This is a genomic window from Ensifer adhaerens (assembly GCF_020035535.1).
In the GTDB taxonomy this organism is placed as follows: Bacteria; Pseudomonadota; Alphaproteobacteria; order Rhizobiales; family Rhizobiaceae; genus Ensifer.
Genome location: NZ_CP083351.1, coordinates 113,538 through 169,913 on the forward strand (window position 1 = coordinate 113,538; position 56,376 = coordinate 169,913).

53 protein-coding genes and 9 pseudogenes (2 of these 62 running past the window's edge) are annotated in these 56,376 nt (G+C 59.1%); 36 read left to right on the top strand and 26 right to left on the bottom strand.

The window, feature by feature from the left end:
- The 6 genes from LAC81_RS35120 to LAC81_RS35150 all read left to right on the top strand — a co-directional run.
- On the top strand, window positions 1-30 hold the end of the coding sequence (locus tag LAC81_RS35120) for a hypothetical protein (protein ID WP_223730827.1). 159 nt of this gene lie to the left of the window's left edge; only the last 30 of its 189 coding nucleotides appear in the window; its start codon lies off the left edge, out of view; the stop codon is at window positions 28-30.
- A gap of 61 nt (window positions 31-91) precedes the next feature.
- The gene (locus tag LAC81_RS35125; RefSeq protein WP_223730828.1) at window positions 92-370 is read left to right on the top strand and encodes a type II toxin-antitoxin system Phd/YefM family antitoxin; all 279 of its coding nucleotides are present in this window, start codon (window positions 92-94) and stop codon (window positions 368-370) included.
- On the top strand, window positions 357-788 hold the full coding sequence (locus tag LAC81_RS35130) for a type II toxin-antitoxin system PemK/MazF family toxin (RefSeq protein WP_223730829.1): 432 nt from the start codon (window positions 357-359) through the stop codon (window positions 786-788). The genes LAC81_RS35125 and LAC81_RS35130 overlap by 14 nt, the downstream gene beginning before the upstream one ends.
- Before the next feature lie 456 nt (window positions 789-1,244).
- Complete coding sequence (locus tag LAC81_RS35135) at window positions 1,245-2,480, top strand: HlyD family secretion protein (RefSeq protein WP_223730830.1); 1,236 nt, start codon at window positions 1,245-1,247, stop codon at window positions 2,478-2,480.
- Window positions 2,462-4,459, top strand: coding sequence for a glycosyltransferase (locus LAC81_RS35140; RefSeq protein WP_223730831.1), 1,998 nt, complete (start codon window positions 2,462-2,464; stop codon window positions 4,457-4,459). Before LAC81_RS35135 ends, LAC81_RS35140 begins: the two co-directional genes overlap by 19 nt.
- Before the next feature lie 599 nt (window positions 4,460-5,058).
- A complete protein-coding gene (locus tag LAC81_RS35150; RefSeq protein ID WP_223731030.1) occupies window positions 5,059-6,675 on the top strand; it encodes a TadE/TadG family type IV pilus assembly protein in 1,617 nt (538 codons plus the stop codon).
- Window positions 6,676-8,491: 1,816 nt separating this feature from the next.
- On the opposite strand, the pseudogene LAC81_RS35160 reads toward LAC81_RS35150, so the two are convergent.
- Window positions 8,492-8,570, bottom strand: a pseudogene (locus LAC81_RS35160).
- 107 nt (window positions 8,571-8,677) lie between these two features.
- On the opposite strand from LAC81_RS35160, the gene LAC81_RS35165 reads away from it, so the two are divergent.
- Together LAC81_RS35165 and LAC81_RS35170 are read left to right on the top strand one after the other, a co-directional pair.
- Window positions 8,678-8,923, top strand: coding sequence for a CopG family ribbon-helix-helix protein (locus LAC81_RS35165; protein ID WP_223730832.1), 246 nt, complete (start codon window positions 8,678-8,680; stop codon window positions 8,921-8,923).
- Window positions 8,923-9,207, top strand: coding sequence for a type II toxin-antitoxin system RelE/ParE family toxin (locus LAC81_RS35170; protein WP_223730833.1), 285 nt, complete (start codon window positions 8,923-8,925; stop codon window positions 9,205-9,207). The genes LAC81_RS35165 and LAC81_RS35170 overlap by 1 nt, the downstream gene beginning before the upstream one ends.
- A gap of 394 nt (window positions 9,208-9,601) precedes the next feature.
- Here the strand turns inward: LAC81_RS35170 and LAC81_RS35175 are convergent.
- A pseudogene (locus tag LAC81_RS35175) lies at window positions 9,602-9,767 on the bottom strand (HU family DNA-binding protein); the annotation flags it as partial.
- 144 nt (window positions 9,768-9,911) lie between these two features.
- Between LAC81_RS35175 and LAC81_RS35180 the strand changes: the two are divergent.
- From LAC81_RS35180 to LAC81_RS38645, 4 genes are all read left to right on the top strand, one after another.
- Window positions 9,912-11,951 (top strand): adenylate/guanylate cyclase domain-containing protein, encoded by a 2,040-nt coding sequence (locus LAC81_RS35180; RefSeq protein ID WP_223730834.1) that lies wholly within the window; start codon window positions 9,912-9,914, stop codon window positions 11,949-11,951.
- 371 nt (window positions 11,952-12,322) lie between these two features.
- Window positions 12,323-12,970 carry a nitrile hydratase subunit alpha gene (gene nthA / locus LAC81_RS35190; protein WP_223730835.1) on the top strand — a complete coding sequence of 216 codons (648 nt, stop codon included), beginning with the start codon at window positions 12,323-12,325 and terminating at the stop codon, window positions 12,968-12,970.
- The gene (nthB, locus tag LAC81_RS35195; protein WP_223730836.1) at window positions 12,970-13,626 is read left to right on the top strand and encodes a nitrile hydratase subunit beta; all 657 of its coding nucleotides are present in this window, start codon (window positions 12,970-12,972) and stop codon (window positions 13,624-13,626) included. The genes nthA and nthB overlap by 1 nt, the downstream gene beginning before the upstream one ends.
- Entirely contained in the window at window positions 13,613-13,969 is a 357-nt protein-coding gene (locus tag LAC81_RS38645; protein ID WP_223730837.1) for a nitrile hydratase accessory protein, read from the top strand. Before nthB ends, LAC81_RS38645 begins: the two co-directional genes overlap by 14 nt.
- Window positions 13,970-14,229: 260 nt before the next feature.
- Here the strand turns inward: LAC81_RS38645 and LAC81_RS35205 are convergent, their stop codons facing one another.
- The 4 genes and pseudogenes from LAC81_RS35205 to LAC81_RS35220 form a co-directional block, all read right to left on the bottom strand.
- On the bottom strand, window positions 14,230-14,610 hold the full coding sequence (locus tag LAC81_RS35205) for a helix-turn-helix domain-containing protein (protein WP_223730838.1): 381 nt from the start codon (window positions 14,608-14,610) through the stop codon (window positions 14,230-14,232).
- A gap of 17 nt (window positions 14,611-14,627) precedes the next feature.
- Window positions 14,628-14,939, bottom strand: coding sequence for a type II toxin-antitoxin system HigB family toxin (locus tag LAC81_RS35210; protein WP_223730839.1), 312 nt, complete (start codon window positions 14,937-14,939; stop codon window positions 14,628-14,630).
- Window positions 14,940-15,133: 194 nt separating this feature from the next.
- Window positions 15,134-15,529, bottom strand: a complete 396-nt coding sequence (locus LAC81_RS35215) for a hypothetical protein (protein ID WP_223730840.1) — start codon at window positions 15,527-15,529, stop codon at window positions 15,134-15,136.
- A 459-nt stretch (window positions 15,530-15,988) separates the two neighbouring features.
- Window positions 15,989-16,849, bottom strand: a pseudogene (locus tag LAC81_RS35220) (IS30 family transposase); the annotation flags it as partial.
- Window positions 16,850-16,874: 25 nt separating this feature from the next.
- Between LAC81_RS35220 and LAC81_RS35225 the strand changes: the two are divergent.
- The 11 genes and pseudogenes from LAC81_RS35225 to LAC81_RS35275 all read left to right on the top strand — a co-directional run bounded on the left by LAC81_RS35225 (window position 16,875) and on the right by LAC81_RS35275 (window position 27,390).
- Window positions 16,875-17,186, top strand: a complete 312-nt coding sequence (locus LAC81_RS35225; protein ID WP_223730841.1) for a hypothetical protein — start codon at window positions 16,875-16,877, stop codon at window positions 17,184-17,186.
- Between the two features lie 51 nt (window positions 17,187-17,237).
- A complete protein-coding gene (locus LAC81_RS35230; protein ID WP_223730842.1) occupies window positions 17,238-17,492 on the top strand; it encodes a FitA-like ribbon-helix-helix domain-containing protein in 255 nt (84 codons plus the stop codon).
- The gene (locus LAC81_RS35235) at window positions 17,489-17,908 is read left to right on the top strand and encodes a type II toxin-antitoxin system VapC family toxin (RefSeq protein ID WP_223730843.1); all 420 of its coding nucleotides are present in this window, start codon (window positions 17,489-17,491) and stop codon (window positions 17,906-17,908) included. The genes LAC81_RS35230 and LAC81_RS35235 overlap by 4 nt, the downstream gene beginning before the upstream one ends.
- 346 nt (window positions 17,909-18,254) lie before the next feature.
- The gene (locus LAC81_RS35240) at window positions 18,255-18,839 is read left to right on the top strand and encodes a helix-turn-helix domain-containing protein (RefSeq protein ID WP_223730844.1); all 585 of its coding nucleotides are present in this window, start codon (window positions 18,255-18,257) and stop codon (window positions 18,837-18,839) included.
- 172 nt (window positions 18,840-19,011) lie between these two features.
- Window positions 19,012-19,335, top strand: coding sequence for an antibiotic biosynthesis monooxygenase family protein (locus LAC81_RS35245; protein WP_223730845.1), 324 nt, complete (start codon window positions 19,012-19,014; stop codon window positions 19,333-19,335).
- Window positions 19,336-19,403: 68 nt separating this feature from the next.
- On the top strand, window positions 19,404-21,416 hold the full coding sequence (locus LAC81_RS35250) for a hydantoinase/oxoprolinase family protein (protein ID WP_223730846.1): 2,013 nt from the start codon (window positions 19,404-19,406) through the stop codon (window positions 21,414-21,416).
- Window positions 21,413-22,993 carry a hydantoinase B/oxoprolinase family protein gene (locus LAC81_RS35255; RefSeq protein WP_223730847.1) on the top strand — a complete coding sequence of 527 codons (1,581 nt, stop codon included), beginning with the start codon at window positions 21,413-21,415 and terminating at the stop codon, window positions 22,991-22,993. The genes LAC81_RS35250 and LAC81_RS35255 overlap by 4 nt, the downstream gene beginning before the upstream one ends.
- Window positions 22,994-23,042: 49 nt before the next feature.
- Window positions 23,043-24,506 (top strand): APC family permease, encoded by a 1,464-nt coding sequence (locus LAC81_RS35260; protein WP_223730848.1) that lies wholly within the window; start codon window positions 23,043-23,045, stop codon window positions 24,504-24,506.
- 75 nt (window positions 24,507-24,581) lie between these two features.
- Window positions 24,582-25,415 (top strand): pyrroline-5-carboxylate reductase, encoded by an 834-nt coding sequence (proC, locus tag LAC81_RS35265; RefSeq protein ID WP_223730849.1) that lies wholly within the window; start codon window positions 24,582-24,584, stop codon window positions 25,413-25,415.
- A 77-nt stretch (window positions 25,416-25,492) separates the two neighbouring features.
- Window positions 25,493-25,687 (top strand): tautomerase family protein, encoded by a 195-nt coding sequence (locus LAC81_RS35270; protein WP_223730850.1) that lies wholly within the window; start codon window positions 25,493-25,495, stop codon window positions 25,685-25,687.
- A gap of 1,341 nt (window positions 25,688-27,028) precedes the next feature.
- A pseudogene (locus LAC81_RS35275) lies at window positions 27,029-27,390 on the top strand (DUF4112 domain-containing protein).
- A gap of 183 nt (window positions 27,391-27,573) precedes the next feature.
- On the opposite strand, the gene LAC81_RS35280 reads toward LAC81_RS35275, so the two are convergent.
- The 6 genes from LAC81_RS35280 to LAC81_RS35305 form a co-directional block, all read right to left on the bottom strand.
- On the bottom strand, window positions 27,574-27,654 hold the full coding sequence (locus LAC81_RS35280) for a type II toxin-antitoxin system MqsA family antitoxin (RefSeq protein ID WP_223731031.1): 81 nt from the start codon (window positions 27,652-27,654) through the stop codon (window positions 27,574-27,576).
- 340 nt (window positions 27,655-27,994) lie between these two features.
- Entirely contained in the window at window positions 27,995-28,159 is a 165-nt protein-coding gene (locus tag LAC81_RS35285; protein ID WP_223731086.1) for a hypothetical protein, read from the bottom strand.
- A 19-nt stretch (window positions 28,160-28,178) separates the two neighbouring features.
- Window positions 28,179-28,478 (bottom strand): HigA family addiction module antitoxin, encoded by a 300-nt coding sequence (locus LAC81_RS35290; protein ID WP_223730851.1) that lies wholly within the window; start codon window positions 28,476-28,478, stop codon window positions 28,179-28,181.
- 30 nt (window positions 28,479-28,508) lie between these two features.
- Window positions 28,509-28,790, bottom strand: coding sequence for a type II toxin-antitoxin system RelE/ParE family toxin (locus LAC81_RS35295; RefSeq protein WP_223730852.1), 282 nt, complete (start codon window positions 28,788-28,790; stop codon window positions 28,509-28,511).
- A 450-nt stretch (window positions 28,791-29,240) separates the two neighbouring features.
- Window positions 29,241-29,381, bottom strand: a complete 141-nt coding sequence (locus LAC81_RS38650; protein WP_223730853.1) for a chemotaxis protein CheB — start codon at window positions 29,379-29,381, stop codon at window positions 29,241-29,243.
- Window positions 29,382-29,390: 9 nt separating this feature from the next.
- Window positions 29,391-29,951: a DUF6894 family protein gene (locus LAC81_RS35305; protein ID WP_223730854.1), complete on the bottom strand. Its 561-nt coding sequence runs from the start codon at window positions 29,949-29,951 to the stop codon at window positions 29,391-29,393.
- An 847-nt stretch (window positions 29,952-30,798) separates the two neighbouring features.
- Here LAC81_RS35305 and LAC81_RS35310 point away from each other — a divergent pair.
- Both LAC81_RS35310 and LAC81_RS35315 read left to right on the top strand, forming a co-directional pair.
- A pseudogene (locus LAC81_RS35310) lies at window positions 30,799-31,274 on the top strand (ferritin-like domain-containing protein).
- A 50-nt stretch (window positions 31,275-31,324) separates the two neighbouring features.
- Entirely contained in the window at window positions 31,325-31,984 is a 660-nt protein-coding gene (locus tag LAC81_RS35315) for a DUF6766 family protein (RefSeq protein WP_223730855.1), read from the top strand.
- Between the two features lie 922 nt (window positions 31,985-32,906).
- Here the strand turns inward: LAC81_RS35315 and LAC81_RS38485 are convergent.
- From LAC81_RS38485 to LAC81_RS35335, 4 genes are all read right to left on the bottom strand, one after another.
- Window positions 32,907-33,260: a hypothetical protein gene (locus LAC81_RS38485; RefSeq protein ID WP_328717961.1), complete on the bottom strand. Its 354-nt coding sequence runs from the start codon at window positions 33,258-33,260 to the stop codon at window positions 32,907-32,909.
- 92 nt (window positions 33,261-33,352) lie between these two features.
- The gene (locus LAC81_RS35325; protein WP_223730856.1) at window positions 33,353-34,723 is read right to left on the bottom strand and encodes a hypothetical protein; all 1,371 of its coding nucleotides are present in this window, start codon (window positions 34,721-34,723) and stop codon (window positions 33,353-33,355) included.
- Window positions 34,720-35,856 carry a UDP-galactopyranose mutase gene (glf, locus tag LAC81_RS35330; protein ID WP_223730857.1) on the bottom strand — a complete coding sequence of 379 codons (1,137 nt, stop codon included), beginning with the start codon at window positions 35,854-35,856 and terminating at the stop codon, window positions 34,720-34,722. The genes LAC81_RS35325 and glf overlap by 4 nt, the downstream gene beginning before the upstream one ends.
- Window positions 35,849-37,063 (bottom strand): glycosyltransferase, encoded by a 1,215-nt coding sequence (locus LAC81_RS35335; RefSeq protein ID WP_223730858.1) that lies wholly within the window; start codon window positions 37,061-37,063, stop codon window positions 35,849-35,851. Before LAC81_RS35335 ends, glf begins: the two co-directional genes overlap by 8 nt.
- Window positions 37,064-37,277: 214 nt before the next feature.
- On the opposite strand from LAC81_RS35335, the gene LAC81_RS35340 reads away from it, so the two are divergent.
- The 3 genes and pseudogenes from LAC81_RS35340 to LAC81_RS35350 form a co-directional block, all read left to right on the top strand.
- Complete coding sequence (locus LAC81_RS35340; protein WP_223730859.1) at window positions 37,278-38,225, top strand: hypothetical protein; 948 nt, start codon at window positions 37,278-37,280, stop codon at window positions 38,223-38,225.
- Between the two features lie 386 nt (window positions 38,226-38,611).
- A pseudogene (locus tag LAC81_RS35345) lies at window positions 38,612-39,076 on the top strand (YecA family protein); the annotation flags it as partial.
- 56 nt (window positions 39,077-39,132) lie between these two features.
- Window positions 39,133-39,222 (top strand): annotated as a pseudogene (locus LAC81_RS35350) (HlyD family secretion protein); the annotation flags it as partial.
- 343 nt (window positions 39,223-39,565) lie between these two features.
- Here LAC81_RS35350 and LAC81_RS35355 read toward each other — a convergent pair.
- The 3 genes and pseudogenes from LAC81_RS35355 to LAC81_RS35365 form a co-directional block, all read right to left on the bottom strand.
- Window positions 39,566-41,104 (bottom strand): IS3 family transposase, encoded by a 1,539-nt coding sequence (locus tag LAC81_RS35355; RefSeq protein ID WP_223730860.1) that lies wholly within the window; start codon window positions 41,102-41,104, stop codon window positions 39,566-39,568.
- A gap of 186 nt (window positions 41,105-41,290) precedes the next feature.
- Window positions 41,291-41,554, bottom strand: coding sequence for a sulfatase-like hydrolase/transferase (locus tag LAC81_RS38655; protein WP_223730861.1), 264 nt, complete (start codon window positions 41,552-41,554; stop codon window positions 41,291-41,293).
- Between the two features lie 247 nt (window positions 41,555-41,801).
- A pseudogene (locus LAC81_RS35365) lies at window positions 41,802-41,948 on the bottom strand (IS110 family transposase); the annotation flags it as partial.
- Between the two features lie 281 nt (window positions 41,949-42,229).
- Between LAC81_RS35365 and LAC81_RS35370 the strand changes: the two are divergent.
- From LAC81_RS35370 to LAC81_RS35400, 7 genes are all read left to right on the top strand, one after another.
- On the top strand, window positions 42,230-43,279 hold the full coding sequence (locus LAC81_RS35370; RefSeq protein WP_223730862.1) for a peptidase M29: 1,050 nt from the start codon (window positions 42,230-42,232) through the stop codon (window positions 43,277-43,279).
- 22 nt (window positions 43,280-43,301) lie between these two features.
- Entirely contained in the window at window positions 43,302-44,612 is a 1,311-nt protein-coding gene (locus LAC81_RS35375; RefSeq protein WP_223730863.1) for an acyl-CoA dehydrogenase family protein, read from the top strand.
- 3 nt (window positions 44,613-44,615) lie between these two features.
- The gene (locus LAC81_RS35380) at window positions 44,616-45,908 is read left to right on the top strand and encodes an alpha/beta fold hydrolase (protein ID WP_223730864.1); all 1,293 of its coding nucleotides are present in this window, start codon (window positions 44,616-44,618) and stop codon (window positions 45,906-45,908) included.
- Window positions 45,905-46,582: a TetR/AcrR family transcriptional regulator gene (locus tag LAC81_RS35385; RefSeq protein ID WP_223730865.1), complete on the top strand. Its 678-nt coding sequence runs from the start codon at window positions 45,905-45,907 to the stop codon at window positions 46,580-46,582. The genes LAC81_RS35380 and LAC81_RS35385 overlap by 4 nt, the downstream gene beginning before the upstream one ends.
- Before the next feature lie 2 nt (window positions 46,583-46,584).
- A complete protein-coding gene (locus LAC81_RS35390; protein ID WP_223730866.1) occupies window positions 46,585-47,928 on the top strand; it encodes a glutamine synthetase family protein in 1,344 nt (447 codons plus the stop codon).
- 4 nt (window positions 47,929-47,932) lie between these two features.
- On the top strand, window positions 47,933-48,439 hold the full coding sequence (locus LAC81_RS35395) for a flavin reductase family protein (protein ID WP_223730867.1): 507 nt from the start codon (window positions 47,933-47,935) through the stop codon (window positions 48,437-48,439).
- Window positions 48,440-48,515: 76 nt separating this feature from the next.
- Window positions 48,516-49,958, top strand: coding sequence for an APC family permease (locus LAC81_RS35400; RefSeq protein WP_223730868.1), 1,443 nt, complete (start codon window positions 48,516-48,518; stop codon window positions 49,956-49,958).
- A 4-nt stretch (window positions 49,959-49,962) separates the two neighbouring features.
- On the opposite strand, the pseudogene LAC81_RS35405 reads toward LAC81_RS35400, so the two are convergent.
- From LAC81_RS35405 to LAC81_RS35425, 5 genes and pseudogenes are all read right to left on the bottom strand, one after another.
- A pseudogene (locus tag LAC81_RS35405) lies at window positions 49,963-50,552 on the bottom strand (hypothetical protein).
- Between the two features lie 605 nt (window positions 50,553-51,157).
- On the bottom strand, window positions 51,158-51,541 hold the full coding sequence (locus tag LAC81_RS35410) for a type II toxin-antitoxin system VapC family toxin (protein ID WP_223730869.1): 384 nt from the start codon (window positions 51,539-51,541) through the stop codon (window positions 51,158-51,160).
- On the bottom strand, window positions 51,538-51,738 hold the full coding sequence (locus LAC81_RS35415) for a type II toxin-antitoxin system VapB family antitoxin (protein ID WP_223730870.1): 201 nt from the start codon (window positions 51,736-51,738) through the stop codon (window positions 51,538-51,540). Before LAC81_RS35415 ends, LAC81_RS35410 begins: the two co-directional genes overlap by 4 nt.
- A 551-nt stretch (window positions 51,739-52,289) precedes the next feature.
- Window positions 52,290-53,048 (bottom strand): type II toxin-antitoxin system HipA family toxin, encoded by a 759-nt coding sequence (locus LAC81_RS35420; protein WP_235693208.1) that lies wholly within the window; start codon window positions 53,046-53,048, stop codon window positions 52,290-52,292.
- 625 nt (window positions 53,049-53,673) lie between these two features.
- Complete coding sequence (locus LAC81_RS35425) at window positions 53,674-54,177, bottom strand: hypothetical protein (RefSeq protein WP_223730872.1); 504 nt, start codon at window positions 54,175-54,177, stop codon at window positions 53,674-53,676.
- Between the two features lie 323 nt (window positions 54,178-54,500).
- Between LAC81_RS35425 and LAC81_RS35430 the strand changes: the two genes are divergently transcribed.
- Entirely contained in the window at window positions 54,501-55,502 is a 1,002-nt protein-coding gene (locus LAC81_RS35430; RefSeq protein WP_223730873.1) for an IS30 family transposase, read from the top strand.
- A gap of 101 nt (window positions 55,503-55,603) precedes the next feature.
- On the opposite strand, the gene LAC81_RS35435 is transcribed toward LAC81_RS35430, so the two are convergent.
- Together LAC81_RS35435 and LAC81_RS35440 are read right to left on the bottom strand one after the other, a co-directional pair.
- A complete protein-coding gene (locus LAC81_RS35435) occupies window positions 55,604-55,837 on the bottom strand; it encodes a hypothetical protein (protein WP_223730874.1) in 234 nt (77 codons plus the stop codon).
- 470 nt (window positions 55,838-56,307) lie between these two features.
- Window positions 56,308-56,376, bottom strand: partial view of a hypothetical protein gene (locus LAC81_RS35440; protein ID WP_223730875.1) — the end only. It continues 81 nt past the right edge of the window; only the last 69 of its 150 coding nucleotides appear in the window; its start codon lies off the right edge, out of view; its stop codon occupies window positions 56,308-56,310.

The window sequence follows — 56,376 nt, forward strand, 5'->3', positions numbered from 1 at the left end:
CTTTCTTTCGAGCCGTATTTAATCTCTTGATGAGTTGGCATCTTGTAAATTTCCGTAAAGTACGTATTTTACGGAAAAATGGAGGTGCATGATGACATCCACCGTTACCGCCGCTGCGGTCTCCAAGAATTTTGGAGCCTATCAGGACGCAGCCGTGCGCGAGCCGTTGATTATCACCAAGAACGGCCGCCCGCGCACGGTTTTGATCGCCTATGAGGACTATCTTCGCTTGATGCGGCGCGAGCGCCGAGTCGAGCTGACGAGCACGTTGGATGCGGACGAGCTCGTTGCAGTCGAAAAATCCACGATGGATCCCGGACTTGACCATCTCAATGCCGAATTGTCGAAGGACAAGAATGCTGCCGACTGAGCCGAAGGTAGGCTGGGTCTTCCGCTATTCCTATCTCTGGCACTGGCAGCATTTGGAAGGACGAGAAGAGGGGGACAAGGATCGCCCGGCGCTCGTTCTTGCCATCGTTGCCACCTTGGAAGATGGAACGCCGGTGGTCCGCGTCCTTCCGATCACGCATACGCCACCTTCCGACCCGGGTGAGGCACTCGAGATTCCGCCGGCGACAAAGCGTCGTTTGGGGCTGGATGACGAACGCTCCTGGATTGTCTTGACGGAAAGCAACCGCTTTATGTGGCCAGGGCCGGACGTCCGGCCACTCGACACGGATAGCGGCTACCACGGCCCGTTGCCTCCTGCCCTATTCGAAGAGGTGAAGCGTCGCTTTGTGGGGCTGGCGCGCAGCCAAAGACATCAGGCGACCCCGCGTAGTTCTTAGAAGCGATTTGTTCGGCGATTTCTGCAGAATGGTGCATCTCCTAGCGTTCCACGAGAACCCATCCGGGCAATCATGCGGTTCGCCAGCATCTTGCGTTGGGATATTGATGCCGAACTCCCGTGAAGCAGCGGTCAAGCCGAAGGGCAGATCAACGCTGTACAAAGGCTTGTTGCGCGTATGTTCACGCTCTGGGCCGAAATGATCGCATAATGTATCGACTGGAAGGGGAGCGCGCAGGCCCTGTCGGCGTCCTCGTCGGTACAAGACAATCGATCACATCTGATCAGCTGCACCGCTTGTTCGCAAAAGCTTAACCAAATCAAAGAAAGCACCACCTTTTGAGGGTTGCCTGGGGTGCGTTTGCGGACAATTTCTTTGCGTGGCCCAAGGCATGTACCGGACCTGGACTGTGCTCTGGTGATTGAAGCGCTCGGCAACGCAAGGAATGGGAGTAGCATGCAATTCCTGAACCACCGCGTCACCCGCATTGTCGTGGGTGTCTTACTTCTGGCGCTAGCCATGATCGTTCTGTTACCCGGGTTGACCGGCTTTACCAGCCTCGACGGCACAGTGAATGCACGCTTTGCGGCCATCAACGCCCCAATCGACGGCGAAATCGGACAGGCCCCGCCACGGATCGGAACGCCGGTTTCCGAAAATGAGACACTTCTGACGATCCGAAATGAGCGGGTCAATCGAGCGATCTTTGCCTCGTTGCAGGCGGAGGGAAAGACCGCGGCCGATCGGGTGACCGCACTTGAACGAGAGCGGGACGAACTTGTTACGTTGCGCAATCAGCTCGCCCATCGGCTCGAAAACTTCAAGAACGCCACCATTGCAAGTCTGGAAAGCGAGATCCGCATCTTACAGAAGCGGGTTGAAGTGTCCCGCGCGCAGGACGTTGTCGCGAGGGTAGACCTTGACAGGCGGCAGGAGCTTGAATCCAAGGGGATTTTCACGCGCAAGATGGTCGAGGCGGCAGCGGCCGCGGGCGCTGCAACGGGCGGCGAGGTCGAGATCAGCAACCTGTCGCTCGAACTGCTCGAACAACGGTTGAGGGCGCTGCGTCAGGGGATATTCATCGTCGGCGATGGTCAAAACGACGTGCCCTATTCGCGCCAGCGCCAGGACGAGGTGATCGTTCGCATAAACGACATCAATACCCGGATTGTCGAAAACAGCACGCGCGCCGCCCAGATCGAACGGCAATTGGTCGAGGAGGAGAAGCGCGTTCGGAGTCTCGAACTGGCAGAAGTCGCTTCGCCCTTCAGCGGCGTGGTGTGGACCCGCAACGTCGTCAACGGCTCCAACGTCATCTTGAACAACGAGCTGTTGCGCATCCTCGATTGCCGCGAACTGTTCGTCGACATTCTCGTTCCTGAAGTCGATTACGACGAGATCTACCCGGGCCGCGAAGCAGAGGTTCGGTTGCTCGGCCGGAGCGAAGTCTTCAAAGGGAAAGTGCAGGCCGTCAAAGGCTCGTCCGCGGTCGTCGAGAAAGACAATCTTGCGGCGAAGGAGCCGGAGGCCGAGGAACGCGATGCGAGGATCCGCGTCCAGCTTCTCCCCTCGGCGCTGAACTCCGATTTCGGCAATTTTTGCCAGGTGGGACGGACCGCACAGGTCCGCATCTCCCGGCATAATCTGCAACTGACGCAATGGATCAAGGGACTGTGGTTCAACCTCTTCTAGCACTCGCGCCCACATTGCTGGTGATCGCCTTTTTCCTGCTTGGGCCATCGAACTGGTCGCGGCATCAAAGCTGGGCGCGCACCATCACCTGCGCGGTCGTTGGCGCGGTCGCATTGCGCTATATGGTCTGGCGTCTCTTTGAAACCGTTCTTCCCTATCCAGCCGATGGCGCGAACATATGGTGGGTTTGGATCGTCTTCGCCATCGAGCTCCTTGCCTTCACCGAGGTCGTTCTTTTCCTCATTCTGATGAGCCGATACGTTGACCGCAGTTCCGAAGCGGACCGACTGGGCAAGACGTTCTTCGCGCGCGCGCAGCAGGATCTGCCGACGGTCGACGTATTCATTCCGACTTACAATGAACCGCTCGATGTTCTGGAGCGTACGATCGTCGGGGCTTTGGCGCTCGACTATCCGAAGGACAAGTTCAAGGTCTATGTCCTCGACGACGGCCGGCGTGATTGGCTTAAGACCTTCTGTGCGGAGCGCGGGGCAGTTCACGTGACGCGTACGGACAATGCGCACGCAAAAGCCGGGAACATGAACAATGGGCTGCGCGCAAGTTCAGGCGACTTCATTGCCATCTTTGACGCGGATTTCGTTCCGTATCGCCATTTTCTCAAGCGCACCTTGCCGTTCTTCTCGGACGAGGAGATCGGGATCGTCCAGACGCCACAGCACTTCTTCAATGTCGATCCGGTGCAATCGAACCTGGGCCTGGAGACCATCTGGCCGGACGAACAGCGCCTCTTCTTCGACGAGATCGCGCCGAGCCGCGACGTCTGGGATGTCAGCTTCTGCTGTGGTTCGTGCTCGATCGCCCGCCGCAAAGCCGTAGATGCGATTGGCGGCTTTCCGACAGAGTCGATCACCGAAGACCTGTTGACGACGCTGTCGATGCTGAACAAGGGCTATAAGACCCGTTACTTGAACGAACGTCTGTCCATGGGATTGGCGGCCGAGAACCTCACCGGCTATTTCGTCCAGCGAGAACGCTGGTGCCAGGGTGGCATCCAAACGCTCTATCTCCACAATGGCCCGCTGCGCGGACCAGGCCTGTCGCTGTTCCAGCGGATCATGTTTCTCCCCATGTCCTGGCTGGTGCAGTACGTCGTGCGGCTGATTGTGCTCATCGTGCCGATCGCCTATCTGTGGTTCGGCGCCCTGCCGCTGCACTTCACGAGCGTTGCCGACTATGTCTCAAATCAGCTTCCGGTGCTGGCGGCCTATTTCCTCTTGATGCTGTGGATCACGCCGACGCGGTATCTCCCCGTCGTCTCCAGCGCGGTCGGGACCTTCGCGACGTTTCGTATGTTGCCGACGGTTCTGTCCAGCCTCGTGCGCCCCTTCGGCAAGCCGTTCAAGGTAACCCCGAAAGGCACCGGCAACGAGACAAACAGCTTCGACGCCTACACCTTCGCCTGGATTGCCGGGTTCATCGCCGTCACGGCGCTCGGACTTCTGATCAACCTCGTGCCGGAAACGGCACAGGTCCAGGGATCGTTCTCAGCGATCGGAGCCGTCTGGTCGGGGATCAACATCGTCGTCCTCGTCATCGCGTCTCTGATCTGTTTCGAGAAGCCACGTCGCCTTTTCCAGGCCTTCAAGCTCGACGAGCCCGCCAAGGTCGATGGGACACCGGGACGCGTGGTCAGCCTCTCGCTCGACAAGGCGGTCGTCGCCGTTCCGGAGGAGGTGCGCTTCCAGTCTGCGCAGGTAACCCTCAGGCTCGACGGTTTCGAGCCGCTGCAGGCAGAGCTGAGGCAAGTGACGCAGCGACGCGGCGACATATCGCGTGCCGGCGACAAGCGGCGCTTCTACCTTCACCTTTATTATGACCTCAGCGGCAAGGAGCGCGACCGGATGATCGTCAAGCTCTACACCGGGCGCTACTCCCAGGACATCCCTGACATCGACAAGATCGCTGTTTCGGTGAACCTGCTGCTGCGAGCCTTCGGACGCACACGTACGGTTTCCTAGAAGAAGCGATTGCCATTGGACAGCTCACAAGCACGGTGACCTCACGCCGATGATCGTCGACGACTAGCCCATAGTGGATTTCCCCGCAGCGCTCTCGGCTTAAACCTTCCTCAGACGGCATCATGCGAGGAGGTTCGCGGGAGCAGAGTTGGTCGCGGCGCATCCATTTTAACCACGACTTATAGATGGTTGGCAGTTCTTCGTATTAGCAGCTGACGATATAATATTTGAGAGATTATCAAGGTTATTGAATTGAACGACCGGCACACCATCGAACTGGCAAGGCCGTGGAGGTCAATAAGGCTATCCATATCCAGGATCCTTTCCCGAGGGTGGCGCAGAACACGCGAATCGCCATGGACGGCAAGACGATCGACAAGGTCATGCGGAATTATAACGGCGCCGGCCCGAGCGCAGGTGCAGCGATGCCAACGGCGGTGATCCTGCCGACGGCCACACCGCCCATGGCACGAACGGTTATAGCGGAACGGCAAATTGACCGTGATGGCATAGCAGGCAGGCGGGGAAGGCCCCTGAAAGGAATGCAATAAGAACAAAGTGTCACGACGGTGAGCCGCCGCGATCGGAGAGGTGTGTCTATGCTACACAGGACGATCAAGAGGTTTTGGGAAGACCGACGAGGCTACGTCATTGCGTTGACGCTCATTGCCATGCCGTTGTTGCTCGGCGTCTCTCTCATCGTCATTGACGTTGGCCGCAGTGCCAATCTCCATACGGATCTTCAGAGCGCGGTCGATGCCATGGCTCTGACGGGAGCCCGAGAACTTGACGGACGGAACGATTCGATCACGCGGGCGGAGGCCGCGATCGAAAGGCTTGCCAATACTGCCGCCTTCGGTAACGGCGGCAGTGGCATGTCGCTCGGTTCGTACATCACGGTTGCTTACAAGGCCGGAGACGATACCGCCAGTACCGTGACCGTCAGGTTTCTCAAGGGCATCCCCGGCGACGGCACGTTCGCGGGCGACGACGACGACCCCATAACAGCGGCAATGATCACGACGAATCCGAACGATGCCGGCTATGCCTGGGTCACTGCCAAGAACCAGGCTATGCAAACGATCTTCCCAGTGCCCGTTGGTGTCACACGCTCTACGATCAACGTGTCGGCCGACGCTGTGGCGGCGTACCGGGTCAGCGCCTGCGACGTAACGCCGATCTTCATCTGCAATCCTTATGAGCCGGCCGGCAACAACAGTGCGACTGTCAGCGAGCAGGCGGCCGAGCAGTTACACACCAAATTTGCGGCCGGCGATCTCTATGGCACCCAGATCGAGCTGCACAGCACGTCGTCTTCCAGTCCGGGGCCGGGCAACTTCGGTTTCCTGAGGACCCCTTTGGGCAACGGTGCATCGGTGCTGGCCGAGGCGCTTGCGACCGGAAATCCTGGGACCTGTTACACGAAAGACGGGTTGGATACCGAAACGGGGGCAAAGGCCGGTCCGATCGAGGATGGTCTGAATACTCGTTTCGGTTTTTATTCCGCTTCATTTAGCAAGGCGAAGAGCGATCCCCGCTACCGCCCGGCGCAAAACGTGCGCTCGGCGCAGAGCCAGTCGGGGGGCAAAAAATGTGACAGTTACACTCCAGTGTTGACCGGCAGCACGATCGGAGATGTCGCCAAGGCGGTGCCCCTCGGCTACGGCGCGACCATGACGGCGATGGGCGGGGGCAAGATCAGCACGGGCAACAATTGGAATTACAATACCTATTGGAATGTTGCGCAGGGTGGAACGGCACCATCCGTCACCGCCATTCTCAGCAACCATTCGAGCTATCCGGGCAGCGGCGCCTCCGCGCCGAGCAAGCCGTCTGCATACGACGTCTACCGCTATGAACTTAGCAATCCGTCACTGCTCAGCCATGCTTCTGCGAACGGAGAAAAGGGCACACCCGGAACGACCGGACAGTGCTATTCCGGCCCGGCGCTTTCGAACTACACCGCCGGCGAATATGGTGATCGTCGCGAGATCTTTTCGGCTATCGTCAATTGCGGCTATGAGGCGTCGGTTGCCCACCTGAACGGCCACAAGGCCACAAAGGCGATCGCCTTTGCACGCATGTTTCTGACCAAACCGGCGATCACGGACGGCAGCGAACGGTATCTTTCCCTGGAGATGATCGACATCACCGGCAAGGGCGGGCGCGGCACCCTTGATGAGTTCCTTCGCGAAGAAGCGGAGTTGGTCCGATGATGATTGCGCTGCCGAGCCCGGTGAGTATATGACTGGCCTATTCTGGAAGGCCGGCCGTAGCGCCAGGCCGAGGGCCTCAGCGAGAGCTGGCGCACAGTTTACTCCAGCAAATTGACGACTGAACCGAAACGATGGTTGGAGCTCGAGTACGTGCGGCCGCCGCCTGCGCTTCAGTTATCCGCCCGAGCTTGGCAAGCGCGGCCGTCAATTGCACGTACGTGATGCTGTGTGCAGGATTGGCCTGAACGGATTTGTAAGCTGCTCGACAACTATCTTCGTAGCGGCCGCGTAGCAAATCACTCGTTGCCTGTGCGTCAAACGCGGCCAGGCTTAGTCGTAGTCCCCGTTCGCTCAATTCTATAGCGCATTCGGCGTCGCCGCCCCAACCATGGATGACGCTGCCGAGAATATAGGTCAAAGCGGAGGAGGGATGGCCATCGCGGACTCTAGCGCCGTGAATGCGGCGGCACGGTCGTGAGCGTCCATGGCGATCGAAAGCCGGCCCATGTCAGGGCGAGCGCATCGTCTTGACCGTGGATGATGGCGGCTCGGGCGTGGCGGATCGAAGCGGCACGGTTGACCTCATGCAGGCCCTCGATTTTTCTGAGGTTTCGCGGTTCTCCGGAATCCAAACCCGTGGCAGCCCTCACGGGCAAACCGGCGCATCCCTCCTCTTAGACGGTAAGAGGAAGGGTCGGACAGGCGGGCGGGACTTTCCTGTGGCGATGCGTGCAAGCCGGTTGCGGTGTCCGCAAATCACGCGGGCACTGCAACGGGAAAGCGTCGCCATGACAGGGCTTCGGGTAGACTGCGGCTCTCCGCCTCAGCTTTTCTATTACGAGATCAGCTAATTCACTTTTTTTGCACGGGCTGCAGCTCCCCCCGTTTTGGCTTCGGCGCCATCCTGAACATCCTGCACTTACAGCCTTTGCCAATTTCGCAGTTGTGCCAGATGTCCCCGTTCGAATCCGTCAGCTTGCAATTAGGTAGCATTCCCTTGCAGTCTGCCCCCTCCCAGCTGCCTTCGCACGTGCAATAGCCGCTGTTGACGTCGCAGGAGAAGTTCGAGCTCTGGGACCCACCCAATCTGCTCGCCGCCGCTGCGGCCGTTGCCGTGAGCGCTAGTGCTGCGAAAAGCATGATCATCTTCATTACCCGCCTCCCTCGAAGTCATCACGAATTTCGGAGCCGCTCACAGATGGCGCCGGCGCGCTCTTCCTTGGAAGGAACACCTGCGCCCCGCGAGCGACTAAATCGTCAATGCAGACCCGTCGATTGATTCCACCTACATCGACTGCAGTGCACGTAAACATACCGTTGTCTGAGCATTTTCTTCGCAGTCGTCCCCCGCTATGCAATAATATTCATAATTGCTAATATAACATGGCTGTTCAGATCGGTCGATGCAGATCCGACCGCGACGGGGAGGGGAAAATGAAGAAGGTCGTTTTAGCGCTATTCGTGGCTGTTCTCATGCCCGATCCATCGGAAGCCGCCACGCGAAAACTGCAGGGATCGTCGCTTGGCTTCAGCTGTGATGTGAATACCAACCAGTGCACATGCACAGGCACTTGGGACGGCGCCGATTGCAAAGCTATGAACGACAAGGTCTGCGCCGGGGACTCCGGAGTCCTATGCAGCCCGGTGGGCTGCACGTGCAAAATGCGTCTTACCGCTGTGCCGAAACCTCGTATTGATCGAGTTCCGATCGGTGGCACCAAGAAGTTGTCTCCGAATTAGACCAACACTGTAACGGTCATGCGGCCGCCGGAGACTGAAGGGCAGGCGAAGCGTCTGGCGAAGAGTATTTGTGAAATGGTGGGCCCGGCAGATCTCGAACCTGCAACCAAACGGGTGTCGGTTATCGACCGCTCTAGCCATTGAGCTACAAGCCCCACCAGAAAGCTCCAAACGATAACAACCGATTGAAGTGCCTTGCTGAACCTTGACGCACCAGAGCGGTTCACTAATAATCAAAGTGAACCAAGGAAAGTTAGGTCCCATGACTGCGGCGTTTACCGTGCGTGTAAAAGATGAAACCGCGAGCAAGCTTGATCAGCTCGCTGAGAAACTGGATCGGTCCCGTTCTTACATGGCTGCCGAAGCCATCGAGGCTTTCGTTGAGCAGCAGGAATGGCAGCTCGCCGAGATTGAAGCCGGGTTGGCCGAGGCCGACCGGGGTGAGTTCGCCCGCGATGAAGATGTGGCGAAAGTCGTTGGGAAGTACGTCAGGTCTGCCCGTCAATAATGAGTGTGAAACGTATTCGCTGGACGCTTCGGGCGCTGCGGCGGCTTGATGAGATCGGCGCGTATATCGAGAAAGACAATCCGGATGCGGCCGCTCGCGTCGTGGCGAGGATTGTCACTGCCGTGGATGCGTTGGCCGAGTACCCTGCCAGTGGGCGGCCTGGCCGTATCAAGAGCACGCGTGAGCTCGTGTTAGCCGACATTCCCTACATCATTCCTTACCGAGTGAGTCGGGACGTCGAGATCCTCACGGTCATGCACGCTCACCAGCGATGGCCGCTCTAGTCACGACCAAACAAAACCCGTCTTTTCTATTAGGTGGACCGCTTACGGCTCATCTAAACGCATGATCATGACCTTGCATCAACCTCCTTCCGGGCGCCAGCATGCCGCAACGCGATATCGTTGCCAACGCTGTCGTCGCGCGGCCAGGTCCCGCCCGCAACTCGGTCGGTATCTCCCATCACTGCCAGACAGATCAGACGCAAGCGCAAATTTTCGACGGCAACCTGGAAGCTTCAGAGCGGTTGGCCCAATCATCAGTCGCGAAAGGAGCGCATGACGATCATTGTGGCGTTTTGTTCCGGTTCTGTGCGTCTGGGATCGCATAACGTATCATCGGGAGCCGCGTGCGACGGGACCAAGCCATCGCGCGCTCGCGCCGAACCTCCCAGTCGTATCAGCCGTTCAGCGCGTCCTTGAGAGCGTTGGCTGGTGCGAAGGTCAAATTTCTTCGCAGCCGCAACCTTAATAGTCGCACCGGTTGCAGGGTTGCGCGCCTCGCGCTCAGGCGTGTCCTTCACCTTGTATTTGCCAAAGCCCGGTATCGACGTTTCGGAGGCGGATGTGGCAGCGGCACGGATTCCTGCCGTCTCCCTCCGAGGCGCGGAAGCGGGTATTTCGGGTTGGCCCTGAGCGAGCTTCTTCCCCTGCCCCGGGCTTGAGAGTAGACTTTCTGCGGCCAATCGGGTCAATCAGGGGGGCGCTCGATGGAGCGCAAGCTGGTCACCATCGTTTGCGCCGACGTGGCAGGATACTCGCGCCTGATAGGGCTCGACGAGGAAGGCACGATTGCGCGGCTGCGGAGCCACCAGGGCGCATTGATCAATCCGAAAATTGCTCAGCATGCAGGGCGAATCGTCAAGACGATGGGCGACGGGCTGCTGGTTGAGTTCGGCAGTCCCGTCGAGGCCGTCCGTTGTGCCGTCGAGGTTCAGGTTGCCATTGCCACGCGCGAGGCCACGATCTCTGAGGATTGCCGTATTCGATTCCGGATTGGCATCAACCTGGGCGATGTGATCGCCGAAGACGATGATGTCCTGGGCGACGGCGTCAACATCGCCGCGCGGCTGCAACTCCTGGCTGACGTCGGCGGAATTTGCGTGTCGCGCTCCGTACGTGATCAGGTTCGCGACCGCCTGCCGGTGGAATTCGAAGACATGGGGGAGCAAAGCGTTCGGAACATCGCCCGCCCCATCCAATGCTATCGGGTCTGTTTTGATGGGGCCGCGCCAAGGCCGCCCAAGCGCAAGATTCGAAAGCGTTGGCTGATTGTCGGTCTGGCCACGGTTGGGCTGAGCTGCCTTGCCGCCGGCGTCGTCTGGCTTTCGACAGGGATCCATGTCTTGGAAGGTGGCAAGGGTCCGACAACGGTCGCGGCATCGATCCCTGAGAGCGTGAAAACCGACGTCGAGAAGGAAACTGCGCGGCTGTCGATCGTCGTTCTGCCCTTCCGCAACCTCAGCAATGAACCCGACCAGGATTACTTTGCCGATAGCCTGACCGACGACATCACGACGGACCTGTCGCGGATTGCCGGCAGCTTCGTCATCTCGCGCAACACCGCCTTCACCTTCAAGGGGACATCCAATGACGAACGGACAGTCGCCAATGCTCTGAGCGTCCGCTACCTCCTTGAGGGCAGCGTCCGGCGGACGGGCGATCAAGTCCGCGTCAACGCCCGGCTGATTGACGGCAGCACCGGCGGACAGTTGTGGAGCGAACGGTTCGAGCACGACATGCGCGACATCGCGGCTTTTCAGGACGAGGTGACCGGACGGATCGTCAACGCGCTCAGCCTCGAACTCGTCGCCACTGAGGCGCATAGGGCGCAACTTGCCCATCCGAACGATCCCGACGCGGTCGATCTGACGATGCGCGGCTGGTGGCTTCTGCGCCAGCCGGCCGATCGACAGCGGATGCTTGACGCGCGCCAGTTGTTCGAGCGCGCTCTGGAAAGGGACCCCCAATTCGTCCCGGGTCTACTGGGACTGGCGACGACCCACGCGGACATGGTCTTTCTGACCTGGAGCGAAGATCGCGACACGGACCTGGAGCGGGCCGACGCCGCACTGGCGCAAGTTTTCTCGGTCTCTCCCCAGAACGCCGTCGCGTCCTATGTCAGAGCCCATGTGTTCTTCGGTCGAGGGCAGCTTCAGGACGCGATCGATGCCTGCGAGACGAGTCTGGCGCTCGACCACAACTATGCGTCAGCCTATGGTTTCCTTGCTGCAATGGTCAGGCTGGACGGCCATCCGGAGCGTAGCGTCAAGCTTCTTCAGCGGGCCATGCTGCTCAGCCCGCGCGATCCCGAGATGTGGACATGGCTGCAATATCTCGGGCGCGCCCAGTCGGACCTCGGCCAGGCGGAAGACGCGATTGCGAACTTCCGGAGGGCGATCGCCATTAATCCGACGGCCCCAGCCTACCAATGGACCCTGTTGTCCACGGCCTACGCGCGCGCCAAGCGCCCGACGGAGGCCCGAGAGGCGATGGACACGTTCCTGCGTCTGTCTCCGCACCTGATGGACGGCAGGTCGGGCGAGGTCATGAGGGCGATGCAGCTCCAGATACAACTGGCCGTCAGAGGATACTACCTTGGCGTAATTGATGGGGACATTGGAAAACAGACCCGAAAGGCTTTGGCATGGTTTCAACGGGATCAAGGGATCGCGGCCTCCGAGCAGGCGGATGATGAGACACTTCGTCGCCTAGGGCTGTCGCAAACTGCTTCAGGCAGAGTTCACTAGCCCGGATCCTTTGTTTCCCATCGACAACCGTCATTATGTTACCCTAGGTGACCAGCGCCAGGTTCTGCTGCGAGTACAATCGTCGAAATCCAAGTGCGATGAGACCGCCCAAGCGAATTTGATCATGGCGCTCCATGAAGAAAGGACGCGGCTAATGGAATTTGGCTGGTTCGCCGGACCATACCGACAAAGGCGTGGTGAGCGAAAACCAGAGACCTTAGCCTTCCCGGGTTTGATACGATCGCCTCGTGATGGCCGGTGCAACATTGCTTGACCTAGATGAAGAACCGCTCGATCATTCACGCCTCGACCCACCTCAAAATGGTAGGGTCGCTTGTTGATTTGGCAGACTACGCTCCTGGAGCAAGGCGATGACAAGCTTCGATTCGCGACGCATTTCCAGTATTCATCACGACCTGCATCAGCACTTGCCCTCCGAGCCCATGCTGAGAACCAAAGCACTCGAAAGCCTTCTGGTGGAAAAGCGGCTGATCGATCCCGCTGCTATGGACGCTTGGATCGAAATGTACCGCGACGAGATCGGACCCAAGCGCGGGGCGAAGATCGTGGCGCGGGCGTGGAGAGAACCGTCGTTCAAAAGGGCTCTTCTCGAAAATGCGACCGCTGCAATCGAGCAGTTCGGATTTGCTGGGCACGGAACGGGTCACCTGCAGGCGGTTGAGAATACATCAGAGATACACAATCTCGTCGTCTGCACCCTTTGTTCCTGCTACCCATTCTCGATTCTGGGAATTCCGCCTGCGTGGTACAAGTCGAACGAATACAGGGCGCGCGCTGTGCGCGAACCGCGTGCCGTTTTGTCGGAGTTTGGCGTGGAAATTCCCCCGACTGTCGAGGTGCGGGTCTGGGACTCGACGTCGGAGAGACGATATCTGGTGATACCGCAGCAGCCCAACGGTGTGGAATCCTGGAGCGAAGAGCAGCTCGCGGAGCTGGTCTCGCGTAATTCTATGATCGGAACGCAAAGGGATCTTTCTCCAACCAGGAGGGAAGCCTGATGGACGGCGTTCACGATCTTGGCGGGCGCGAAGGATTTGGCCCCATTTTAGGCAAGGATGACGAGCGTCCCTTCCGTTCGGATTGGGAAATGCGAGCTTTCGGTCTAGCCCAGGCTGCCGCTGGCGATGCGGACTGGTCGATTGATTGGTTCAGGCATTGCCGCGAGTTGATCATTCCGGCCGAATATTTGACGCGGCCATACTTCGATCAATGGGTGGTGACGATCGCAGCCCAGATGATTGATGCCGGCTATCTTACATTGGAGGAACTCGATTCTGGCCGGTCGTCATTTGCACGCCAGCCTGGCTATCCGCCTGAAACCGCGGACGAGGCGCGTGCCTACGTCAAGTCTGCGCGCAGCTACGTTCTTGGTTCCGAGGCGCCGCCGTTATTCGTCGCGGGCGATGCGGTGCGCGGCAAATCCCTGGGACATCCCGGACATACGCGCTTGCCGTCCTATGCCCGGGGAAGGCGTGGAAGCGTGATTGCGCATCACGGCGCCCATGTACTGCCGGATGCGTCAGCCGCCGGATCGCCCAGAGGCGAGCACCTTTACACGGTTGGCTTTGCCGCGTCGGAGTTGTGGCCGGAAACCCACGACAGCCGCGATCAAGTTTTCGTCGATCTCTGGGAGAGCTATCTTGAGCGGATCTGACCCCCGGACGGCCCACCTGACACAAAGGGACAGCGAACCGGCTTTCGCGGAGCCGTGGCATGCTCAGGCTTCCGCGATGGCAAGTTTGTTGGTTGCTTCGGGCGTAATATCAGGAGCGCATTGGTCTGAAACCCTGGGAGCGAAGTTGCGCGAGGCACATCTCGCCGGACAGTCGGATGACACCGAGACCTACTATCGTGCCGTGTTGTCCGCGCTCGAAAGTCTCCTCGATCAAGTACGCGCGATTTCCGGCAATGAACTAATCCAGCGGCGAGACGCCTGGGAGCGCGCATACTTGCGGACGCCCCACGGACGGCCCGTCGTGCTGAATGGGGACTTGTGACAATCGTTCCTGCTGTTAACTCGATGTCCGAGCTATCGTACCACAAAGCCTAAGAGGCGATCTTGTAAGCCGGCACACGACACAATGGCACCCGTGCCCGAAGCCGTGGAACATAAATGAGGGATTTGGTGGGCCCGGCCTGACTTGAACCTGAAAGAGCGAATTCGATCGCCGGGGAATGATTCGGGTCATAATCGAGCGCATCAACGACGTTGCTCGCCTGGTCGATCGGGCTGATGGGTCGAGCTTAGCCGAGATCCCTAGGCCGCGACTTCGCCGATCAGGGAACCAGCCGGAATGTTCCATTCTTTGCTGAGCTTTCTAATCTGATCCAGATTAATTTCCCGTTTTCCGTTCAGAAGATCGGCCGCCCGCGCTTTCGAACCAATAACCGCCACGAGATCGGCGCGCGTGTAGTTGTTCGCAGCCATCACCGACTTGACCACTTCAACGGGGCTCGCCGTCGGGATTGGATAGTGCTTGCCCTCGTACTGTTCGATCAGAAGGACGAGCGCGTCAAAGTGCGCAGCTTCCTCAGAGCCTTCTTGGGGTTCGGCTTCGAAATATGGCCGAACTTCCTTCAGTGCGGCGTTGTACTCGGCCTCACTCTGAAGCGTCCGAAAACCTTTCAAATCCAACATGTCGACTTCCTTTCACGTCAGAGTTCTTTGACGTCGATCGCATCGTACTGGGCGTGCGTCCCGACAAACAGGACGAAAATCCGCTTGGACCGAAACGCGACCAGCCCCACAATGCGGTACTTGTTGCCGCCGACGCCGAAGATAACCTTGTTGCCGGCCACCAGATCAGCTGAGTTAAATGTCTTCTTTAACTCGCTGAAATTATTCCAGCTCGCCTTCGATGCGGTAGTATACCATTCCGTCATTGCGGCTCGCGCGGTCTCTTTGGGGACGCCTTTCGGCAAGCTATTCCAAAAGCTGACCAGCGCAGATTTAGCGATAACGTTCACTTGAGTCCCTATTTAACGAATTCCCAATCTGGAAACAAGCATAATGTTCCCAGTTTGGGAATTTGTTCCGAGTCATTCTTTGATAAGATCCAGTCAACGCTGAATGCAAATCTCGGGCAGCACTGTCTGACATACCTTCGAGTGCGGGTCCAACTCGGAAAACGCGCTATTCCTTTGGCCGCCAGCGATCAAGTTCACTTATGGGGCCTGGTCGCCTTCACCATTTTTGGGACCTTCCGCGAAACCTCCTCAAGCGTCGTCATAACCCGGTTCATCTGCGAGAGCATGGACGTCAGCTCAGGAGCATATCGGACGATGAGATATTCTTTAGCTGAGGAGAGCGTTGCCAGGTGCGCCAGCGTGCGCTGGCGCAAGACAAGTCCTGCGGCCCCCGCTATTCGGGCCCGCTCGCCAAGGTCATGATGGAAGTTGTGGATCGGCTCGTCATCGAGGCCTTTCGCCTGAAGAAGAGCATCGAGATAAAGCTCGATGGCATGAAGAGCCAGCAGCCTTTGCGGAAAACGATTGGGACTGGATGGGGCCTCACCCAGCTTGACGGCGGCGGCTTTGTATTGCGTCGCCAGGTTCAAAACGTCTCGCACATCCGTTGATTTGCCGAGGTTGGCGTCGGACCGTTCTCCCTGCGCCCGTCAAGTTCTGCAATACGCGCGCTCAGCAGCTGTCCGGCAACAGGCAGAAGGTTGCGACGATCGATCCGGTAGGGCAGGTTTTTGGGGGCGCCATCGTTCGCGCATCTATTTCTACGCGTAATTGCAGGCAAAGTCCGGGTTTCACCAGGACTAGCTTGCCTTTCGCGTGGATGATTGTGGAGGACGGCCCGGTGGCTGGCGGCTCAGACCGTCCTGCCGTTTTCGGCTCTCGATTCCCGTCTTGCGCCGGAACATTGATGCCCTAGAAATGCAACCGAACTCCCATGAGACAACCGTAAAGTCGAAAGACAGATCAACCTGGCAAAGGCTCGTTGCGCGTATGTTCACCGTCGGGAGATCCTAACTGAAGTGCAACACGCCGGTTTTCAGGGTAGGGGTTCAGCCTCCCTCTTGCAAATGTGCGCGGAACACTTCGGCGGGCGTCCGGTAGTCGAGGCACTTTCGCGGCTGGTCGTTGAGATGGCGAGCAAGCTGGATGAGCTTGCGTTGCGACACGCCTGCAAGATCGGTATCGCCTGGCATGAACCGACGGATGCGCTTGTTGATGTTTTCCACGGCACCTTTCTGCCACGGTGCACTGGGGTCGCAAAACCAGCTCCGCGCGCCGATACCATCTTCCAAAGCCCTGAAGCCGGCAAACTCCGTGCCGCGATCAAAGGTGAAGCTCTGCCGGGCAAAGGCTGGCAAGGGAGAGAACGTTTCGATGATCTTGTCCATGATCGGCCGCGAGTGCCGGCTCTGGTTCTTGATCATGACGGTGTAGCGGCTCTTGCGCTCGATCAGTGAGGTTACGTTGGCGTTGCCCAGGTCACGTTGGAAGATCAACAAGTCGCCTTCCCAATGCCCGAACTGCGAACGATCACCAATGAAATCAGGACGTTGCAATATCCAGCAGGCAGCAGGAAAAGTGCCGCCGCGCGGCTTCCTCGCGCCGCGGGGACGGCGTTTGCGGCGACCTTCCGTCAGATGCTGATAGAGCTCCAGCGCCTGATCGTCCTTGCCGTAGATGAAGCGATAGATCGTCTCGGTACAGACCCGCACGGCGCTCACGCCATCGGCGAGCAGACGACCGGCGATCTGTTGCGGGGACCACAGCGCCTTCAGCTGTTCGACCACCAGTTCGCGCAATTGCGGGTGCCGCACAAGCTCTTTGCGGATGCCGTCAGCAACGGTCGGGAAGTAACCGCTATAGTCGGGCAGCTCGCGATCGTGGAAGGTGTTGCGCCGGATCTCACGGTACCTTCTGTGCGTTTGAGATCGCATAATGTATCGACTGGAAGGCTCCATTATGCTGCTCGATCGATTTCTGGGGCCAACTCCAGTGCATGGAGCGTTATTTCCTCTCGAGGTTAAAGCTGGTCTGCATGTTCATCCAAAATTCCGCTGTTGTGCGGAAGTATTTGGCGTGCCGCTGAGCGGTATCCATCGTTATCGGTGTTTGTTCCGCCATACGAGTGCGAGGAACCTCACGGAGGCTCCGGCCGGATGGATCGGTGGAAGAATGTGGGTCATCCGTCTTTCAAGTTGGCTAGAGGCTAATCGTTCAAAACTTGCAATGCTGGAACTTGAAGTGTGACTACAATGGCACTACATTGCAGTCAATGAAGTCGAATAGGAGGGTCTGACTATGGCGATCCTGACGGTACGAAATGTGCCTGATGAAGTGCACCGCGCTTTGCGTGTCCGGGCGGCGATTCACGGCCGCAGCACAGAGGCGGAAGTCCGCGAGATTTTGGAACGTGCGGTCAAGCCCGAACAGCGTGTCCGCATAGGCGACGCCTTGGCTGAGCTGAGCGGGCGGCTTGGCCTGACCAATGAGGATTTTGAAGTGTTCGACCAGGTGCGAGACAAAGTGCCGGCTGAGCCAATGAGGTTTGAATGATCGTTCTGGACACAAATGTCGTCTCGGAAGCGATGAAGCCGGCCCCGGATTTAGCCGTGCGTAATTGGTTAAATGATCAAGTGGCTGAAACCTTGTATCTGTCCAGTGTGACGCTGGCGGAGTTACTCTTTGGCATTGCTGCGCTGCCGGAGGGACGGCGCAAAAAGGCGTTGGCCGAAACTCTTGATGGTATGCTCGAACTGTTTGATGATCGCGTGTTGCCATTCGACACTGCAGCCGCTCGGCACTATGCCGACCTTGCGGCAATCGCGCGAGCGGCGGGGAAGGGATTTCCGACACCTGATGGTTACATTGTCGCTATCGCAGCCTCCAGGGGGTTTATAATCGCAACACGCGATACAAGCCCTTTTGAGGCGGCAGGTCTCTCCGTCGTAAATCCTTGGAGTGACCTATAGACTCGTCATACGGTGGGTCTCAGGTTCGAATGCGTTCAAAAGCAAGGGTAAGATCGACATTCCGGGCTAGCGCATGTTGTTGGCTTCCGACGTCCTTAATCGGAAGGAACTCAATGGATCGACGGGAGTGTGCACGCTCTGGGATATTACCCGTCTTGCCGCACCTATGAACATCATGCTGGCCATTGATGGCTCGACATCGAGCCAGTTCAACCCACCGTCCAGGGGGGCATCCGGAATTGTTGATAGCATTGAGCACAAAATTGTACCTCCATAACAATTTTGCTTGACGAGGGGCCGGGCTGAAGGCAAATTGTACCTATAGAACAATTTTGGGAGGATTGTTGTGAGTGAGGTGGATGAACCTACCGCGCCCTTGACGGATCGCTTGCGCCAGCGGCGCAAGGAGTTGAAGCTGACGTTGAAGGATGTGGCAGAGAAGTCGGGGCTATCGTTTAGCTTCATATCGCAGATCGAGCGGGGCCAGACGACGCCTTCGCTGACGTCGCTTTTGGCCTTGTCGCGCGCCCTTGGTTCCTCGATCAATCATTTTCTCGTACAGCCTACAGGCGGTTCTGCCGAGACGCGGCACAACAAACGCGTGCCCTACGCAATCGGCCCGAATGCAGCAACGTACGAGCGCCTTTCGACGAACTTTCCGGGCAGCGTGTTGAGCAGCGCCCTTATCACCGAGCCTCCCGGCCGACGCACTGAGGCTATGTCACATGAGGGGGAAGAGTTCATCTTCATGGTCGAAGGGGCGCTGACAGTAGAGGTCGAAGGGGAGACCTTCGTTCTCGAGCAGGGAGATTCTCTGCATTATGCTTCGACGCGTACGCACACGACCTGGAACCACACCGACCGCATCGCAGTCATGCTCCACACCTGTACGATGGAGTACTTTGGAGACGGGCCAGATAGCGCCCCCTAGTTTAGCGAAGCTCTAAGCGCCGCCTGCAACAGGGCGAGCTGAGCAGACCAGCATCCTTATACCAATTTCATCCGCCTGCTTCGCAGCCGGAAACGCTTTCGTATTGCCTGCCGACAGCCACATGGCGCGGCGGTTGCGATGCATCGTGCACAAAACAGGGAACAAGAAATCGATGATCAGAAGCGTGTTGAGTTTGACGCCCAAGGTGGGGGCTAGCCAGGACCTCGTTCAATTTTTCGAGGATCGGGAAATCCCTCAGCGAGCGCTTGCGACGCCGGGATGCCTCGGGGTCGAGGTTCAGACCCTCCTTCCCGACGGAGGAGAAGTGCTGGTGACGGCGCTCTGGACATCCGCTTCGAGCTATCGGGCCTGGCTGGAATCAGCGGGCCGGCTGGAGGACGGCGCGTTGATGAGACCGCTGTTGGCCGGCGGTGGCGAGGTTGTCGCTGCCGCAAGGCTCTACGACATCGGGCAGCGCGCCGCGCGCCCGGACTGATTGGTTTTGCCCGGGAGGAAGCCGAGGCAAAGCCAACGAATTGAAATGCTTGCAAAGTTGGAGGAAAAATGAGTTCGCCCCATCTGCGTGTCGGGGTCGATATCGGTGGTACGTTCACGGATATCGTCGTCATGGACACGCGCACAAACACCACTCGCGCCCACAAGGTTCTCAGTACGCCGCGCGAACCCGCCAAGGGCATGCTTCACGGCCTGGACGAGCTTGAGATTGCAAAGGCGATCGAGTTCCTCGTTCATGGCACGACGGCGGGATTGAACGCCATTCTTTCGAGAACAGGGGAACGAGCGGCGCTTGTCACGACCAAGGGGTTTGACGATGTGCTGTTGCTAGGGCGGGCCGGCAACAAGGATATCTGGAGCCTTTCTCCGAAGCGGACTGCACCACTCGTCGATCGGGATGACATTCATACCGTCAACGAACGCATGCGCTACGACGGTTCGGTGGAAATGCCGCTTGATCCCCAGGAGGTAGCGGCACTTTTAGAGACGCTCGAACGCGACGGCGTGCGCAGTGTCGCGGTCTGTTTCTTGCATTCGCACCACAATCCAGCCCACGAGCTCGCATTCAAGGCCCTGCTTCAGCAACGTCTCCCCGGCATTTCCATCGTGCTGTCCCATCAGATCGCACCAGAACAGGGTGAGTTCGAGCGGACGTCGACTACCGTCGCAACAGCGTATGTCTCGCGTACGGTGGAAACATATCTCGCCGCCCTCGTTGAGGAGCTTGACGTAAGAGGCTGCGCAGCGCCGCTCCATGTCATGCGCTCAAGTGGCGGCATCTGCTCTGCCGAGCTGGTCGCACGCCAGCCCATTCAGACCATCCTGTCCGGACCGGCGGGTGGAGTGGTTGCCGCCGAAACCGTCGCGCGGACGCTCGGCCGACCCAACCTTATCGCCATCGACATGGGCGGGACCTCTTCCGACGTCAGCCTTGTCATTGACGGACGCATGACGCTTTCCGCCGAAAGCGAGATCGCTGACACTGTTATGAAGATGCCGGTGGTCGAACTGCACACCATCGGTGCCGGCGGCGGTTCTATCGCACGCGCCGAGGCCGGCGGATTGCGGGTCGGGCCCCTTAGTGCTGGCGCAAATCCGGGACCGGCATGCTACGGGCTCGGGGGCACCAAGCCCACTGTCACCGATGCTCAACTCTTGCTGGGCCGTATCGATCCCGAATGGTTCCTCGGCGGTCGCATGGGGCTCGACGTTCACGCGGCAAAGGAGGCGATGGCCTCGCTCGCAGGCGAGTTGAACATTGATGTCGAGGCAGCCGCAGCCGGTGTCTTGGCCGTTGCCAACGGTATGATGGCCAACGCGATCAGAACGCTCACCATGCGGCGTGGCATCGATCATCGCGGCTTCTCGCTGTTGGCGTTTGGCGGCGCGGGCCCGCTGCACGGCGTCGCCCTTGCGGAGGAGTTGGGTATCACCGAGGTGATCGTGCCATTCAGCACCGGCGTACTTTCTGCCTGGGGAATGCTGCACGCCGATATCCGCCACGATGTCTCGGCGCCACTCGGCGGTCTTGCCAATGCTGTCGAAGCGCGCGCGCTCGTCGTGCGAACGCTCGGACAGTTGCGTGAGGAGGGCGCCAAATTGCTCCTCCGCGAAGGCGTCGATGCTGCGGGGTCGAGCTATGTGGCGAGCGTGGAGATGTGTTACGCCGGGCAGACCCACACTGTTTCTGTGCGCATGGCCGATCCGGAAACGTTGCTGCAGGACTTCCACGACACCTACCATCAGCACTTTGGTCATTCCATGCCGGGCGCGCCGGTCGAGCTTGTGCAGATGCGTCTTGCCGCTACCGGCCGCATCGGCGCGCAATTCCTCGACCGTGACATGTCGTCGGAAAACCGCCCGGAGGCAACTCGGACGGTAACGATCGACGGGGTCCATTGCGAGGCGCGCATCGTTCATCGCGAAAGCCTCGGCCGCGCCGATGTGGTGGACGGACCGGCGATCATTCTGGAAGCCGGCTCCACGACGCTCGTTCCGCCCGGATGGTCCGCGCGGCAGGAAAAGTTTGGCACACTCATCATCAGGAAAGCAGGCGCATGACCGTCGACGTCGTCACAACCGAGATTGTCCGAAATCTCTTTCTTTCCGCCGCCGACGACATGTTGGCGACCCTGGTGCGTTCGGCCTTCCAGCCGCTGATCTACGAAAACGGCGATGCTGCGGTGGCATTGCTCGACCGCAATGCGGATGTTCTCGGCCAGTCCAGCGGCTTGCCGCTTTTCCTCGGCAGTCTTGATGAGTCTGTGAAGGAGGCCGTTCGCCTACGGGGCGGAACGAGCTGGTTGCAGGATGGCGACATCGTCTTCTTCAACGATCCCTACATCCAGGGCACCCACCTCAATGACGTCACGATGTTCGCGCCGCTTTACCTTGACGGGGAGTTGGTCGGTTACGTCGCTGCGCGAGCCGATGTCACCGACGTCGGCGGGCGGGATCCCGGCGGTGGAACTGAATCGACGGAGGTCTATCAGGAAGGGATCCGTTTCGGACCGGTCAAGATCGGAACCAAGGCCGGGCCGGTGGACGATATTATCGACATCATTAGGCGCAACAGCCGCAGCAAGGAGATGATCGTCGGCGATGTGAATGCGATGATCGCCGCTTGCCGCACAGGGCAGCGACGGATGCTGGAAATCGTCAATCGCTTCGGCCTTGCCACTGTCGAAGCCTGCCGGGACGAGATATTTCGGCAGAGCGCGCTGGCCGACCGGCAGGTCGTGGCCGCAATTCCCGATGGCGCCTATTCAGGCAAAGGCTTTCTCGACAACGACGGCGTCGTTCTTGACCAGCCGGTACCGATTTCGATCAAGGTCGAGGTTCAAGGCGAGCGCCTGGTCGTCGATCTCAGCAACAGTCCTGATCAAACCAAAGGTCCGATAAACTGCGGCCGGGCGCAGACGATCGCGGCGCTGCGTGTGGCCTACAAGATGCTGCTCGCTCCCGAGCGCTCCTTCGACGGAGGTTGCTTCCGAAACATCGAGATCGTGACGCGGCCCGGCTCCATGCACGATGCCGCCGAACCGGCCGCCTGTGCCTGGTACTATTCATCCTTCGGTCTTCTCATCGATCTCTTTATCAGCGCGCTTTCGAGTGTGCTGCCCGAGCGCGCGACGGCCGCCCAGTTTGGGGATTCGATGATCACCTACTTTGTGGGACAGGACAGGCGCGATCCCAACGGTACCTGCATGTGCGTGGAGGCCCATGCCGGCGGCTGGGGTGCTTCTGCGAGCGCTGACGGGGCGGACGGCGTGATCAACGTTCTCAATGGCAGCTTCCGCAATACGCCCGTCGAGGCCCTCGAAGAGCGCTACCCGGTAACCGTGACACAATATGCGATCCGGGAGGGCTCAGGTGGCGCCGGCCGCAAGCGCGGTGGATGCGGCATCGTACGAGCCTACCGCTTCGACGCGCCGACGCAGCTCTACCTGTGGCTGGACCGGTCGCTGACACCGGCCTGGGGACTGATGGGCGGAGAACCCGGCCTTCCGCCGCGCGTCGAAATCTCGGGCAGTGTCGAGCGTGACGACCTTCTGAAAGTCAACGCGCTGCAGCTGGAGGCGGGCGACCGCTTGACGATCATGACCGGTGGGGGAGGCGGCTTCGGGAGAGCCGCCTGAACCGCGAGCGGCATTTGCCGACCAAATGAACAAAAAAAGGGGAGTGAAAATGACCAATCTGTCTTCAACGGGAGACGGCGGGACGACTAGCCTTCGCGAAGGGGCAAGCAGTTCCGTCGGGGGGCGGCTGAGTGCGCGCGATGTCGTGTTCTTCGTCGTCGCTGCGGCGGCGCCGCTTGGGTTTGCAGTTGGCTCGACGCCATTGGCCATCGGGCGAGGCGGCATCGGTACCGCCGGAATGTTTCTGGTGGTGGGAGCTTTCCTTGCGATCTTTGCGGTCGGCTACACCGCAATGACCCGTTTTGTGCCGAATGCCGGCGCGCTCTCCTCCTACATCGCGGCAGGGCTCGGGAGGCCGCTCGGTCTCGGCACAGCCTTTGTCGCGGTGCTCGCCTATGCCATCGCCGCGACCGGCGCAATCGGACCGTTCGCGGTCTTTGCCAGCCAGGCGCTGACATCAATCACTGGGATCTCTACGCCTTGGGAACCTTGGGCATTCGGGGCGCTGGCGGCGATGGGCATTCTCGGCGTTTTGAATGTCGAGCTCAACATACGTGTGCTCGGCATCATCATGCTGGTCGAAGTGGCGGTGCTGGTGGTCCTTGCCACCGGCATCCTGGCTGCCGGCGGCGCTGAGGGTCTGTCGCTCCAGCCGTTCAGGCCGGATGCGATCGTGGGCGGAGAAATAGGCGTTGTGCTGCTCGTCGTTTTCGCAGCCTTCGCCGGCTTTGAAGCAACGGCGCTGTTTCGTGAGGAGGCGCGTGATCCGGTGGCAACGGTCCGCAAAGCGACGTTCGCGTCTATCGCGCTGATCGCAGTTTTCCAGGCTTTCGTCACCTGGGCGATCATCGAGGCATTCGGTGGCGCTGCCGTATCGGTCGCAAACGAGAAGCCGACCGAGATGTTTACCCTGGCCGCAGGGCAGTACATTGGTGCGGGCTTTGCCGAGGTGATCACGCTTCTGGTTGTTGGAAGCTGGTTTGCATCGATCCTTGCCTTTCACAATGCCACCGCCCGCTATCTCTATGCGCTCGGCCGAGATCGGGCGATCAGCCCGCTCTTTGCACGCCGCTCAGCGCGCACCGGCTCGGCCTGGATTGCAAGCCTTTCTCACACCGCCTTCAGTGCCGTCGTTCTCGTCTTTTGTGCCATGCAAGGCCTCGATCCTTATCTCGACCTCTTCGTCGTCGGCAGCGTACCTGTCGCCGTCAGCATACCGGCCATGGAAATGCTCACGGCGGTTGCGGTTTTTGCCTTCTTCTGGCGCGACAGGCGCGGTGTCTCGTCGTGGGAAGGTCTGATCGCACCCGCAATCTCGGCACTGGCACTGGCGGCTGTGGTCTACTTCGTGCTCAGCAACATTCCGCTGTTCACGGGGCGTGAAGGCGCGATCAACTGGATGCTTCCCAGCATCAATCTGGCTGTGCTCGCGACCGGTATCGCGCGTGCTCTTTGGATGCGGCGCCATCGATCCGCGGCGTACCTATCAATCGGCCATTGGGGCGAGAGGTAAGCCGATATTCCGCGCGTCGCGTCCCGGATCGGCTGCGGACGCGACGCAGTTTCTCACAAATCGGAGCCGAATGTCGTGCCGCTTTTTTCTGAACGATGCCCTGTACTGTTGATTGGTTGCGGAAACATGGGTTCCGCAATTGCGCTTGCTCTTAAGGGGGCAATGGCGAACCTCGCTCTGACCGTGATCGATTCAGATGAGCAAAAGGCGAGGAAGCTACTGGGCGAACAATTCGAAGGGAAAGTCGTAAGCGGCAGTGCTGCGCTGGGCGATGAACAATTTGATGTCTGCGTTCTAGCGGTCAAGCCCGGTGATGCGGTCGAAGCACTGTTAAGCGTCCAGTCCAATCTGCAAGCGTCATTGATCATATCGATCGCGGCGGGGACCTCTCTCTTCTCGCTCAAGCGCGGTGCAACTCCTGCTTCACGATTGGTCCGTGTTATGCCGAATTTGGCCGCGATCGTGCGGAAGGCGGTGAGTGTCGGATATGCAGATGGTGCCGTGTTGTCCGCCGATCGAAAGTTTGTCGAAGTCGTCTTTGGGGCCATTGGCCGTTTCCACTGGCTGAAATCGGAAGAGGAGATAGACATTGCGACCGCAATCACCGGCAGCGGACCAGGGTTCGTCTTCTCATTGACGCAACATCTGCAGCAAGAAGCCGAACGGATCGGGATTTCGAAGGAAGCCGCCGATCTGTTCGCGCGCCAGATCATTGTTGGCGCCGGCGCGCTCCTTGAAGCGGACACGCGATCACCGAATGAACTCAAGCACGCGGTGGCGAGCCCCGGCGGCACGACGGCAGCAGGGCTGGCCGTTTTTGAGCAAACGGAAGCGATGCCGCGGGTCATACGGGAGACAATCGCCGCAGCCGCAATGCGCGCCAAGGAATTGGCACTGGGGCAAAGCTAGCCACCCCGGCCCTATTCGGCACTGCCAAATCTACCCAAACGATTTTTTCCTCATGCAACCGATGGAAAGGAACCATCATGCCCTGGATAAGAATTGACCTGTCGGAAGGTCGTACTGTCGAGCAGAAGCAGAAAACTTCCGAGGCCGTTACACTTGCACTGGTGGAACATTGTGGGTGCACGCCCGAGACCGTGAGCATCGTCTTCAATGACGTCAGCGCTGATGATTGGGCATTCTCCGGAAAGCTTTTGTCACAAGGTGGCAAGCCTTAGAACGTCCGAGATCTCTTGTCCGGCAAGCTTTCGCTGCCGGACAAGAGATGCGGATACCGCAGGAACGCTGCACGGGTAGGCGCCTAGGATGAGAGAGGGATAAGCCCGGCAGGACTCGATCCTGGTGGGAAGCCGGCGATGAGATTAAGCTTGTATCGGGAGTTGACAGATGGTCCGTTACAGAAGCCGACGGCTGCTGGCTCAAACTGGCCCGCCAGTCCGCGGCGCGATGTGTTATCATTTGCCATCCATTTAAAGCCGTTGAGGCTGTATCTGCTCATGCAAAGTCAGAGTTGTCCAAGGGTACATGCTCCGTATCACGCTGGCGCCTTTGGAAGGGAGGGGCCCATGCATACCCTATACCCTGCACGGTACAGCCGACGGAGGTTCCTGCGTGGAATGGCACTTGCGGGAACAGAAGGGCTCCTGCATCCCAGGTGAGCCGCTGCGGAGCCACCGCCTGAGACGACGCGGATCCGGCTCGTGAGGATTCCCAGTATCTGTCAGGCACCGCAGTATGTAGCCGAAGAGTTGCTACGCAGCGAAGGTTTCACTGATGTGCAATACCTTCAAAGAGCGGGGACCGCTGACATCGGGACGGCCCTTGCCTCCGGTGAGTCGGTGAGGCCGATATTAACGGACATTTCGCCGCTCCGCTCCTTATCCGTCTAGAGGCAAGGGATCCCATCGTCGTCCTGGCAGGGCTTCACGTCGGCTGCTTTGAGCTGTTTGGAACCCGTGACATCCGAGCGATTCGCGACCTCAAGGGCAAGACCGTGGCCCTGCCGGCGCTAGTCGATACGCTTTTCTGGCCACTATCACCGCGTATGTGGGAAGGCTATACAAAGCGCCATGACCATGCGCTTCAAGTGATGAAGGCGCTGCCTTCTCAATGGCGTGAGTATAGCGCAGACGACACCCTGCGATTTTACGCCCTGCGCCTGGGGTCGGGCTGCTGAACACTTCGCCCCAGACGCTTTTGGCTGAGGGCACCGACTGGCGTTTCATTAACGAACTAAAGAGGGGACTGAAGGGATAGCGTTCTTACTCTGCCGCCAAGTGGCTTCTTCCTCGGCGGCACTGCCGAAGGCGCAACCGCAGCGACCAGCCATTGGTCGGTCGATCCGACTGATGCCGCTGATTGCGACCGGGGAAGCGAATACGCTTCATCGGCGCCTTGATTGCGATACCCACAAAGAAACCGCGGGAACAACCACCCTGCGCATGGGTTTTCGACTCCAGCAACATTCGAACAGGCGATCAAACGCCTCGGCAAGCAGAAGGCAACTGCATGACAAGCAGGCATCACTCGCGGGATTCGCGGAGTGCAGGAAGCAAGACATTCCGATTGAGCGACTGGTCCGGCTGCGCCGAATACGCGGATTGGCAGGGCTGATGGACACGGCGCTCCGCGTACCCGGCACTAGCATTTCGTTCGGCGCGGACTCGATGCTGGGGTTGATTCCTGGGCTCGGCGATTTTGGGGCTCCGGCCATCAGCCTTCTTATCGTCAACGAGGCGCGGCATCTCGGCGTGCCAAAGGACAAGCTTCTCAAAATGCTGACGAACATCGGCGTTGACGCCGCGGCGGGCAACATCCGGTGCTCGGCGACGTGTTCGACGTCTATTTCAAAGCCAACCGCCGCAATCTCCGGCTGGTGCTGGATCACTTCGGTCTCGATCATGCCGACCTCGACCAATAGGAGCCTCATCTGGGCGGGGAACGCATTTCGCGTCCACCGTTATCCTTGCGCTTCTCTTCCGAAAGAACGGCGACACCCGCTCAGTATGTATATCAACGAAGCAACTAAAAATTCCCCAATCAGGGCAGATGCCTCCGCCCGACGAGAGCAGCGTCCGCCACTGAGCAGGCTTTATGCCAAGCTTTAGCGGAGCTCCTCGATCAGTTCGGGATGGTGATCGAGGAGCCGCAGCAATTGGCTGGTTGGGCCGCTCGGCTCGACCAGGCCTCTCTCGTACTTGTCGAAGGCATTCTCGCCAACTTTGAGAAGGCCCCCGCCTCGAGCTGAGACAGTTTCAGCTTCTTGCGCACGCGTCGTATGGTGGCGGGCGAGGGAATGCCTTCGACTTCTTCTTTCAACGCCCTAATCGCCGCGTCGGTAACGGCCATATCATCGCCGACGTGGATCCCCTCATCACCATTTTCCGGGTAATACCCTGGAAGCTCGACGGTCTTGCTGGTGCCCTTGTAGGTAACGAGGAAGGGTCGTTCACCCCGGCGCAGCGTTTCGCCGGTTTCCGGAGATACCATCGTTTCGGGCAGATCTCTTTTTGCTACTGCCATGCTCATTTCTCCTTGAAAGACATGACCACGAACTCGGTGATAACGTCTGCCTGAAACTTCACGTAAAGATGCATGCCGCGTGCTGGCCCGCGCAAAAGGCGCTCACGCATCCCCAGCAACATCAGCACCGCCTGGTTGTCCCTTGTCTTCACCGGAACGAACCGCATCGTTGGTCGACTCATGCCGCTATGCTGCTCTGTCGATTTCGGGGATCAATTCCAGTTCGCTATGAAGCGCCACTTCCTCTGTCTTGAGGTTGAAGCTGGTCTGCATGTTCATCCAAAATTCCGGCGTTGTGCGGAAGTACTTGGCGAGCCGGAGGGCGGTATCCGTCGTTATCGGTGTCTGCTCCGCCGCTATACGTTCGATGCGGGTGCGAGGAACATTGAGCTTTTTCGCCAGTGCACCGGCACTCATGTTCAGGGGGAGCAGATACTCCTCGCGGAGGATTTCGCCCGGGTGGACCGGCGGAAGAATATGGGTCATCTCAAGCTCCCTGTCTGCCGTGCTTGGCCTTCAATGGTAGTCAACTATTTCAACGTCTTCGATACCGGCATCAGTCCAAACGAAGCATATGCGCCACTGATCATTGATGCGGATCGAATGTTGGCCTTCTCTATTCCCCTTAAGGGCTTCCAATCGATTGCCCGGAGGAGAACGCAAGTCCTCAAGAGCTGCAGCGTTGTTCAGGATTGTCAATTTCCGGACGGCCGACCTCACGATGTCCGAAGGAAAGCCCTTTGGTGCTTTGCCGCGGGCAACGGCTTCGGTTTTAGCGTCCTTGAATGACCTGATCACGTCTTTGCCCTTTATGCTTGTATCATATGGCGATACTGCTGAAAGTCAACCAGTACGTATCACCCGGCGATACGGATTCGCAACTGCGATCCTTTTACGCACCCGTAGGTAGCAATCCTTTGGTTCGATTCCGGTCAAGAGCACGGATGACGGCAAATGGCCAACGAGGGGGTGAGTGAAGCGAACAGGTGGCGCCCTTGCTGAGAAACGGCGACTGCACTGCCAGAATCCCACCCGCGGACCCCGCTCAGGCCTCCTGCGTTTCATTTCACGACAGCAAGACGCAAGGTGTCGGCTGATGCTTGCCCACCTAGAGTCGACTACGTTAATAGGCCAAGTTGGCGCCGATCGGTCGGTCTTGTCTCTATAAAAATAGCTAAGGAATGTGTATTTCTCGCTGTGATACGCCTTCTTGTGTTGGGCTCCAAGGACGCCAGATGACGATGGGCTTCATACCTCTAGTGATCGCGTTGAACGCGCCTCAGCGATCCGCTCGGCCAAGCGAGCAAGTGCCACGACATCGGCAACACCGGTGGCAATGGCGTTTTGCGGCATGGACGGAAACCCCGCCTCTGCCGGCTCCTGCACCATTAAAGCGGTCTATCTATCTGCGCGAATACCCCGGGCTGTGTTCGGAAGCATTTCAAGAACCAATCTCAATTCGACCACCAAAACATGTTCCTCGTCGAGGACTTGGATGCTGATCAAGGAAATCGGGTCCTGCGGGAGGCCGTCAGCCGCCATCTCAGCCAGTGTAACCTTTGCCTCATTGATCGCCGCCTGCTCGTCGGCGAATTCGAACGCGCGATCTTCCGCACTAAAGCCTTCCTGATCAGTTGTCCTGAAGTAGAACCTTGGCAAGTGACTTCCTCCTGTCGTCGCATCGACCCAATGGCGCGCTCGCGTCAAAACGAGCGGCATAACCACGTTCGTCAGTAATCGAATGACATCGACCTCGATCCGCGCGCAATCGGACTCGAGTTCGGCCACGTGGCGCGAGTTCCGACCCTCGACCGCTCGGACCTGGTCGCGTTGAGTGGCCGTGAACCCGTAGACCTGCAGCAGATCTTTCAGCGCAGGGATCGGCAGGCGCTCAATCTGCCGCCGATACGCGGGCAACTGGGTCATCAAGCGCGAGCGCCCTATCGTTTCGAAATCCAAGCCTGCCTCCGAATTTTTCGCTTCTGTCGAATCCAGTCGCGAACGAAGAGAAAAGTTCCCGCCAAGCGTCAGGGGCCGGCGGTCGCCATCACCAGGGCGCTCAGCAAGGCGGCCGAGGCAGCCAACGTGGCCAAACGGTCGGTGCGGACAGCAAGGTGGTCAGCAGCGTTAACATCGAAGTGCTGAAGGGCGATTTCTTGCCCTTCAGATCGAGCCGCGACCATCACATGCCTCGAGGTCTCGATAACCCTCGTGCGCCGTGGCGGCGGTCGAACCCGCTGCGCCTAGGCCAACCGTCCGGGGTTAGTGACGGCTTCGATCAAGGCCTCGGCATAGACCCGGCTCTACCTCAGAGCCGGATACGTCCCCTGACAGCTGAGTTAATGTCGGCCCATTTTGACGAATTTGCCACGCGGGGAGGCGGTTCTTTCATCTTCAGTACTGACGGGAGTTTTGGCCAACCGGCCATACTTCCTCCACCTCTCGCATGATCAATGCCATCCTACCTATGGTTACGCTGAGTGCGAGGTTTGCGCTTTGCGAACCCTCTGCGGAGGCGCTCGGCCGTCCTCGGCGCCGCATCTTCACGCACCCGTACCGCGGCGCGTGCAGCAGCTATGGGATGCTCTATAGGAGAGTGCGGCCTCTGCGTATACCGGACGGCGAAAAGAGTAAGCCGGCAAAATTGCGGACAAGGGACTTGTCGCGGTGCCCGTGACGTTAGAATAAGTTGAGACTGAGGTGGAACATAGCTCAGCCGCTGGCATTGAGTAGCTGTAAACTTTTGACGCAACTATTCTTGCTCGCTGTAGCCGTTACAATACAAAATCAACGAGGAGATATACTCATGGCGACAAAGACAATGGACGATTTTTTGTTAGATGCGGTCAAGGACATCTATTACGCAGAGCGAAAGATCATCGCCGCGCTGAAGAAGATGTCTCGTGGCTCAAGACGAAAGGTTGAAGCTCGCATTTGACAAACATCTGGAGGAAACTGAGGGGCAGGTCGAGCGGCTGGTTCAAGTTTTTGATCTGCTCGGGAAGCCCGCCCGCGGCAAGACCTGCCCCGCAATCGATGGCCTCATTGAGGAAGGGCAGGAAATTCTCGAAGAGTTCAAGGGTTCTGATGCTCTCGACGCCGGTCTGCTCGCTGCAGCGCAAGCGGTAGAGCATTATGAAATCGCCCGCTATGGCACGCTGAAGTCATGGGCAATGCATCTCGGCAAGAACGACATTGCTTGAAGAGACCAAGACCGATCAGGCGCTGACGCAGCTTGCGGAAACCAGCGTCAACACCAAAGGCAAGCGGAAGGCCGCGTAACTGATCGAAGGCGGCGCTACGGCGCTGCCGCGTCATTGGTTGGAGTTGCAATGAAGATTCTCAAGGACAATGGGCTGACAATCGTATTGCTGCTGGCGACATTCGTTACCATCGGCGGAATGTTCCTAACGGGGTTGACCGTCTACAACGACGAACCCGCAGAGCACGGCGCTGGCGCCATTTCTCTCGGGGAATATATTACCACAGGTCATTTCCTGGCGGCCCTCTTCGAGAACTGGGAGTCGGAGTTCCTTCAGATGTCCGCGTACGTGATACTCACCGCCTTTCTCTTTCAGCGTGGCTCCGCTGAATCGAAAGATCCCGATGAGGCGTCGCCGGAGGATGCCGATCCGGCCGACGACAAGGACCAATCCGAAGCGCCGCTACCGGTGCGGATGGGCGGACTACCCCGATCCGTGTACTCCTATTCTCTGGGCCTGGCTTTGTTTGTACTGTTCGTGGTGAGCTTTGTTATGCACCTGCGCGAAAGCGCTGCGGCCGACGCTGCCGATGCATTGATGCATGGACAACCGGCCCCCTCGGTAGGCGAGCATTTGCTGAGTGCGCAGATGTGGTTTGAATCATTCCAAAATTGGCAAAGTGAGTTCCTTTCGACAGCCATCCTTGTTGTTCTTTCTATCTTTCTTCGGTTCCGAGGGTCGCCCGAATCCAAGCCGGTGTCTGCTCCTCATTCGGAAACGGGGGCGTAAGGTCGGTGGAAGTATAATGCCGCAGTGGTGGGGGCAGGTCGCAGCCGTGCGACTGCCACTGTGCCATTGCCTGAAGGACAGGTCGCCATTTCCATCTCCCGCAAGCTGACGGACCCCGATCCTTGCGCACCCAGGGCCCGTCACTCGGGCATGGCTTGTCCCAGCGATCAGCAGGTGCGACACCACCGTTGACGGCCAGGTTGCCCGACGATTGGTCTGGCGCGCCGTGTTTGACCGCATGGACGGCAAGTTTGTGCGCCGCCATGGCAACATCCGCGTGGTCGAGACGTTACCGATCAGCGTGACGGCGTCATAGCTGTCGATGCCCCATCAGCACAGCACTTTACAGCTGCGAGCAAATTTTACCAAAGGCAATGTTGCGCTTCGAGTGCGTGCCGGCGCCCTGGTTCACCCGCGGAGAATGATGAATGTGAACGCGAAGCAAGCAATTCTCGCTCCGAACGGGTTCGTTCAAATCCATCACATTCATGACGAATGTTGATCGGCTACGTCCCGCATCCAAAGGCAGGTTCGCGATGTTCGGCCCCTAAAACAGATGACCAGGCGCTCTGCCGGGTATGCTTGGAGTCTGCGCGTCTGTGGTCCCACGTATCGTGGGGATCTCAGTCGGCACTTGCGTTCGAAGACGGCCTTCCTTTGAGTTTCGACGACAATCGGGCCCGGCGCTGGCTTGCCCGGAGATCCGGACAAGAAAATCCGATAACCGCACCGTAAAGGCCCGCTTGGCCTGATGAAACGGCTCCGCAGAATCCCGTGTCACGTCACACCGGTTGTTTGCCGCGAACGCTAGCAATTATCCAACCGACGCCTGCGCAGAATAGAGTTTCATTCACCACAAAGTGCGCCAGTGGTTCTTTCATGACAACCGATGACAATCAGCTCGATGAACAGCGACCAGTTGCTATGACGCGCCCTCAAACAGTGCGCCCGAGGGTTGGCGGCGCTGCCGCTGAGTTCCCAAATCTTCAAAGCAGATCGTGGAAAAGGAATGCGGCTGACTCGTCCATCCGGTCTGATGAGGAGGTTCCATCCAAGTGACGTCGACGAACCTTCCGATCGATCGGAGATATGCGATCACATCTGTTTGCAGGTGATCCCGTGGCCCGTACTTTTCGCCGATTCGACGCAGTTCACTGCCGGCCGCTTCGATCTCCTGCACATCGCCAAGCACGTACATGTCATGTCCGACGGCACAGATCGCGCATCCGGTTGCTATTACCTCATCTACGAAATTGGGAATTTCGCTCAGCTTCATCGTGCGCCTCGCCTGCGGTGTTATTGACTGTGAACTGTCGAGTAATGGTCTAAACGCAGATGAGCGCGTATGGTTCGAGGGGTAGAAGGTTTTTATTCCTGCTTCTCTGATGAACCCGAAGCGCATCGGCGGGATTGATCGCGGAGGGTGGCAAGCACCCGCTCTGACTGACGCCACCAGCCAACATTGGCCAAGCTGGCATGATGCCAGCTCCCCGAAGTGGCCAAAGCAGTGGTTGCCTCCGCTAGCAGGGTTGGCCTCAAGCTCTTGCCGCCGATGTCGAATACGCCGGTTTCATAATGACCGTTTTCTGCCGTGAGCAAACTGTTCCAGTCGACCGCCCCGAACATCGACCATACTGTTACCGCGCGGACATCCGCCCCACAAGAACGAAGCTCGGTCGCGGCTTGCCAAACTTCCATGAGCCATCTCGCTTGCTCATCTGGTGCCGCCCCGTTGTGGACCTCGGTAACGGCGATCGGTAGGCCATAGCGTGCCCAAAGCTCTGAAAGTCGGGCTCCCGGGCCGAGTTCCGCATCGGGCAGATCGGCACGGAAGGCTTCGATGTCCGCGTAGCAATCGCGGCCGTTTCCGCCGTGGCTCGTGCGCGGAAACAGTGACAAACGTTCGTCGAGGTATCGATCACTTGTGAGGTAATGGTTCATGCCAATTACGTCAACGACGGGCCCACTGTCGCGAATAAATGCAAGTTCGCGCTCGCTGACACCGGCCTGTACCAACGTGCGATAGAAGGGATGGTCGCGCTCGACTCGGCCGCAAAGGAGATCCAGACTGAGCCAGCGCCGTTCGTTCTCGTAGTTGGCTTGGTAACGCAGGCGCGGGGTGCTGAAAATGCGACCGATGTCTTCCGTTTGGACGAGTAGGGCATCCTTATTGACCGTCTTGATAGCCGACATCGACAAAATGGTCGCGATGCATTGCTCCACGACCGTCCTTAGAAACGCGTCGTGGTCGCACAGATGCGGATGCCACAGGCCGTAGAGCATGGAAAAACGGGCAGTCGTCAGGGGCTCGTTCACGGGTGTGTAGCAGTTGACCCAGGGATATCGCTCGGCAACATTTCTCGCATGAACCGCAAGCCCTTCTGAAAATCGCCCAGCGAGGAATTGGCTGTGATCCGGTCCGCTTCCATGATGAACAAGTCCTACGATTGGCCGCAGAGAGAGGTCGCGCATGCGTCGCATTTGATTGTCATGCCAAGCCCAGTTGCAGTGCTCTGGACGCGCGGGCGACACCTTTTCCCAAATGACGGGATAACGAACAGTCTTTATCCCGAGCTGTGCGATCCGCAGGAGGTCGTCGCCGCGAAGGTGATGCCCCGTTTCCACGACCTGATCTCGCACCCTATCCCCGATGCGAACGACTGAGCACTCGACGCCGCCCCAAAGCGCGAGTTGTGGCGGTCGGGTTCTGACATCCAATCCAGCAAGCGGCGCGATCACGGCTGTCTCGTGACTTTAGAATCGGTACGATTTACAGGTATTTCTGCCTGAATTCGGCGGAACTCTGCCAAAGCCTGGCCTACGATCTGATCCATATTGTAGTAGCGATAGGTCGCGAGCCTGCCTAGGAAACGCACATTTTCAAGTTCTTCGCCCAGCTCCCGGTATCGATTATAGAGCTCTTGATTGTCTCTGCGCGGGATCGGGTAGTAGGGATCGCCTTCCGCTGCTGGGTACTCGAAGGTGAGGCTCGTGCGCGGGTGATCTTGACCTGTCAGATGCTTATATTCGGTGATGCGAGTGTAGGCTTTGTCCTGCGGATAGTTGACAACGGCCACGGGCTGGTGCCACTCACAATCGACAGTCCGATGTTCGAACTTCAGTGAGCGATAGGGCAGTTTGCCATAGCGGAAGTTGAAGTACTCATCGATCGCCCCGGTATAGATCACCCGGCGGACCGCAACATTGCGGCGGACCGCTTCAAACTCTGCCTGCAGCATGATCATTATGTTCGGATGGCTTAACATTCGCTCGAACATGCGGGTGTAACCTCGCCAAGGCATGGCTTGGAACTTATCCTGAAAGTAGCGGTCGTCGTTGTTAGTGCGTGCTGGAACCCTGGCGGTAACCGACTTGTCCAGTTGTGAAGGGTCCATTCCCCACTGTTTGCGGGTGTAACCCCGGAAGAATTTTTCGTAGAGATCGCGCCCAACTCGACCGACGACTACGTCCTCCGAAGTCAAGATTTGCGCAATTGGCTCGGCTTGAGCGGAGTAGAACCGTTCGACTTCATCCTCAGTCGCAAGATGAAGTCCATACAGCTGGTTGATGGTCGTTCGGTTGATCGGTACTGGCAAGAGTTGACCATCGACCGCTGCCAGCACGCGGTGTTCGTACGGGCGCCAATCAGTGAAAGCCGAAAGATATTCGACGATAGCGTCGGAGTTGGTATGGAAGATATGGGGGCCATATTGATGAATGAGAATCCCGCTGTCGTCGTAGCGGTCATAGGCATTGCCACCAATGTGGTTGCGACGGTCGATGACGAGCACACGCTCATCGCGCTGGCTCGCCAATCTCTCAGCGATGACGCTCCCGGCGAAACCAGCGCCAACCACAAGCCAATCAAACATCGCTGGCACGCGCAGCGGCGGTTGCTGTGGACGAGGTGGCCGGGCTTCGGCGGGCATCCCAGTCTGGCGTCACCTGGAGGATCAGCCCGTGCATTTCAGCCCATGTCTTTTCCCAAGACATGCCCGCCAAGAAGGTGTCGACTTCACCTAGCCACCGCTCTGTCGGTTGTGAAAGCAACGCGTCCACTGCACATACTAAGCTTTCCGGTGTATCGCAGATCTTGACCAACCCGCGTTCGCCATAGGGACGAACCACGTCTTTCACAGCGGTCGAGACCACAGGTATGCCTGCGGCCAGGAACTCTGGCGTTTTTGTCGGGCTTATAAACCGGGTGGATGCGTTCAATGCGAAAGGCATAAAGGCCACGTCCCAGCCGCGCAGGAAATTGGGCAGAACCGCGTAGTCCTGCCGGCCGAGCCAATGCAAGTTCTCCCGCCGCGGAAGAGATGTCTCTTCAATCTTTACGACGGGCCCGACTAAAATGAATTCGAAATTGGGCCGCAGCCGGGCTGCGGCCTCCACCAGGTTAAGATCCATTCGCTCATCGATGACGCCGAAGTACCCGATGCGGGGATGACGGAGGTGAGATTGAGACGCCGGCTCTGGCAGGCTCGGACGCCTCGCTTTTCGGAAATGATGCTGATCAACGCTGCTGGGAAAGGCGCAGACTGCACGATGCAGGCGCCGTTTGGCTTCATACAGACTCATGCCGCCGGTGAACAACAGATCGGCTACACGCAGCAGCCGGCGCTCATTTTCAGCCAGCCTTTGGGGAGCACCTTTAAACGCTGAAAGCTCATCCATGCAATCATAGACAAGAATGTCAGCCTCGATCCCATCACTAAACTCGTAAGCCATAGGCGTGTAGTACCAGCACACATGGATGCGTTCCCCAAGATCGGCTGCTAACTCCCGCGTCAATCTTGTCTGTTCAGCAACCGCTTGTGCTTCCGTCAGTGTCGCGGGCAAGATTGGCGTCAAAACTCCAACTCCGCTCTCGTCCCGCTCGCTGCGTAGCGTCGGCTCCGCGCCTTCCTCAAACAACGGTTCCTCGACGTAAAGGACTTTGTAATGTCGCGTCGCAAGCGTCATTAGTTGCTGGGGTCGTTGAAAAACGAACCTCCAGCGCAGGTGTGAAAAGCAAACCAAGTATCGTCGCGTATCTACAGGACGAAATGCGTTGGGATTGCCGTCGAGTTTGAGCATGACTTTGTCCTTGCCGTCGCTAGGGCGGGAGCCCTTGTGCGTTCTGGACATCAAACCACGCCACCACCTTGAGGTTCCCCAGTTAGGCTGAGCCGCCCGACTAATTTAGGGGTTGCGCTCTCAGTCGGAATCATTATGTCATTCCACTCGAATTTAGGTGCCTGGCCCCTGTTGCCCCAAGCCCGTTGCCACCCCATCGAAGACTGTGCTCACGATGAAAGTCGATTTCCGAAGTAACGTTTTTCCGTTGTTTCATCCGCAGGAAAAGGATGACTTGAAGGATCCGTGTCCTGTCTTTGACGGTTCGACATGGCATATGTTCGGTTCAGCCGGCACTGTAACGACCGAGACGTGGGAGCTGTTTCACGCCACGTCTGAGCGGCTTGACGGCCCATGGACGGAACAGGTCCCGATTATGTTGCCGATCCAGGGCTCGGGCATCGCGGCTCCTGGGGTGATCTTCGCCGACGGCGTTTTTCACATGTTCGTTCAGACCGAGTTCATGCGACCGGGGGGGCGCGTCGAGCACGCTGTCTCAAACGATGGCTTTGCTTGGGTCGTGTTGCCGCCCGCCATCGTCGCCATGGAAGATACCGAAGAGCATGGCATATACGATCCCCATCCCGCAGAGGTTGGGGGGCTGAAGTATCTCGTCTATTCGGCGATGCCTAGGTTTGATCGCGTGCCGCAGCCGGACGTCTACTTGGCTCGCAGTGTGTCCAACTCTTGGTTCGGTCCTTGGGAACGGCTTGGAAAGATACTTGATCACGCGGATGTCCCCCATCACAATCACCGCGAAGATCCTGACTACGAATGGGGGATTGAAGGAGCGCAATTGGTGGAATTGCCGGACGGCAGAGTGCTCTTGAACGCGACATGTTTCCTCCCGACGGGTGAACGGGGGACACGTCAGCGGGTATTCTTCGCTATTGGTGAAAGCGTCGCGGGGCCCTACCGGTCAGTCGGGCCTGTGCTTGACCCTGCCGAAAGGGGCGAGAACGGCCATTCGACTGTGATGATACGCGACAACGAACTGGTTCTGTTCTATCAGAGCCGCGTCGAAGGAACGAACCACCGCTGGCGGTATGGCATAGCGCGGTGCGATCTTGCCTTCCACGATCAAGTTGAGGTGAAAGTGCCCTCGGCATGCAGCGCACGCTAGGAGGTACTTCGCGACGGTCCCCAAAGTCTGGAAAGGTAGGGGCCTTCAATACTGGTTTTTTACGGACATTTTTTCGCGGTGATTTATGCAACAGCTTCCTGCGGAACGATCTCGCTGGCCTCGAGTTTGAGCGCATCGCGTGATTGGAGGCGACAAGGAACGTTCGTGACCTGCAAGGACTAGACCGTATGTTGGCAGGGTGAGCGTGGCCCGCCCCCCGCGGTAAGCTGAAGTCGGGGGTGCTCTGGATTGGCCGGAGCCGAGCCCCAAGCTTAGCGAGGGCGAACCATGGAAGAAGGTAGCGTAATTTTCGTTGGCTTGGATACATCCAAGCTTGGTCCCATCTCTACAGCGGGTACGGGTTCAGGGCTAGTGTTTTGCTCTAGTCGATGAGTGGTCCCGATGGCTATCTCACGGCTCTCATCATCGGCCCGAAGTTATCGACCCACGTCAGTGGATCCCGGAGCTGACTGGCCCAGAGGCCCTGAACCTGCCAATGGAAACAACCGAGCATCGGGCCGTGCAGACCATCGTTGCGGAATACAACCGGATATCTGCAAGCCCCTCGCCGAAACGCCGAAAGACCATCGGTCTAGGTTCAGCAGGATCGATGATCAGACCTTTGATCCCTTCGATTGGACCTCCACTTTCTGCTAGGTACAAGGTACGCACCCAAGCTTTGGCAGCCCGTCCTTCGAGGTCATGCCGTCACTGGCGATATCGCCGCGCCCATCTGCAAGCTCGGCGAGGCAAAACGGAAAGCGACCCGCCAGGATGCTGCTGAGGTCGCCGACGCACTCGTCAATATCCGCACCTATTTTATGCCGAAGCGGGCAAAGCAGAAGTTCTGAGAAAAATCGCTGTTCCCGTTCCGTCAACGCCGAGAGCAGTGGGCTGTTCGTCGCTCACGTTCATCCAGACAGGTGAGCGGACGGCGCTGTCCTACCTGGTCAAGCCGCTTGCCGATCAGATCACCAGGGCAATGCGGGAAGAGTAGTGAAACAGCGGTTTTCAAGGAGTTTGGTTCGGGCAGAATTCTTGGCGCATGGAGCGCGATAAAAATAAAGCATCTCTACGGGCGACCTCCGTCTGCGCCACGCGATAGTGGCTCACGTACCCGAGTGAAGGAGCTGTGTCCGGCTTCCGGCGGATCAAGTCGATGGTTTCAGGGCGCATAGGCGGTCGCGCAATGCGGTATCCGCCAGCATGGAATGATCAAGGAAAGGCAAGCCTATCTGCTCAACCAAAGTTGGTGCGGAGGAAAACAACGATGTTCCCAAGCCGTGTCGGGCGAAATGAAAAACTGACCCCCTGGAGGTGCGGACGAATTCTTGGACTGCTTATGCTGCAATTCCGAGGTTCCGGCGGTATTCCGCGGGGCTAAGGCCACCGAGTGAGATTTTTATGCGATGCTGGTTGTACCAACGGATATAGGAATCCACTTGCTGCATGAAGTCGTCAAGCGTCGTATTGATCCAGTCGCGATGGTAGTACATCTCGTTTTTTAGCCGTCCAAAGAAGCCCTCGCAGGCTGAGTTATCCGGTGAGCACCCTTTGCGTGACATGGAGCGGGCCAACTGAGCATTGTGCATGCGCGACAGCCAGCCAGGCCAGCGATAATGGGCACCCCGATCAGAGTGCACAACTGGCCGCTCGGAAAGGCTGATCGTTTCGATTGCGGCATCGAGCATGGTGTTCACGAGTTCTGCGTCTGGACGTGTGCTCACGGACCAACTGACAACAAGCCCGTCGAAGCAGTCGATAATAGGCGACAGATACACTTTCCCCGCAGGCAACTGGAACTCCGTGATATCGGTAAGCCACTTCTCGTTTGGCCTTGCAGCGTGGAAATCACGATTGACCAAATTTTCTGGTGCAGCGTCTAGTTCCCCTTGGTACGACGTGTACCGACGCCGCTTCACGGTGGCGACGACGAGCTGCTCCTGCTTCATCAGGCGGCGTACGACCTTTTCGGAAACCTGCTCTCCTCTCCTGGTCAGGGCCGCATGAATGCGTCTGTAGCCGTAACAGTTACGATTGGCTTCGAAGAGAGACACAATGGTTTGGCGAAGCTCGGCGTATTGGTCATCAAGGCAAAGCAGAGACCGATGATAAAAATAGGAGCTGCGGGCGAACTCAAGCCGCGTGAGGAGTTCTGGTAACGCATAGATCTGTCTCAGGGCATCAACCAGCAGGGTCTTTTCCCGGTTTGCCAGGAGCCGCAGGTCGATGCCCAGATCTTTTTTTATGAGTTCGTTAGCCTTCTTCAGCAGGTCGTGTTCGAGTTGAAGGCGCTGCACATCTCTACGTAGCGCCTCGAGTTCACGCTCGAGTTCGTCTCGGCTGGCTGTCGGTGGTAATGCGCGACGGCGTGTCATGGATGCAGGGACCTCACGACCAAGTTTCTGGTTCTTCCAGTCGTACAACGTCTGCCGGCTCACGCCTACCTTCTGAGCCACCGAGCGGGCACTCTCACGCCGAGAGCACAAATCGATCACGGCCGTTCGCTTCTGTTGCTCCGATCTCGGAATAGCGGTTGCGTTGCTGCTGAGAACTCGTCGCCTGCCATCGGGTTCATATTCGTCGATCCAAGCCGAGAGCTTTCCACGGCAAGGGTAGCCAAGCGCCTTGATGGTCCATGCTATGCAACGGCCGTGGCTCAGATAGTGCTCGACGGCAATCCGCTTCTGCTCATCCGAATACCGTCGTTTGGTGCGAATATAACCTGCCGACAAGCCGGGACCGCGTTCGTACTCGCGGCACCATTGCTTGAGAGCATTCTTCGTCGGATAGCCCAACTGACGGATCGTGGCATTCACGCGTCTACCAAGCTTGATGTAGAGCTGCACGGCTCTCATGCGGTCTTCGTACGAATACATGAACTATCTCCTGTTAGTCCAAGAATTCGTCCGCACCTCCAGGGGGTCAATTCTTCGATTCGCTTGACAAGCCGGCCCGATCGTTCGGAAGCTCGTAGTTCATGGCCTCCAGGATCGTCGGAAGGACATCGATCATACTTCCAGCCTTTGGGGCTGTTTGGCCTGAAATTCCCTCCTTGATAATAATCAACATGTTGCGCCGCTCTGACCCTCAAGCATCGAATATATCTCGTTGCGCATGGCAAGATGGTCGCTTTGAATGACAAGGACAGTGTCTTCCATAAGGCCAGACCGCTCCAGGCGGTCGACAAACTCGGCAGTCAAGGCATTGGTGCACGCCAGAGCCCTGAGCGTGTCATTCGGATAGCTCATAATGTCCGAACGTCCTGTGCGCGCGGCGCGCTGACCATCATGTCGCTTGACACTTCTGTGGTTGCCGCCGTTTGGCAAGAAGTTTCTGACCTTTTTTGACGTGTGATCGAGTGCGGTCTTCTGTCAGGCCTTTCGTTGCCGCGCTTGCAAAGGCCCCTGGCCGGTATGGTGATCTGCGGAGCGGGTCCAAATCTTAAGCTCGAGCTTGTAGGCTCAAAGTGCCAAACTGGTTTTCCCGTTCCCAATCGGTTCGATCATGCGCCCATTCAGGTCGTCGACTTCTCACACCTCTTTGCTGGCCCTGGCTACCCGCGGCTGCTTCCTTTCACACCGGCATTGCCAGGGCTGGGTCTCGATAGTCTTCCTGCCTCGTTAACATGGCCCATGTTGTCCGAGCCATCTTGTTCGCCAGTGCGATCGCCACCAGCATGCGCGGCTTCTTCGTGAGCATCCGCGAAAGCCACGACCCGGCGCCGACTGGGTCATCGTTCGGCGCCGGAAGCGGTCATAGTTTCACGCTTAAACACAGACATCCGAAATCTCTCACGCTTCGGCCGCGGAGACTTGTCATGTCGATGCGTCGTCCTAAGTTAAGTCTATGAAAATAAATGATTTTCGAGGTCGAACTTCATCCTGGCTCCGCGGCATTTCCGTGCCCGGAATTAACACTTGACAAAACTTCAGACTTCAAACAATTTTTAACCCACAAGTAAAGAAATCGCTGAGGGGCGATCCAAAAATCTGGAGGGTTCAATGCTGCAGGAGCGCATTGAAGGGAAGTGGCTTGCCTGCTTCCGACGGGTCTTCGTGCTCAATGGAATAGGTCCGGGAGCGCGGGTGGCGATCGTGGCGGAAACGCAGTCGCGGCCGGTGCTGGTACAGCTCGCCGATCTCGCCTGCCATGATCTCGGCGCCGATTACTGCATGGTCACCATGCCCACCCCGCGCCAGACGGCGCCGGTGCCGGTGAAGTCGACCGGCACGTCGCTCGCCATCCAGGGCAATCGCGCGGCGATCGAGGCCATGAAGCAGTGCGAGATCATCGTCGACTGCACGGTGGAGGGCATGGTCCATGCCGTCGAATGGCCCGAGATCGAGGCGGCCGGTGCGCGTATTCTCGTCGTCTGCAACGAGCATCCCGAAATCCTCGAACGCTGCGAGCCGACGGCAGAACTCGGCCCCAAGGTGGCGCTCGGCATCCAAATGCTGCGCGAGGCGAAGGAGATGCGCGTCACCTCGGCCGCAGGCACCGATCTCGTCATCGACCTCAGGGATGCGCCCTGCGGCGGCACACCGGGTTTCGGCACGACGCCGGGTGCCGTGGCGCATTGGCCGGGCGGCCTGTGCCTGGCCTTCCCTGGCTCGAACACCGTCAATGGCCGCATCGTCATGGATGTTGGCGATATGAACCTGACCTTCAAGAGCTATCTGACGAGCCGCATCGACTTCACTGTCGAGAACGATTTCGTCAGGGAAATCAAAGGCGATGGTTTGGATGCCGAGCTCTTCCGCGACTATATGGAAGCCTGGGAGGACCCGCTGGCCTACGGCTTCTCGCATGTCGGCTGGGGCATGAATCCGACCGCCCGCTGGGTCTCCGGCGCGCTCTATGACAAGCGCGACATGCAGGCCGTCGAGTTCCGCGCCTGGGCCGGCAATTTCCTCTGGTCCACCGGCGCCAACCAATATGCCGGTCGCTTCACCGAGGGGCATTTCGACCTACCGATGCGCAAATGCACGATCACGCTCGATGGTCGCGTGGTGGTGAAGGAAGGCCGTCTCCAGGGTGATCTCGCCCTCTGACCGGATTTGAGAAGGACTGATCATGAGCGAACCTGCAGACTACTATGACCTCTCCCGCACCCGGCCCGAAGTGCTCGATGTGCTCACCCGCATCAACGAACTTGGCCGCGAACGTTTCGCGCCGCGCGCCAAGGGCGTTGACGACGAGGCGTCCTTCCCTGTTGAGAACTACAGGGATCTTGCCGCCGAGGGATTTCTGACCCTGACGGTTCCCGAGGAATTCGGCGGCCACGGCTTCAGCCTCGGCGAATATGCCATGGTCGGCGCGGAGATCGGTAAATATTGCGGCGCCACCGCGCTCACCTTCAACATGCACAACTCCTCCATGATGTGGTCGCGCTTCATGTACGAGCTGCCGAACCTCACCGATGAGGACCGCGCCGCCTTCGCGCCGCTGCGCGAGCGCCAGTTCCGACGCGCTGTTAAGGAGCAAGGCATCTATTCGCAGCCGATTTCCGAGGCCGGGCAGAACTGGACGTCCAAGCCCGCGCAGACCTCCTGTCGCAAGGTCGAGGGCGGCTGGAAGATCAACGGCTTCAAGAAGTTCGCCTCGCTTGCCGGCTATTGCGACTACTACTCCATCGTTTGCACCGAGCATTTCGAGGGCATCGAGCCGCGCCATGAGGACACGATGATCTTCGTCGTCCACAAGGATGCGCCGGGGCTTTCCGTGACGGGCAGCTGGGATCCGCTCGGCATGCGCGGCACCAACAGCCGCGACTTGATCCTCAAGGACGTCTTCGTCACAGAAGAGGACCTGATGATGCCGCGCGGCATCTTCATCAAGACCCTGCCGCACTGGCCGCACATGATGGCGACGCTCTCGCCAACCTATATGGGCGTGGCGCAGGGCGCCTTCGATTTCACCGTCGCCTATCTGCGCGGCGAGGTGCCCGGCCAGCCGCCGGCCGACCGGCGCATGTTTGGCACAAAGCGCCTTACCGTCGGCAAGATGTACACCCAGCTCGCCGCCATGCGCGCGCTGTGGTGGCAGGCCTTCATGGAAGCGCAGGGCTTTCCAACCAAGGCGCAGGTCATGCGCATGTATGCCGCGCAGTACAATGTCATGGAGGGCGTACAGGAGATCGCGGCTCTTGCCATCCGCACCTGCGGCGGCCAGTCCATGCTGAAGACCATGCCGCTGGAGCGCATGTATCGCGACAGCCGCTGCGGCGCGCTGATGCTCCCCTACACGACCGAGATCATGGAGGACTACCTCTCTGTCCTGACGCTCTACGACATGGACGAGCTCGACAGGGCGCCGGGCGACGAGGGCGGCGCGCGCTCTTCGCTGTGGCGCGGCACAGGCGGCACGCTCAAGGGGCTGCGCTGAGCCATGGTCGAGGAGCGGGTTCAGGTCATCGGGTTTTCCGCGGCAGAACCTGCCGCGGTCTGGGCAATCGTCGGCAATTTCTGCGGCGCCTGGCATCCCGTTATCGCGGAGATCCGGGCCGAGCGCGATGAACGCGGCGCGCTGATCCGCGCCTTCACAGCGAAGGGTGAGGAGACGCTCTACCGCGAACAGCTGACCTACCGTTCCGACACCGACCTTGTGCTCGCCTATACCCATCTCACAGGCATTGCTGGCGTGGAGCGCTACGACGCCCGGCTTCAGGTCTTTGCCGGCGAGGCGAGCGGCAGCCGCATCGAATGGTCGGCGCAGCTTTCCGCCTCCGCCGAGCGGGCATTAGCGATTGCCGCCGGCACCCGTGCGATTTTCGAAATGGGCCTTGCTGCGCTTGATGGTCTCGTCGGCGATGCGCGGCCGAACAAGCCAGTTGCTTCGGAGGACGAAGCGCCCGCACTGCGAACGCTTTTCATCGACGGCAATGCGCAACTCGCGCTGGCCGTCTCGCCGCAGAAGCCAGGCCCGCTCGTGCTGTTCCTGCATGGCATCGGTGGTGGTCGCGACAATTGGCTGGCACAGCTTCGCGCGGTTGCGCCGACCATGCGGGCCGCCGCCCTCGATCTGCGGGGCTATGGCGAAAGCCGCCTCGGTGCATCGCCAAGCACGGTCGAAGCCTATTGCGGGGACATCCTGCGGGTCGCCGACGCGCTGGGTGTTCAAAAACTCGTGCTCTGCGGTCTTTCCTACGGATCTTGGATCGCCACCTCCTTCGCCATGCGTTACCCCGAAAAGCTGGCGGGCCTTGTGCTCTCGGGCGGCTGCACCGGCTTGTCCGAGGCCAGTGTCGCGGAGCGTGAGGCCTTTCGCACGGCGCGGGAAGCGCCGCTCAATGCCGGCAAGACGCCGGCCGACTTCGCGCCTGCGGTCGTCGATGTGCTGGCCGGCCCGAATGCCGGGGAGGCGGTGCGCCAGGCGCTCTTTGCTTCCATGGCCGCCATTCCGACCTCAACATATCGGGATGCGCTCGCCTGTTTCACCACGCCGCCGGAGCGCTTCGATTTTACCAGGCTCACCATGCCGGTGCTGATGATGACCGGCGAACACGACCGCCTCGCATCCCCGGCCGAAATCCGCGGCGTGGCAAGCCGGATCGTCGAGGCCGCCCCGCGCGCCTCGGTCCGTTTCGAGGTGATCGCGGATGCCGGCCATGTCTGCAATGTCGAGCGGCCCGAGGCTTATAACCGGGTGCTCACGGAATTCCTCACGGAGGTCGCGTCATGACGGCTCTTCCCAAGCGCCAGCAGAACCGCATCCTGCGCGAGCGCCGCATTCTCGACGCCGCCCTCGTCGTCTTCTCGCAGAAGGGTTTCGTCAGCGCCTCGATGGATGACATCGCCGCCGAGGCGGGACTGACCAAGCCGACGCTCTACCAGTATTTCCCCTCCAAGGACGAACTCTTCACGGCCATGATGACCGAGGAGCGCGACCACATGCTCGAATCCTTCGAGTATCCCTCCGCGTCCGGCATGGTCGCCGAACTCTACGCCTTCTCCTGGCACTATGCCGATGTCGTGCTGCGCCCAGATATGCTGAACCTCGCCCGGTTGATCATCGGTGAAGCGCAGCGGCTGCCGGATGTCGGCCGCGCCTACCAGGCCTCCGGCCCCGACCGGGTGCTCGCCGGCATGATCGCCTATCTCGAGCGCCAACGCGCGACCGGCCTGATCGTCTTCGACGATGCCGAACTGGCGGCGGAGGATCTCTGGGGCCTCATTCTTTCAGCGCCGCGCAACAGGGCGCTGCACATTCCCGATGCCGTGCCCGACCGCGCAACCATCGAACGCTATATCCGCAACGGCCTCCGCGTCTTCCTGCGCGCCTATTCCACGGCGCCGGACAAGGACCTTGCCGCCCTTTCATCCCTGACGCCGCCGCCGGCCACCGCAACGGAGTGACCATGACCCTCGACGCCTATCTCGACGATCCCGCCACCCGTTTCGCCACCGTCGCCATGACCGATACGAACGGCCTGCTGCGCGGCCAGATGGTGTCCGTGCGCTCGCTCGCCGGCATTGCGCGCGCCGGCATGGGCATGTCGCCGGTCACCTTCGCGCTCGACCCGACTGACGTCGTGCTGAATATCCCTGGCGTCTCGGACGAAACCTCGGATTTCCACGACGACCCGCTGGTGCTGGATCCCTCCACGGTCCGCCGCCTGCCCTGGTCGAAGCCAGGTCATGACCTCTTGGTGCTCTCCAACTATGGCGGCGCGACGTCGGCACTTTGCCCGCGTTCGCTCCTGACGCGGGTGCTGGCGCGGGCCGGGGAGGCGGGTTATGCGCCGCGCTACGGCATGGAGCTGGAATATACCCTGTTCGACGAGACGCCGGAAAGCGCGCGCGAAAAGGGCTATCGCAACCTCAAGACCGCGACCATGCACAAGAGCCACGACCTCGTGCTGTATCAGGTGCAGCAGACGGAGTGGTACGAGGCACTTGCCGAAATCTGCGAGCCGCTGAAGATCGACCTCGCCAAGATGCATGAGGAGATCGGCGGCGGCTTCCTCGAAGCCTGCATCGCCGCCGGCACGGGCCTTGAGCCGGCTGACCAGCTCGTCCTTCTCAAGAATTTCGTGCGCGCACTGGCGCAGCGGCAGGGCAAATGCGTCACATTCATGCCGCGCTGGACGGAGGAGGCCGACAGCCAGTCGATCCACCTCCATGTCAGCCTCATGGGCAAGGACGGCGGAAAGGTCTTCCACGATCCCGCGGGTAAAAACGGCATGTCGCAGGCCTTCCGCCACTTCATCGGCGGACTGCAGAAATATATCGGCGACATGACGCTGATCTTCCAGCCGAGCGTCAATTCCTACCGCCGCTTCGCGCCCGGCACCTTCGCGCCGCCGGGCCTCACCTGGGGCTTCGAGAACCGCACGACCTGCTTCCGCGTCGTCGGTCATGATGCGGGCTCGCTGCGCGTCGAAAACCGCCTGCCGGGCGCCGACACCAATCCTTATCTGACGGTCGCCGCGACCGTTGCGGCCGGTGTCGCCGGCATCGTCGAGGGCATCGAGCCCGAGCCGGAGGTCATCGGCAACGGCTATGTGAAGGCGGGTGCCGGACCGGATTTCGCCCGCTCCATGCCGGAGGCGATCCAGCGCCTGCGCAGCTCCAGCTTCGCCAAGGACTGGCTCGGCGAGCGCTTCGTCGAGGCCTTTGCCGCAAGCCGCCAGAGCCAGCATGACGAATTCTGCAAGAAAGTACCCGATGTAGAACTGCAACGCTTCTTTGACCTGGGGTAACGCCATGAAACCGGAACTTCGCCTGCAATTCCTCGAAGGCATGAGCCGCGCCGCAACCTTCGTCGCCGTGGTGACGACGGACGGTGAGGCGGGCCGCTTCGGCGTTACGATTAGTTCCCTCACATCGGTCTCGGCCGATGGCGAGCATCCCTCGCTGCTCGCCTGCCTCCATCATATGAGCCCGGTCGCCGCGGCGATCCTGAAAAACCGCTCATTCTGCGCCAACCTCCTCCACGAGGACCAACATCAGGTCTCCGACCTTTTCGCGGGGCGGCTTTCGGCTGGCGAACATGCCGAGCGTTTCGAGCGCACGCCGTGGTCGGCGGGCGACCTCGGCCAGCCGGCGCTCGAAGGGGCGACGGCGAGCTTCCAGTGCCAGGTCGCGACCTCGGTGCTCTGGGAAACGCATCACATCATCATCGGACGCGTCATGAACGTCCGCTTGTCGGAAAATCCGGCCTCTCTGCTCTATGGCCACCGGGCCTATCACCGGGCGGTTCAACTGCCGTAGCGCACATAATAACGAAACGAGGCTGCGGATGCCGGTGGGGTGAGCCGGCGCGTGGGGAACAAAACTGGAGAGACCAATGACTGACGTGACGACGGCGGGGGTAAACCAACTCCGCAGAAATTCGCTGGGGCTGATCGCCGTGACCTTCATGGTCATCTCGGCCGCCGCCCCGCTGACAGGCGTGGCCGGCGCGGTGCCCATCGCCTTCCTGCTCGGCAACGGCACGGGCATTCCCGCGACCTTCCTTCTGATGACGCTGATCATGCTGGCCTTCTCGGCCGGCTACGTGGCGATGTCGCGCCATGTCACCAATGCCGGCGCCTTCTATGCCTATGCCGCGCGCGGGCTCGGTGGGCGCATGGCCGGTGCGGTCGCGATCATCGCGGTGGTTGCCTATAACGCCATGCAATTCGGTCTGATCGGCCTGCTCGGCGGCGTGGCAGCAGGCGTGTTCGCCGGCTTCGGCATCGAATTGCCCTGGTATCTCTGGAGCCTGATCGCCGTCGCGCTCGTCGGCGTCCTCGGTTATCGCCAGGTCGATCTCTCGGCCAAGGTGATGATCGTGCTGGTGTTGCTCGAATATCTCATCGTGCTGCTGGTCGATTTCGCCATTCTGGGCAAGGGCGGGGCGGGCACGCTGTCGTTCAATTTCTTCGACACAACCGCCATGTTCTCCGGCTCGCTGACGGCGGCGATCCTGTTCTGTCTCGGCTCCTTCATCGGCTTCGAGGCGACGACGATCTATGCCGAAGAGGCACGCGATCCGGAAAAGACCATTTCGCGCGCGACCTATTTGTCCGTGTTTATGATCGGCCTGTTCTTCGTCTTCACGACCTGGCTGATGATTGCCGGCGTCGGCGCCGACAAGCTCCTGCCGACCATCGGCGCGCTGCCGGATCCGACCGCCTTCTTCTTCGATCTCGCCGGCACCTATGTTGGCGGCCCGGTGCCGGCCATTGCCGGCCTGCTTCTGGTGTCGAGCCTGTTTGCGGCGATCAGCGCCTTCCACAATTACATCGCCCGCTACAGCTATGTCGCCGGCCGCGAAGGCCTGCTGCCGGCCGCCTTCGGCCGCACGCATGATGCGCACCAGAGCCCGCATGTCGGCTCGGTGGTGCAGACGGTGATGGCGCTGGTGGTGCTGGCGGTCTTTGCCGGTCTGGGGCTCGATCCGGTGCTCAACATGTTCACCTGGATCAGCCAGGTCGGCACGCTCGGCGTGCTCGGCATGATGACGATCACCTCGCTCTCGGTCATCGTCTTCTTCCGCAAGAAGGGTGGCGACGCTCTGGTGCTGACGACGCTCATCTTGCCGGCCGTCTCCGGCTTCGTGATGGCGGCGCTCTTCGTCTACATCTTCATCAACTTCGGCGATCTCACCCAGACTACCGGCGGTTCGCTGGGCATCATCCTGCCGGCGCTGATCCCTCTCGCGGGCATTGCCGGCTTCCTGATGGCGAGCCGCCTCAAGGCGTCCGACCCGGCGGCCTATGCCCGCATGGGCCAGAACCGCGGTTAAGCGTTTACGGCGCCGGCCTGTGCCGGCGCCGCTGATCTGGTCTGATGGACAGAAGCCGCGTCAGCGGATGCTGCGCATCGGCCAGGCCGTCGATGACGTTGAAATGGTGCCTGTCCGGCTCGATGACTTCAGCCGTGGTCGCGCCGAGAGAGACCCGTCCAGATATTGGCGAGCAGCGCGTTCTGCCGCAGGAATTCCGAACGCTCGTTGCCGCCCACCCAGCAGGTGATGCGGGCATTCCGCATGGGCCGCAGCAAGGCGGGGCTTTCCGCCATTGCCTCCGCCTCGTCGATGGCAAGCCTTGCATTCATGGCCGTCGAGAGCATCGGGCGAAGGTCGTGCGACGGTATAACTACTCGCGATCCTGCGGGCGGCCAGATGCGACCACAACTTCTTGTCGAGCTGAAGCCAGAAGCCGCCATGTACGAAGACGATGAGACCCTTGGGCGTGCCCTCTGGCAAGAAGAGATCGAGGCGGTTGCCCGTCCAGTCGCCTTAAGCGAGGTCGAGTTTCGCGCGGCCGGCGGCGGCCGTGTTGCGGAAGGTTTCGGCGGGCTCTACCCAGGCGGCCGGCCAGCGGTCATCGCGCGCGATACTCGCACCGTTGGAATAGGCGTCGTCCCACTCCGAGTCCGGTGCTCCAGCACTGCCGCACTCCCCCTGTGGCGGTTGAAGTCGCCAACAATGGCTAGAGGGGATAAAGCAGATCTTCCTGGTGGCGCGATGCGATTTGCGTTCGATCGACAAGACGTTCACCCGATCGTCGTTAACTGGCGATAGCGTCCGTCTGCGGCCCTCCATTCATCTTGGCGGCGGGCGACGTCGATACGATCGTGGAGCGCCTGGGCGATGCGGTTGATGCCGCGGTTGCCTCCATCTCCTAAGCGTCCCATCTGTCCGACCAAGCGCGATACAGGTGCGATCGGCGGCGCTGTCCGCTGATCGCACGCGCAGATCGTGCTGGCTCTGAGCGGGATGCTCCCTCTACGCGACTTCCTCGTCTGAGATCCCTTGAGGTTATGCGCGTCCGTAGTTCGGTCAGTTCGCAGCCAGAATGAGCTAAGCCGTGCAGACGACAAAACAAATACTAAATCAGATCGCCGCTCATTTACAGCCAACCGCCTTCGGGGTTAGAGCAACCCAAAAATATGGTGGGCCCGGCAGACACGAACCCGCAACGATCATCATCGTTTCAGCATTTAGTTCCGTGAATTGCCAGCCAAATGCAACAGAGCCCCTGCCTTTTCAGCGGCTACCCGCAGCCGCTTGTCTCTGGTCCACAAAGTGGCTCGATGATCAAGGAGAACTGAGGCCAGCAAATGGGCATCTGTGTAGCCAATGCCCATGCTGAAAATGGCGTGCCGATCAATCATCGTCATGACTTCGTCATGGGTTGCGACGAGCGCCTCACGCTGAGCCGCCAGGACGGCCAAGACGTTACTGCGGTCGCGAAGGCTGCCAAGTGCCAGTTCGCCAATCACAGCGGGATGGCAGAGGAGAAGATCGTCTTCAATAATCCTGCGCAACTCACCATCGGCATGCCGAAAATGATCAATCCAGATTGAGGTGTCTGCAAGTATCACTTGGCTGCTGCGCTCCTGCGGCGTGGGGCTGCCTCCGCATTCGGCATAGTTCCCCCGAGCGCGATGAGGCGTTTTCCGGACTCCACCCGAACAAGTGTCTCTAACGCCTGCCGAACCAAGGCGGAGGTTTCCTTCGTGCCGGTCAGGGACTTGGCTCTTTCTATGAGAGTATCATCGAGGTTGATAGTCGACCGCATAATTTGGATCCTTATTTTCCGGCGTTACGAATAGCACCAATTGGTGATGATATCTACGCCTGCGCATGGACCGAATTCAAGATGCTCTAAAGAAGGCAGTCCGGTGAATTCTCAAGCGAACAGAACGCTCGCATTCCCATAGCTTGTGGGGAGGTCGCGTCCTGTTCCGGGTCGGGAGATCCTAACTGAAGTGCAACACGTCGGTTTAGGGTAGGGTTCAGCATCCATCTTGCAAATGTGCCCGGAACGCTTCGGCCGGTGTTCTGTAGTCGAGGCACTTTCTCGGTGACCTGCCACGGGCAATTTCCTCCAGATGGGATTGACCGAGCTGAAGTCGGGGGTTGCTCTGGATTGGCCGGAGCCGAGCCGAACTAGAGAGTTCACGTTGAAATTACGATCCATGCTCATGGATATATGATCAAGGATTGGCATATTGATTATCTTTGAATGTCCAGCTTAATTCTTAGATGGCGAGCCGCGCGTCTCGGGCGCATCACCAACGCGGCTGCAGCATTTGGGTTCGCTGGTTTTGCTCACGAGGAAGTATCCAGTCAAAGTCCTACTGGGGCACTGTCAATGTATCCGTCAAACGCGTAGTCGTTTAGGAACTGACGCCGCCAAAAAAACGTCCGATCGACCCGGCTAAGTTCCGCTTCATCGCAAATTTCACCCCACGCGCGTCGGATGCCCTCGATCAGGCCATCAATGCAGGCCCGCGCGTCCTTGTCGCTGAGAAGAAATGACGGTGCGGAGAGCCGGCAAAGCTCTATCTGGCTCCGCTTGTCGCCCTCATGAATGAGCATCGCTTGGCTTGCTTCTCGCCCCGATCGTGATTGAGGGCATATATCGTAAGCTGGCGTCAGGGAGAGGCGACTACCGTCCCAAAAAGCGGCGTGGTTGCGGGCATGGTCATCCGTGTTGCCGACGAGGATGTTGAAGACCATTCGGTTGAACAGCTCACGCAAGGTCGGCTGTGGTTGTGAGAAGCGTGCGCGAACGATTTCCGCCAAATCAATGTAGCTGGCATAGCGCGCCTCCATTTCCGAAAGCCCAAGAACTGTCAGCGCGGAGGCCATGGCACGTCGCGCCCAACCGTGCTTGCCACGTTCACGATCAAAGCGGCGCACGAGCAATACGTCTTTGCCATTGGCTTTTGCCAATTGCACCGGTGCCACATTCAATCCAGCCACTTCGGCTAGTCGCATCGCCACATACTCCGCCTTTACCACCGCATAGGTGTCGTTTGTCGCGGAGAATTTGGCTATGTACTTCTCGTTCTTTCGGGCGGGCGCCGCCGATGGAACTTCCATGAAACAATGCCTTCTCAAGGGCCGGCGGAATTGGCTCCCCGCGATCGACACGCTCTGCAGCTTCGAGCATTTCCTCAAGCGTGGCATTCTCTTGTTCGCGAGACACGTAACGTTCGGCTGTAGCCTGAAAGTCGAGCGCCCCTATCCGGTCCGAGCCGGAATGAAGCATGAAGTTTGGCGCTCCGCTGTCTGTACCTACTCGACGGCCGAGCCTGCCACTATTGGGCGGCGAGCGCGCTCAGCCGAGCGTTGCTGAGTTTCTCGTCGAGCTTGATACGACTTGTCCGTTTGGCGGGCGGACAATGGCCGTCCGAAAAGCCGGTCGGCCGAGCTCAATCAAGTGAGGAACAGTCAGGCGCATACTGACGTTACTATCATGCCGTTAGTCCAAACTGGCCCTCCGCACGGAGGGCCTCTTTTTTGTCGCTGGCCCTGAACTTAAACCCGGGATCAAAAAAATGGCCCCGAGTGCGCCTCAGGGGCCAAGAAGAGCTGATCCAAACAGGAGCCCCCGTTGGGGAGAGAGGAACTCCTTTTCGATGACCCAGCTCGATCATCGACATCGATAAACGGATTGAGAACGGAGTTGTTCCGTTGCCCTGCATTTATTTTCTTCGGTGCCGAGTCATGCATCCCAGCGGTATGCCGTATCGCTGGAATGCTGCTCAAGCCACACCGCAATTTCGAACAACGACGTTCCATCGTATCGCCCGCTTCTGAACCTTTCGGTCAGATATCGGGCGAGCCGGTCGGCCCGTTTTCCATATCTCGGAATGCTGCACCAGACGCACATACGGTCTAAAGTGCGCTGGAGCATTTGGAGGTCTTCGGGGCTGATCTGGCTATCGGGACCGCCGGCCACCTCTTCGACCGAAACCACCGCGATTTGGTCGCGGGCAACGTCTGACGTCTCGTCGGCGCCAGATCTCAAACTTATGCCAATCGCGTCTTTCAGGACCGCAAGATCCCGAAGGCCTCGTTGGTAATGACCAAGTATGCGGGCTGCGATCGATTCTGCTGCGGCACAGTCGCGCGGGAGGCCTAGCTCGTTCACAATCTCACTGAAGCGCCGATCGACCTCATTCATTTCGTGGGGGAGAAGTGCCTTGGGACTGGCCGTGGAATTCATCGCGCGACCTCCTCAACTGGGGCGAAAGCGCTAATGATCTTCCAGCCGGCGAGGCCCTGGTAACTGCCCACCGATAGAAGTGATATATGTGGCAAACCTAAAATAAGACAGCCCCTGGCGGGGATCAATAGGTTCTCACGACAAACGCGCCTGAGAAAACCTCAGGCGCGTTTGCGATCCGACTACCGAGGGTGCTCCGCGCGCTCCAGCCTGGCAACCGGCATGCGATCGGAATTATGCGATGTCCGGAAGCCTAATGGTACATTCTAATTTGAAGTGCGACATGCCAATGATTTCAATGGTTTCCCCCTGGAGATTTTGGAATGTCCCGACGCTATTCGCAGCTGAATCTGGCCGATCGACGCCGCCTCTTCCACTTTGTCGAACGCAAAGTGCTGATCAAAGAAATGGCGCGCGAACTTGGTCGTCATCGATCGACGATCTACCGTGAGATCCGGCGCAACACCTTCCACGATCGCGAGCTGCCCGACTATAGCGGTTACTTCCCAACCGTTGCTGACGACATCCGCAAAGAGCGGCGGCAGCGTTTGAGGAAGCTCGTGCGGCACCCGCAATTGCGCGAATTGGTGATCGAGCAGCTGAAGGCACTTTGGTCACCGGAACAGATTGCCGGTCGTCTGCTCGCCGATGGCGTGAGCGCCGTGCGGGTCTGCACCGAGACGATCTATCGCTGCATCTACGGCAAGGACGATCAGGCGCTGGAGCTCTATCAGCATCTGTCGGAAGGCCGCCGCAAACGCCGCCCCCGCGGCTCGAGGAAGCCGCGCGACGGCACTTTTCCGGCTGCCTGCAGGATATCGCAACGTCCTGATTTCATTGGTGATCGTTCGCAGTTCGGGCATTGGGAAGGCGACTTGTTGATCTTCCAACGTGACCTGGGCAACGCCAACGTGACCTCACTAATCGAACGCAAGAGCCGCTACACCGTCATGATCAAGAACCACAGCCGGCACTCGCGGCCGATCATGGACAAGATCATCGAAACGTTCTCTCCCTTGCCAGCCTTTGCCCGGCAGAGCTTCACCTTTGATCGCGGCACGGAGTTTGCCGGCTTCAGGGCTTTGGAAGATGGTATCGGCGCGCGGAGCTGGTTTTGCGACCCCAGTGCACCGTGGCAGAAAGGTGCCGTGGAAAACATCAACAAGCGCATCCGTCGGTTCATGCCAGGCGATACCGATCTTGCAGGCGTGTCGCAACGCAAGCTCATCCAGCTTGCTCGCCATCTCAACGACCAGCCGCGAAAGTGCCTCGACTACCGGACGCCCGCCGAAGTGTTCCGCGCACATTTGCAAGAGGGAGGCTGAACCCCTACCCTGAAAACCGGCGTGTTGCACTTCAGTTAGGATCTCCCAATCTACTCCGGGATCCATCTCAAACACGAAGTTGCCGCTGGCGGACCGGACAGTCATCGACTAATCGATAGGAGGTAGTTAGCAATCTCCCGCCTGATCGAATCGCGGTCAGTGTACTTCTCGCAGATGCGGTTAAGCTCCTTTAATACGGCATCCTGTTCGCCTTCGTCACAGATCACGTACATATTGTGACCGACAGCGTTGACGTGCCCCCCTGACGCAATCACACCTTCTACGAACCCCGGACTTTCGTCTTCGCTTAAGCGCACCGGGATGGTTTTGCTCATGCTGACGCTTCCTTCTGCTGAAGAATGCTTCGGGTTGAAAAGCCTATGCAACTATCATGCGAGCCGCAATTGACCCCGGACCATTGGCGGATCGACTACGACCAAGGCCCTACATCGAACGGGCGCGGGCCAAGCAGAGTCCTACTCGAAATTGATTACTTGGCCTTGTGAAGGGCTATCCAGAAAGGAGATGGCTTCGACAGGGCGCCGAGGCCATTCGACTCGATCTATAGGGCTTTAGGTGAGCCAACCTCTGATATGCGGGGGTAGGTCAGGGGTCTCTAAATAACCGGAAAGAAACCGGATCGTTCCAGAAAAGAGGGCTTCGTCAGATTCCGGACGAAAGAATGGCTCCGAAAGGGAATAAGGGGCCAAAGAAAGGATGTGCCGAGCTCCGGTGGTCAACGAGGGACCGGAGACTAGCTTCATAATCCTCAAGCCCGAAACGGTTCCAGCTCGCCGGCGACGTGCTAGACTGGATTATGATCGCTCTGGCCCTCATCAATCGAAGCCTTGCAATGGCTGAACGCCACGTGCTC

Bases quoted from the DNA above. Each gene is read 5' to 3' on its own strand.
- LAC81_RS35130 (WP_223730829.1), top strand. From the start codon at position 357: ATGCTGCCGACTGAGCCGAAGGTAGGCTGGGTCTTCCGCTATTCCTAT.
- nthA (WP_223730835.1), top strand. From the start codon at position 12,323: ATGACAAGCTTCGATTCGCGACGCATTTCCAGTATTCATCACGACCTG.
- LAC81_RS35315 (WP_223730855.1), top strand. From the start codon at position 31,325: ATGAAGATTCTCAAGGACAATGGGCTGACAATCGTATTGCTGCTGGCG.
- LAC81_RS35395 (WP_223730867.1), top strand. From the start codon at position 47,933: ATGAAACCGGAACTTCGCCTGCAATTCCTCGAAGGCATGAGCCGCGCC.
- LAC81_RS35165 (WP_223730832.1), top strand. From the start codon at position 8,678: ATGACTGCGGCGTTTACCGTGCGTGTAAAAGATGAAACCGCGAGCAAG.
- LAC81_RS35430 (WP_223730873.1), top strand. From the start codon at position 54,501: ATGTCCCGACGCTATTCGCAGCTGAATCTGGCCGATCGACGCCGCCTC.
- LAC81_RS35435 (WP_223730874.1), bottom strand. From the start codon at position 55,837: ATGAGCAAAACCATCCCGGTGCGCTTAAGCGAAGACGAAAGTCCGGGG.
- LAC81_RS35205 (WP_223730838.1), bottom strand. From the start codon at position 14,610: ATGTTGGATTTGAAAGGTTTTCGGACGCTTCAGAGTGAGGCCGAGTAC.
- LAC81_RS35415 (WP_223730870.1), bottom strand. From the start codon at position 51,738: ATGCGGTCGACTATCAACCTCGATGATACTCTCATAGAAAGAGCCAAG.
- LAC81_RS35250 (WP_223730846.1), top strand. From the start codon at position 19,404: ATGAGTTCGCCCCATCTGCGTGTCGGGGTCGATATCGGTGGTACGTTC.
- LAC81_RS35380 (WP_223730864.1), top strand. From the start codon at position 44,616: ATGGTCGAGGAGCGGGTTCAGGTCATCGGGTTTTCCGCGGCAGAACCT.
- LAC81_RS35340 (WP_223730859.1), top strand. From the start codon at position 37,278: ATGAAAGTCGATTTCCGAAGTAACGTTTTTCCGTTGTTTCATCCGCAG.
- LAC81_RS35425 (WP_223730872.1), bottom strand. From the start codon at position 54,177: ATGAATTCCACGGCCAGTCCCAAGGCACTTCTCCCCCACGAAATGAAT.
- LAC81_RS35230 (WP_223730842.1), top strand. From the start codon at position 17,238: ATGGCGATCCTGACGGTACGAAATGTGCCTGATGAAGTGCACCGCGCT.
- LAC81_RS35270 (WP_223730850.1), top strand. From the start codon at position 25,493: ATGCCCTGGATAAGAATTGACCTGTCGGAAGGTCGTACTGTCGAGCAG.
- LAC81_RS35125 (WP_223730828.1), top strand. From the start codon at position 92: ATGACATCCACCGTTACCGCCGCTGCGGTCTCCAAGAATTTTGGAGCC.
- LAC81_RS35400 (WP_223730868.1), top strand. From the start codon at position 48,516: ATGACTGACGTGACGACGGCGGGGGTAAACCAACTCCGCAGAAATTCG.
- LAC81_RS35355 (WP_223730860.1), bottom strand. From the start codon at position 41,104: ATGTATTCGTACGAAGACCGCATGAGAGCCGTGCAGCTCTACATCAAG.
- LAC81_RS38485 (WP_328717961.1), bottom strand. From the start codon at position 33,260: ATGAAGCTGAGCGAAATTCCCAATTTCGTAGATGAGGTAATAGCAACC.
- LAC81_RS35370 (WP_223730862.1), top strand. From the start codon at position 42,230: ATGCTGCAGGAGCGCATTGAAGGGAAGTGGCTTGCCTGCTTCCGACGG.
- LAC81_RS35235 (WP_223730843.1), top strand. From the start codon at position 17,489: ATGATCGTTCTGGACACAAATGTCGTCTCGGAAGCGATGAAGCCGGCC.
- LAC81_RS35170 (WP_223730833.1), top strand. From the start codon at position 8,923: ATGAGTGTGAAACGTATTCGCTGGACGCTTCGGGCGCTGCGGCGGCTT.
- LAC81_RS35390 (WP_223730866.1), top strand. From the start codon at position 46,585: ATGACCCTCGACGCCTATCTCGACGATCCCGCCACCCGTTTCGCCACC.
- LAC81_RS35420 (WP_235693208.1), bottom strand. From the start codon at position 53,048: ATGGAAGTTCCATCGGCGGCGCCCGCCCGAAAGAACGAGAAGTACATA.
- nthB (WP_223730836.1), top strand. From the start codon at position 12,970: ATGGACGGCGTTCACGATCTTGGCGGGCGCGAAGGATTTGGCCCCATT.
- LAC81_RS35150 (WP_223731030.1), top strand. From the start codon at position 5,059: ATGCTACACAGGACGATCAAGAGGTTTTGGGAAGACCGACGAGGCTAC.
- glf (WP_223730857.1), bottom strand. From the start codon at position 35,856: ATGTTTGATTGGCTTGTGGTTGGCGCTGGTTTCGCCGGGAGCGTCATC.
- LAC81_RS35375 (WP_223730863.1), top strand. From the start codon at position 43,302: ATGAGCGAACCTGCAGACTACTATGACCTCTCCCGCACCCGGCCCGAA.
- LAC81_RS35290 (WP_223730851.1), bottom strand. From the start codon at position 28,478: ATGACCCATATTCTTCCGCCGGTCCACCCGGGCGAAATCCTCCGCGAG.
- LAC81_RS35135 (WP_223730830.1), top strand. From the start codon at position 1,245: ATGCAATTCCTGAACCACCGCGTCACCCGCATTGTCGTGGGTGTCTTA.
- LAC81_RS35255 (WP_223730847.1), top strand. From the start codon at position 21,413: ATGACCGTCGACGTCGTCACAACCGAGATTGTCCGAAATCTCTTTCTT.
- LAC81_RS35245 (WP_223730845.1), top strand. From the start codon at position 19,012: ATGATCAGAAGCGTGTTGAGTTTGACGCCCAAGGTGGGGGCTAGCCAG.
- LAC81_RS35335 (WP_223730858.1), bottom strand. From the start codon at position 37,063: ATGCTCAAACTCGACGGCAATCCCAACGCATTTCGTCCTGTAGATACG.
- LAC81_RS35385 (WP_223730865.1), top strand. From the start codon at position 45,905: ATGACGGCTCTTCCCAAGCGCCAGCAGAACCGCATCCTGCGCGAGCGC.
- LAC81_RS35225 (WP_223730841.1), top strand. From the start codon at position 16,875: ATGTATCGACTGGAAGGCTCCATTATGCTGCTCGATCGATTTCTGGGG.
- LAC81_RS35260 (WP_223730848.1), top strand. From the start codon at position 23,043: ATGACCAATCTGTCTTCAACGGGAGACGGCGGGACGACTAGCCTTCGC.
- LAC81_RS35180 (WP_223730834.1), top strand. From the start codon at position 9,912: ATGGAGCGCAAGCTGGTCACCATCGTTTGCGCCGACGTGGCAGGATAC.
- LAC81_RS35285 (WP_223731086.1), bottom strand. From the start codon at position 28,159: ATGCGGTTCGTTCCGGTGAAGACAAGGGACAACCAGGCGGTGCTGATG.
- LAC81_RS38650 (WP_223730853.1), bottom strand. From the start codon at position 29,381: ATGGTGCAGGAGCCGGCAGAGGCGGGGTTTCCGTCCATGCCGCAAAAC.